The organism is Parvularcula maris, from assembly GCF_024505085.1.
In the GTDB taxonomy this organism is placed as follows: Bacteria; Pseudomonadota; Alphaproteobacteria; order Caulobacterales; family Parvularculaceae; genus Parvularcula; species Parvularcula maris.
Genome location: NZ_JANIBC010000019.1, coordinates 1 through 50133, shown reverse-complemented (window position 1 = coordinate 50133; position 50133 = coordinate 1). Strand labels below are relative to the sequence as shown.

The window sequence follows — 50133 nt, the reverse complement described above, 5'->3', positions numbered from 1 at the left end:
CAAAACACTCCTCCAACAAAACGAAGGATATGATGTGAGAGTGGCTGCTGGTGTCTCGGATATGGCGAGAAACGTGTTGGAAACGGCGGTGGTGCGGAGCTTCGTGACGGGCGATGAGCCTGATTTCGTCGGGCCGCGTCTGTCGGCTTCGAACCCGACCGACGAGCAGGCCGGGATCAGCACGAGCCCGCTCCTCGTCCTGACCTTCGACGAGCGCCTCGATGAGACGACGACCGACAACATGGTGGACCTCTACAACTACACCAGCGGCGGCTACCTGCCGGTCAGCACATCGCTCAGCGTCGATGGGACCATCCTGACCGTCAGCCCCGTCAACGTGCTGCCAGAGAGCACCCGCTTCAGGTTGAGGGTGCTCGGCGGCCGCGGCGCGGATGTCAGCGGCAACACGTCCGGCTGGTCCTATATCGACTTTACGACCACGGCCGGGGCCTTGGGCGGAAATTAGGGGTAGAGGTACGAAGGCAGCGGGGCCGCGTGGTCCCACTGCGTTTCTTGGTTCGGATATCAAGTGATGCGTTTTTCCCCCGGCAGGCCCCTTGTTGCGTGTCTACTGCTCTGTCTTGCGGCTTGCGGTAGCGGGGAGCGGCCATCCGAGCGTGATGCCGAACCCTTCGACTACCCCGTCACCAAGCGGCTCGAAGCGTTGGAGCCCGAGACCGGGGCTGTGTCCCACGATCCTTATGACTGGCTTCATATTTCGGTGGCGGCGGATCCGCAGGTCCGCCGGTGGGCGGAGGGCCAGTCCGAGTTTACACAGAAAGCGCTGAGGGAGCGCAGCGGCGAAAACACCTATGAAGACGTTCTCGCCCTGGCGCGCCGCTGGACGATTCATCAGCCCACGGTGCGTGATACGCAGATCGTCCATCTAAGCTCCGCTGAGAATGGAAGCCTAGCCTTCGAGGTCTCTCCGCTCACGGGCGGGTTAGGCGGGGAGGGGCAGTTGCCCCTGCCGCTCGAAACCGGAACGGTTAAGCGCTGGGCCGTCAATCAGAGCGGCACGTTGGCGGCCTATCTGACAAGCAGCGAGGCAGGAACCTTCGTGCGTTTCGCCGATCTGACAGAAGGCCGCCTTCTTCGCGATGCGGTGCCGGCCTCCGCCGGGACGGTGCTGTTGTGGGACGGAGCAGGGGAGGCGCTTTTCTACAGCATGGCTGCGTCTCCGACACTGGTGGAGATCAAGAAGCATATACTGGGCACGCCCTCAGCGCTCGATGAGGTCGCGGCGAGCGCAGTCGCGGTACCAGGCGGTGACCACCAGTTGGCCTTGGCCGGTGACGGAGGGTTGCTGGTGGCGAGCTTTGTCGATCCGAGTAGGGGCACCACCTCGATCTTTGGTCACGCGATCGGCAGGCAGGGCTTCAACCCGTTGTTCCAGCCGATCCAGGGGAGGGCCGCTTTTCTTGGTGAGGCGGGAAGGGACCTCTTTCTCCTGATCGAAGACGAGAATGGCAGCCGGATCGTCAGCACCGATCCGTCGAAACCTCTTCCTCGCGACTGGACCAAGATCCTCTCCTTCGCAAGGTCCGAGGGCGTCAGGCGGGCTTGGCTTGCGGGCGGGGCGCTGCTGGTGGCGAATGATGCGGCACCTGCCACCTCCCTCGACGTCTACTCCCTGACAGGCAGTTTGCTGGGCGGTTTGCCCGTGCCCGACGGTCCCACCCTGACCTATGTGGGGGCATCAGCAGCGGAGCCCTTCGTCACCTTGCAGTTCACTGATCTTATTGGTGCGCGCACGAGCCAGATCGCCAATCTGCAGACGCTTTCCGTGCGGACCATCAGTACCGGGCAGGGCAGTACCGATATCGAGCGGAGTGGAAGCGATTTTCCGGTGCTCACCGCCGGTGCCTCGGCAGAGGGATCGCAGCTCCTTCTCATGCTGACCGATGCGCCCGAAAAGGCCCTCGGCACCCATCTACCCCATCTCCTGCGTCACCACCTCGACCGCGGTGGGCGAGCGGCCATGATGGTCGTGCCGAAACCCTCTCCGTTTGCGAGAAGCGTGGCTGAGCTTTCGGCGCAGGAGGAAGTCCTTCCCAAGGTGAAGGCCGCGATCGGGGAGCTGCAAGGTGATGCAGATGGCCCGGTCGTGATGATCGCAGCCGGGTGGACCTCGTCTCTCGGTGTGGCCTTGTCCGTCGATGACGAGCCTCCCTTCGGAGCGCTAGTGGCGGAGAACCCGCTGACCGACTACGAGCGGCCTCTGCTACCCGGTCCGGTTCCGCCGACTGAGCTGGCAGTGCGCATGGAGCGCTCTCCCTACAGGCGCGTCGGGGCACCAGCGAGGACGCCGGCGCTTCTCGTGCTGGCCGATCCCCAGCGTTTCGCGAGCTCGACCGGGCACGGGTTCAAGATCGTCGCCAAGCGGCAGTACGAGCTGCCGGCCGCGGCATCGTTCGTGACTCTGGAAGCCGAATATCGTACTGGTCTGGCAACGCCCCGATCGGCTAACGCCGCAGCCTCGCTCTACACCTTCCTCACCGAGTTCGAGGTAAGCGGTGCGGCTACCTCACCCCTTTGACCGGCAATGTCATATCAACGGGCGAAGATCGTCGGTAGGCGCTGTATTGCCTTGGCCCCGAAGCGATTGGCTGAACCTCGACCTAAGGACGATTCTGAGTTCGGCGAAGGCGTTCAGTTTTGCGATATGTCGTCCAAGGACAGTGCGTTTTCTTGTTGGGATGTAGAAGAGGTTCTGGAGGGCGGACAAGGAGGCGGTGAAGCGCTGCGGAGTGCCTAGTGATCGGAACCGCTGATGGATCTTTTCTCGTCGCCGTAAGGGGCGGTGGCTGTTCTCGGCCCTGTTGTTCAGGCCCTTGTGGGAGAGGTGCCGAACCGAGGGCATGAGCTCGCGAAGGGCGGCGCTGTAGGACCTCAACTTGTCGGTCACGATCTGCTTCGGCTTCCGCCAGCCTTGCGCCTTCAGGCACCGGACGAGAAGACGGCGAGCCTGCTTCTGATCGCGGCTTACAGAGACGACCTCATCAAGGACGTAGCCCTCCGCATCGACCGCACGCCAAAGCCAGTACGGCTTGCCGCCGATCTTCACCTGCATCTCATCGAGATGCCAGACGTCGCCCTGCCGGGGCGCACGGCGCCGAACCGACTTAGCCACTTCGGGGCCGAACTTAGCAGACCATCGGCGGATAGTTTCATAGGAAACCTGAATGCCACGAGCCAACAGCATCTCCTCGATGTGCCGTAGCGACAGAGGGAAACGATGATACAGCCACAGCGCATGGGCGATGACCACAGGCGAGAAACGGTGACGCTTGTAAGACAGTAAAGTCATGGTCGCGCGCATGGGAGCCGGAGGTTACCGTGACATTGCCGTCTGCTTTTTTACCAGGACGTTTGCATTTTGAGCATACCGTTAGGGCTCGTTCCGTCAATCTACAAGCCGGACAAGCACGTCAGACTCTTCGCGTCGCTCGCCCAAGCTCGCGGTAGCGCCTCGTTCTTGCGTAGGGTCAGCACTTCAAAACCGGTCTTCGTTACCGCGACGGCATGCTCGAACTGCGCGAAGAGCTTTCCGTCCTCAGTGACGACCGTCCAACCATCATCGAGGGTTTTCGGTTTGCGCGACCCCTCATTGACCATCGGCTCGACGGTGAACACCATGCCCTCTCGGAGCGTCAAACCCTGGCCGCGCTTGCCCGTAATTTAGTACCTGCGGCTCCTCGTGCATCTCCCGCCCTATGCCGTGCCCGCAATATTCTCTGACGGCAGCGTAGCCTTGCTTGCGAGCGAACCGCTGGATGGCATAGCCGACGTCGCCGAGTGTCGCGCCCAGTCGGACCTGCTTAATGCCGCTCCACATCGCACCCTCGGCGGCGCGGACCAGTCGGTGGGCTCTGGCGTGCACCTCGCCGATCACATAGGTTTTGCTGGAGTCCGCGATAAAGCCGTTCTTCTCCAGCGTGACGTCGAGATTGACGATGTCGCCCGACCTCAGGACGGCGGAGTCGCTCGGCTTGCCGTGGCAAACCACATTGTTCACAGAGCAATTAAGGACATATGCGTAGTCGTACTGACCTTTGCTCGCCGGGCGGGCTTGCAGGTCATTGGTGATGAACCGGTCGACGAGATCGTTGATCTGCATGGTTGACAGGCCTGTCAGGTCTTCCTGGTCGAGCGTGTCGAAGACGGAGGCAAGGAGCTTCCCCGAGATCCGCATGAGGTCGAGTTCTTCGGGCGTCCTGACCATTCATGCCACCCTGATTTGGTTGGATCCGACGTCCGCTTCGTCCAACTGCATCTTGAGCAGCTCGTTGTAGGAGAGGGTTGGATGAGCCACGGCCAGCATGCCAATCTTCATCCAGAATTCGCCCTGAGCGTTGATCGAGCGGCACATCACCGAACTCGCCCGCCTCACCTCATCGTGCAGTTCCCCGGAGCCTTGACGATGCCCATGGCTTACCTCCAGCTTGGAATATATGGAACGTAAATGCTTCATGTGGCATGAGGTCAACGCAGACATCATCCGCAGGATGCGGCGTCCGGAAATTGGGGTCGTTTGCGATGAAGCACGAAATACCACGTCAAGGGCTGAGGCGAGGTCGCGACTTTTGAGTCGCTGTCAGCGCTTAGAGGCGATACGGCGATTTTCGCTCTCTTGCTGTTCCCGGAACACGCCTTTTCGCGCACGATAGTCCCCTCTTGTCATGCGCGACGAGACGTAGCCAACTTCGGCGGCGCAACATCCTCGAGGACTGAGGGGTCGAGTGCACAGATGTTTCACCCTACTTCTCCAAGGCGGGCAATTTGAACGATGCTGGGCGAAGAAGAAGAGGTGTTGCACTAACGGTCCTGCAGGTAACCGGTATGGCTGGCGAAGAATGCTCGCTCGTGAAGATTCAAAAGCCTTCACGACGATGCTCTGGAAGCCCTCCGCCCCGCGCTTCGTTCCTGCACGACCTCCATCAGCGATGAGCTTAGCGATAGAGCCAGGCAGCTGTCGCTGGCTGTCGGTGACGCTCTCTGGAGGCGGTAGGAGGAGAGCGCGAAACATGTGTAGGCTGTCCTGATAGCGCTGAACTGCAAACTTAAGTCGCCCTCCTGATCATCCGGAGGACACCAGATTTTGCTACAGAAAATTCTCGTTTTTTGCTACATTTTCTGATGCAGCGACACTAGCTAAGGCAATGATATCATTATGATATAGGTGATTGTTTGTAGCGCATCGCCCGCTCCACTATTCTTCCCTTCTGTATCGGCCTTTATCGCGCTCGTTCGCTGGGTACGGGTGGCTTCCGCGGCTCTACCTTCCCTGCAGCATGCGTCGCCGGAACGCCGATGGGGTCTCGTCCTCATGGGTCTTGAAGGCGCGGTTGAAGGTGGAGAGGGTTCTGTAGCCGGACTCCATCGCGATCGTCAGGATGGGGGTCGCCGCTTCCTGCGGATCCGCAAGCCGCGTCTTCGCTTCGGCTAGCCGGTAGCCGTTCAGGAAGGCGGCGAAGTTGCGGTGGCCCATGCCTTTGTTGATCAGTGCACGCAACTGGTGCTCAGGCACGTCGATGCGCTCGGCGAGGCTTGCGATGGTCAGCGTCTCGTCTCGCCAGGCGGCTTCCTCTTCCATCGCGGCGAGCAGCTTGTTCTGCGCTGCGTGCTGGCGCGGTGAGGGCGCCGGTGGAGGAGCGGCGTGCTCCTCCTCCGCCGGCAAAGAGAAGAACCGCTCGGGCTCGGTGCGCAGGATCCACAGCAGGATCACGAGGCAGAGCACCAGCGTTCCGGTATCGAAGACGAGCCCCTCGACGACAACCGACATGCCGCGAAGCTCGACCACGCTCACGGCGAGCGCGTTGAGGAGAGCGAAGACGACGACGCCGATCCGCACGCGGCGTCGCGTATCGACCAGGTCCCCGCGATAGCCGGTGGCTGCGATCCAGAGGAGGTGAGCGATGACGGCGAGGCCCGCCGCGCCGAGCAGCCCGTTGGCGATCGCTTGTCCCGCCGTCGGCATGCCGAGCAGCGGCCTTGCGGCGAGCAGCATCAGAACGCTGGTCAGGAAGAGGGCGAGCCAGGCCCTTCCGTCCATCCTGAAACCATCGAGGAGAAGCGCCCGGCAGAAGAGAAGGCTGAGCCCCAGCGTCGGCACATTGGCCAGGGCCGCCGCCTCGTAGAGGGGGGAGGGGAGCCTGAGCGGACCCGAGAGCAGGTTCAGCGAGTAGCCCACGGAACCGATGAACAGCACGGCGCCGAGCCGAGCGGCGACGAGGTGCCTGGCGTCGCGCAGGAACAGGACCGCGAGAAGCAGCATGAGGGTGTTCGCGGAGAAGCAGAGCGCGGCCTGAAGCAGCAGCATGGGGGAGGGGGTCCGTCGGCGGCGCCGCGCACCTTCGCCTCCTGCGCCTATCGCGGCAAGCGAAAGCGAAAAAAGGCGGGCAATTTCGAAACCGCCCGTCTTCTTTCGCCCCTGCGGAGACGCCAGGAAGCCGTTTGGGGCAGTCTCGACGCAGCAAGGGGCAGCCCGCCCCGTAACGGAGAGAAGCGATGACCCCCACGACCCGCCTTCTACTGGCCACCGCGCTCGGCGCCTTGAACCTGTCCCTGGCCGCCTGCGTCAGCGCGCAGGACGCCGTGCCTACCGAAGCCGCCGCCCCCGCCGGAAGGACGGCGGACAGGCTGCCGCCCAAACCGGTCTTCGAGGAGCTTCTCGGCGCCTTCGACGTGCCGGGCATGGCCCTCGCCACCCTCACCGGATGCGAACCCGATGGGGTGACCGCGGTCGGCAGCGCGAACCTTCAGACCAGCGAGCCCGTGACGGCCAACACGGCTTTCGAAGCCGCATCGCTGACCAAGCCGCTCTTCGCCTATCTCGTGCTGCAGCTCGCCGATGAGGGGGTCATCGACCTCGATCAGCCCCTGCCGCCCTTCCCCGCGCCGAGGGTCGAGGACAGGGAGGCCTTCGCCAAGGTCACCCCCCGCATGATCCTGACGCACCGCACCGGCATGCCCAACTGGGCAGGGGACAGCCAGGACGAGGACCGGACCGACGCGATCTCCTTCGAGAGCGAGCCCGGCGAGGCGTACAGCTATTCGGGCGAAGCCTTCGAGATCCTCCGCGCCTATGTGGAGGCGAAGAGCGGGCGCACCTTCCAGGAGCTGTTCGAGGACCGGCTTGGCGCCGCTATGCCGAACTCCAGCGTCGACGGCACGCTTCGGGGGCAGGCGACATCGTCCAGGGGCTATGTGTCGGCGAGCGACGGGAGCAGCAGCCGCAGCCTCTACCTCACCCCCCACCGGACCGGCGCGGCCTGGGGGCTCGTCACGACCGCGGGGGACTACGCACGGTTCCTGGACGAGGTCTGCAGGGGAGAGGGACTGAGCGAGGCCATGCAGGCGGACATGCTTCGGCCCCAGGCACCGCTGCCCCAGGGCATGATGCCCGGTCCTGCATCCTACGGTCTCGGCTGGGTCATGCTGCAGCTCGGCCCGGACGAGATCGCCATGCATACCGGGAACAATGACGAGTACCGCAGCCTGGCCGCGTTCCTGCCCGCAACGGGCGAGGGCTACGTCATCCTGACCAACGGCCGGAACGGCGAGGACATGATCTCCGCCATCATGGAGCAGGCCCAGCCATGAGGGGCCTCATCATCTTGCTCGGTGCGCTGGCCCTCATGGGCAGCGCCTTGGCAGAGCAGAACGCTTTCGATCCCGAGGCCGACTTCGACGCCTTCTGGACGCTCTACGACGAGCGCTACGCACTGTTCGAGGTGAAGGGCGTCGATTGGGACAAGGTCTACGATGTCTACCGGCCGCAGGTCTCGGAAAACACGACGAGGGCGGAGCTCTTCTCGGTGTTCGAGAGCGTGACGGACCTTCTCAACGACGTCCATGTGACGGTGCGCGATACGGAGGCGGGCCGGTTCGCACGCTCCGGCGGGAAGAGCCTGGGGACTGGAAGCTTCGACGTCGGCACCTTCTCCATGGAGCTGATCGAGAGCGCCTATGCCCAAGGCGGCCTCACCGTTCTAGCGGGCGGCACGATGCGCTACGGCATGCTGCGCGGCGGGATCGGCTATCTGAAGGTGGATAGTTTCAAGTACCCCACCACCAGCGAGGCGGCGGCGGACGAGATCGCGAGGGCCTTCGCCGATGCGCCCGCCGTCATCGTGGATGTCCGCCAGAACGGGGGCGGTTCGGACGCGGTGGCCCGGATGCTGGCCGCCCGGTTCGCGGATGAACGGCGTCTGGTGATGACCTCCGAAGAGCGTCTACCGGGGGAGGATGTGCTAGGCGGGCCGCAGCCCTGGCACGTAGGGCCTGTCCCTGGTGCGCTAAGGGTGCCGATCTTCGTTCTCGTCAACGACCGCACGATCAGCGCTGCCGAGAACTTCGCGATCATGATGCGCGCCTTTCCGCATGTGACCATCCTAGGCGAGACGACGGCAGGCGCGATGGCGGACACTTTCCCCGTCGCCCTCGGCGAGGGCTGGGTGTTCGGCGTGCCGTCCAACGTCCTCCGCGATGCGAATGGCCGGTCCTGGGAGGGGATCGGCGTCGTGCCGAACCTTTTCGTGGCCAACACGGCCGCCGAGGTGGCGGCAGGCCGGGACCGCCAACTGGAGACGGCGCTCGACTTTGCCGAAACGGCCGGACCGAGGCTGCTGCCGTAGTCTCCCGTTCGGGAAGCGCCTGTCTCAGCCTTCGGCTCAGTTACCTCTCTCTCCCGAGGGAGAGATGAGGAGGCGGTCCCTCCTTGGCCGAGCTTCACCTCACCATCGTTCGAAACTTACCCCCTTATCAGGGCGAGAGGCCCGAGCCGTAAGCGGTGCTGCTACACGGCGGGTGCCATGACGCATTTCACGCAGCCGTCCTTCTTGTCGCGGAAGGTTTTGTAGAAGTCCGGTCCGTGATCGAGGCCGCCACGGTGAGTGATGATCTCGGAGAGGTCGATCTCGCCCTTCTCCACCCGTTCGAGAAGCGGGCTGAGGTAGCGCTGCATGTGAGTCTGGCCGGTCTTCATGGTCATGCCCTTGTTCATGAAGGGGCCGATGGGGAAGACCGTCATGTCGGCGTAGACGCCGGGCACGGAGAGGATGCCGCCCTTGCGCACGCATTTGACCATCTCGGTTAGGACGTGGGGACGGTCGTGGGCGCCGGTGGTGTGAAGCTCGATGGCCTCGGCGACGGAGGCGCCGAAATTGTGCCCGTGGCTCTCCGCGCCCACCGCGTCGATCCCGGCATCGGGTCCGCGCCCGCCGGTCATCTCGTCCAGCGCCTCCTTCGGGTCGGTCTTGGAGAAGTCGATCACCTCCGCCTTGCCGTAGCTCTCGGCGAGGGCGAGGCGCTCGGGCACGTTGTCGATGGCGATGACCCTGCCGGCGCCCTGCATCCAGGCCGAGCGGATGGCGAAGAGGCCCACCGGGCCGCAGCCCCAGACCACCACCGTGTCGCCTTCTTGGGCGATCGCGTTCTCCGCCGCCTGCCAGCCCGTGGGGAAGATGTCGGACAGGAACAGCACCTTCTCGTCCGCCAGCCCGCTCTCCACCTTGACCGGGCCGACATCGGCGTGGGGCACACGGACATACTCCGCCTGGCCGCCGGGATACCCGCCGGTGAGGTGGCTGTAGCCGAAGATGCCCGCAGGGGCGTGGCCCATGGCCTGGCGCGCGTTCTCGGCCGTGCGGTTGGTGGTGTCGCAGAGAGAGAACAGCTCCCGCTCGCAGAACCAGCAATGCCCGCAGGAGATGGTGAAGGGGACCACCACCCGGTCGCCGATCCTGAGGCGCCTCACCTCGGAGCCGACCTCCACGACCTCGCCCATGAACTCGTGGCCGAGAATGTCGCCCTCCTTCATCTTTGGGACCACGCCGTCCAGAAGATGGAGGTCGGAGCCGCAGATGGCGGTGGCGGTCACCTTGAGGACGATATCGGTGGGCGCTTCAATCTTAGGATCGTCGACCGTATCGCAGCGTATGTCGTTCTTTCCGTGCCAGACTAGAGCGCGCATCTCACCACCTCGTCGCTATCTCAGGTGGTCAACGCCGGGGGCGATCCATCGTTCCGCGTGTCTTCGCCGAATGGTGAAAACCGCTCAGTACAGAACCTATGATAGGGGCGGACCCTAGCTTGAGCGTAAAGCGTTTGTGTCTCGTACAAACGTAGCTGCCCCCTTTGCGCTGCTGCCGCAGCCTTCTACGCTTACAGAAGGTCCCCCGGACCTTCTGTTTCGCCTGACGGCGAACCAGCTCCGAAGCCCGTACGGGCACCTCCCCCACTGCGTAGGGGAGGGAGGCAGAACCAACGCCGCTCTCCTTTTTGCTCCCCCTCTAAAGGGGGAGCTGCCGGCAGGCTGAGGGGGAGGAGGAAGCAGTAGCGCTCACATCTCCGCCTGCTTACAAACAATACAAGCGCTAAAAGAACGCCTGAAGCCCTGTCTGCGCTCTTCCCAGGATCAGGGCGTGGATGTCGTGGGTGCCTTCATAGGTGTTGACGGTCTCCAGATTGATCGCATGGCGGAGGATATGGTAGTCTTCCGACACGCCGTTGCCGCCGTGGATGTCCCTGGCCGTGCGGGCGATATCGAGGGCTTTCCCGCAGTTGTTCCTCTTCATCAGGCTGATGGTCTCGGGCACATAGGCGCCTTCGTCGAGGAGGCGGCCGAGCCGGAGAGAGCCCTGGAGCCCAAGGGCGATCTCGGTCTGCATGTCGGCGAGCTTCTTCTGGACGAGCTGGGTGCCGGCGATGGGCTTGCCGAACACCACCCGGTCGAGGGCGTACTGACGGGCTGCGTGCCAGCAGAACTCCGCCGCGCCCATCGCTCCCCAGGAGATGCCGTAGCGCGCCTTGTTGAGACAGGAGAACGGCCCCCTCAAACCGCGGACATTCGGTAGCAGGTTCTCCTCGGGCACGAAGGCGTCCTCGAGCACGATCTCCCCGGTGACCGAGGCGCGCAAGGAGAGCTTGCCGCCGATTTTCGGCGTCGAGAAACCCTCCGTTCCCCGCTCGACCACGAAACCGCGAATGTCGCCGTCGAGCTTGGCCCAGACCACGGCGAGGTCGGCGATGGGGGAGTTGGAGATCCACATCTTCGAGCCGTTCAGGATATAGCCGCCATCCGCCTTCTTCGCCGTCGTCTTCATGGCGCCGGGGTCGGAGCCGCCATCGGTCTCGGTCAGGCCGAAGCAGCCCACGAGCTCGCCTCTGGCAAGGCCCGGCAGGAAGCGCTTCTTCTGCGCCTCGTCGCCGAAGGCTTCGATGGGATACATGACGAGGGAGGACTGCACCGACATGGCCGAGCGGTAGCCCGAATCCACCCGCTCCACCTCACGGGCGATCAGGCCGTAGCAGACATGGCTCGCCCCCGCGCCCCCGTACTCCTCCGCCACCGTGGCACCCAGAAGCCCTTGAGTGCCCATCTCGCGCAGGATCTCGCGGTCGAAATGCTCTTCGCGGTTCGCCTCGATCACCCGCGGCATCAGCCTGTCCTGGCAGTAGGCACGGGCACTCTCGCTGACCAGGCGCTCCTCTTCCGTGAGCTGCTCTTCCAGGTGGAAGGGATCGCGCCAGTCGAAGCTCTTACCCGCCTCGACCTCTTTGAGCGCTTCGGACATCGTGGCTCTCCTCGAAAACATAGTATGGCGCCGATGTTGTCGCCGGTTCGCTGGGGCTTGCCAAGGGCTCAGAGACGGAATTCGGGCCTCGGTCAATATTTTGGTAATCACGGTATGTATGCCCGCGCGGGCGCCGGATCGGGCGCGTAGCTATGGCATATCGGCAACGGTCGCAGCCGTTCTTGCTGAAAAAGAGGCTCCTCGACTCGTTCGCGGTCCAGGGCTGTTGACGGTTTTCTAAAAACGGTATGAACTGAACGAACGGTACGGTCCCGGCAGAGGAGCGTTCGTAGGGAGGACCCATGATGAAGAAAGCACTTTTCGGCTCGACAGCCGTAATCACCCTTGCTGCTGCGGCCTACGTGCCCGCACCGGCCTATGCCCAAGAGGTCGTCATCACCGACGAGATCGTGGTGACCGGGAGCCGGCTACGGCAAGGTCAGGAAGATTCCGTATCGCCGTTGACGAGCCTCGATTCCGAGGAGATCGCCGATGTCGGCGCCTTCAATATCGGCGACCTGACCCAGACACTTACCATCAACACGGGTGCGGAGAACAATCCCGACGCCTTCACCCAGGCGCAGACCACGGGTACGGAGAACATCAACCTGCGCGGCCTCGGCCTTGGCGCCACCCTCGTGCTTCTCGATGGTCAGCGCCAGGTGCAGACGGCGGTCGCCAACAATGCAGGCGTCAACTTCGTCGATACGGCGTCCCTCGTGCCCCTGATCGCGGTGGAGCGGCTCGAGATCCTGAAGGACGGCGCTTCGGCCATCTACGGCTCCGACGCCGTGGCCGGTGTGGCGAACTTCATCACCCGCAAGAATTTCGACGGGGCATTGTTCTCCGGCACTTATCTCAACCACCCCAAGGATGGTCAGTACGACGAGTACCTCGTCCAGGGGCTGTTCGGTAAGACCTTCGGCGGCGGCTCGGTGATGATCGCCGCGAGCTATCTCGACCGCTCCGACCTGACGACCGCCGAGCGCCGCCTCAGCCGCGTGGAGGACGACACCTCGAATGTCGGCAACCCCGGCTCGTTCTACGTGCCAGGTGTGGTCAACCCGGCCACCGGGGCGCCGCTTCCGGTCATCGACCCGACGGGCTGCTCCGAGGTCGGCGGCATCGAGCAGGTGCTCGGGCCGACAACGCCCGCCGGCACCATCGGTCTCTGCCGCTTCGACTTCGGCGACTTCTACGCTCATGTGGCCAATGAGGAGCGTCTCAACATCTACGGACGCATCGACGCTCAGCTCTCGGACACGATCGACTGGACCGCGTCGATCGGCTACGCCGACAATGAGGCGACCAGGAACAACTCGCCGACCTATCCCTTCCTGCAATCGCTGGTCGTGCCCGCGGCGAACCCGTTCAATATCTACGGCACTAATGTGGGCTGGCTCGGCCGTCCCAGCGGCACCGGAGGCGAGCCCGCTGGCAACGCCTTCACCAACGAGACGCTGCGGATCAGCTCGCGCCTCACCGGCGACGCCTTCAACAACGGCTACTGGGAGATCGGTTTCGTCAGGGCCGAGAACGACGCCACCGTGACCACGCCTGACGTGGTGACCGACCGCTTCCAGTGCTCGCTCCTGGGCTTCCAGGAGGCGCTGGGCGACGCGATCTTCGGCGAGGGCTACTGCGACAACGCCGCTGCGATCGCTGCGGACCAGGGGGTGGCCGACCAGTTCTTCAACCCCTTCGCCACCTCACTTCTGGACCCCGCTCAGGCGAACTCGCCCGAGCTCTTCGACTACCTGATCGAGGACTACTTCCAGGATCTCTCCTCGACCTTGACCGTGATCGACGCCTCGGTCACCACCAACCTCTTCGAGCTACCCGCCGGACCGGTGGCCGTGGCCCTCGGTGCGCAGTACCGGCTCGAAGAGCGTGACGCCCGCTACGACGAGATCGGCACCAATGACGGGTTCGGCTTCCTGATCGGTGCTCGTCCCTATGCGAACGAGCAGGACGTCTACGCCGTCTTCGGTGAGGCGAGCGTTCCGCTGGCGGAGAGCCTCGACCTCTCCCTCGCGCTGCGTTACGAGGACTACGGCGATCTGGGCAACACCCTCGATCCCAAGGTAGGCCTCCTGTTCAGGCCCACGGACCGCTTGTCCATGCGCGCCACCTACTCGACGTCGTTCCGCACACCGACGGTGTTCCAACGCTTCGGCCTCGCCACCGCGCTCAACCAGGTGTTCGACCCCAATATCGGCGGCAACGTCTTCGTCGGCGTGCGCGCCACGGGTGCGGAGAACCTACGGCCCGAAGAGAGCCGCGCCTACAATTTCGGCGTCACCTTCGAGCCCATCGACAACCTCGTCCTGAACCTCGACTATTTCGACTACAACTTCGAAGACGTCATCACGGTTCAGAACTATCAGGGCCTGGTCGATGCCGATCCGAACGGCGAGCAGATCCTGCGCAACGAAGCCGGTCAGATCACCCTGATCTTCGTCGAGCGCTTCAACGCCAACTCGGTGGAGACGTCCGGCTTCGACTTCTCCGCATACTACACGTTCGATACACCGATCGGCGAGTTCAACCCGAGCTTCGTCGGTACGTACATCGACACCTACGACCTTCAGGATCCCTTCCTCGGCGACGTGGACGGTGCAGGGAACCGCAACTTCCGCAATTTCGGCTCTCCGACGCCGCAACTGCGCTTCAATCTGGGTCTGGAGTGGAACACCGGTCTGCACAGCGCGAACGTCTTCTACCGCTATATCGACGGTTATGACGATGACCAGAACCCCGGCCGGACCGTCGACAGCGATGGCCGCGTCGATCTTCGCTACGCCTTCAATCTCGGTGAGGCGCTGCAGCGGGACGAACTGGTCCAGCTCTATGCGGGTGTCCGCAACCTGACCCACGAGGAGCCGCCGCAGGTCTTCACCAATGCGGGCTACGACTCCAAGGTGCACGACCCGCGCGGGCGCCTGTTCTACTTCGGCCTGGACGTCGGTTTCTAAACCTCCCTATCGTCGCCTAACCGAAGAACCATCCCCCCGCCTGCACCGGCGGGGGGTTTTTCGTCTGTACGCCTCAATTTGTACGAAAGACCGAACTTGCCGTTTAGACGTTTCAGCGTGGTCCGGCTTCGCCGCGCCGAAGAGGATGAGATACCGGATGAAGCTGGCTACCGTCGGCAGGTCCGGGATCATCTGACGGCGAACTACATCGCCCAGTTCGTCCACGGTGTTTTCGGCATGACCGGCTTCCGGCTCATCCTGGCGCCGACCTTCGTACCCGCCTATCTCTTCGTCCTGACCGAGTCGGTGTTCGTGGTCGGACTAGGCCAGGCGCTGTTGCAGATGGGCGCCGTCGTCTCGCCGATCGTGGGCGCCTCCGCCGTCGAGCACCGCCGCCGGGTGCTGCCCGTCGCCATCTCGATCGGCTGGATGATGCGCGTCGCCATCTTGGGGCTCGGTCTTTCGGGTATCCTTCTCGAAGGCCGCTGGCAGGTTCTGAGCTGCCTCTTCTTCCTCGCCCTGTTCGGCTACTATCTCGGCGCGCAGCGGGTGGCGTTCCAGATGCTGATGGCGAAGGTCATCCCCGTGGAGCGGCGCGGGGGCCTTCAGGCCGGCCGCAACCTTCTGGGAGGGGCGGTCGCGGCGCTCTTATCCTACTATGCCGGGCGGGAGATCATCGAGCGGAACGTGCTCGGCAACGGCTACGCCGCGACGTTCCTGATCAGCTTCGTGCTGACCACCATCGGCCTCTCCGTCCTCTACGTGATGATCCGTGAGCCGAACGCACCGGTGGTCGCCGAGCGTCAGAGCGTGCTACGGCGGATCAGGCAGTTTCCCGATCTTCTCCGGCACCGAAGCTTTCGGTTCTTCGTCTCGGCGCAGATGCTTCTGACCAACGGGCGTGTGGCCATGCCCTTCGCCACGATCTACGCTGCTGAGGTCGTCGAACTTGACGGGACGACCTTGGGGCTTCTCTCCCTGGTCTTTCTCGGTTCGGACACGCTGGCCAATCTCGTCTGGGGACGGATCGGCGACAAGCGCGGCTACCGCGCGGTGATGATCGGCACAGGCCTCCTCTGGACCTTGGGGATGGCCCTGATCCTGAGTGCCGGCGAGGTCTGGCAGGTTCTTCTCGCCTTCGCCGCTTTCGGCGCTGGCATGTCCGGCTTCATGATCGGCGCGCCGTCGCTGGCGCTCGAGTTCGGCTCGGCGAGGGAGGTTCCGATGCGCCTGGCGCTCTCCACCTCGGCGGAGACGAGCATGGCGGCGATCGGCCCGCTCCTCTTCGGAGGCGTCGCTGCCATGGCAGGGCTGACCTTCGTCTTTGTTCTGACGGCGATGGCGACCGGCGCTGCGCTCGTCGTGCTCTTGCGCTGCGTAGAGGAGCCTCGCGCAGCAGCTCCTCACGCAGGCCGAAGACCCTGAGATCAAAAGCTAGTCGGTCTGCGGAAGAATGCCCCTCATGACGATCGAGCCGTAGGTTCCGATCGCCTTCTCCGGAGGCTGAGCCGCCGCCCAGCGCCTCATCTCGAAGGCGGTGTTGAGGGCGGCCATGATGCTCTGGGAGGCGATGAGGGGGTCGATGGGCCTGACCGAGCCCTCGGTGATGCCGTCGATCAGCATACCGGCGAAGCGGCGGGCCATCCGGTTCGAGCGCTCGATCGCCTCTCCCCGCAAAGGCCATGGCAGGGCGGAGAGGGCGGTGGTGCGCAGCAGCGGGGCCTCCCCGTAGAACTGGATGTGCAGCAGGGTCGAGATCGCCGCCGTCAGACGCTGCAGATAGCTTCCTCCGGCCTGCTGCGCCGCGCGCTGGGCGAGGGAGACGCGGGTGTAGCTGAGGTCGAAGCAGGCGAGCACCAGATCGTCCTTCGAGCTGAGATGGTGGTAGAAGCTGCCCTTGGTCACCGACAGCTCTCGGGTGATCCTCTCCACCGAGGCGCCGCGATAGCCGCGCTCGTTCATGATGATGGTGGCCGAGCGCAGGAACGCCTCGTTCATCGCGCTCTTGTCGGCGAGGTTGCTCGGCTGGTCGAGGGTCAGGATCTGCGGCGTGTAGGTCGCGCCGTAAGCTGCGACGCCCCCGGTCAGCACCTCCACGAGCCGTCCGGCCACCCGCTCGAAATCCCCGAGCGAGTAGCGGGGCAACCAGGCTTGGCTCCAGAAGAGGTTCTCCATCAAGACCTGGGTTCTCGCCGTCACCAGGCTTTTATCGGCCTGGGGATCGCCCCAGATAAGCGCCCTTAGGTTTCGGAAGAGGTGGAGGTAGCGCTTGAGAAGCGAGCTGCGTGTCGGCTCGTCGAGGGCGAGAAGGTGCGAGAGGTTGGCGATCGGGGGGGCCTCCTCCGACCTGATGGCGGCAAAGAGGCTGAGGCAGTCCCAAACCAGGCGCCTGATCCGCGCTTCCGCATCCTGTTCGTCGGCGGCGGCGTCGACGAGGGCCAGATAGCGCTCGATCGCATCTTCCAGGATCGCCTCGGCGAGGAGCTCCTTGCGCTTGAAGTAGTAGGTCACGCTGGTGGTGTTGAGGTCGATGGCCTGGCCCACCTTGCTCAGGGTCATGCCCTTGACGCCGTGGGCGTTCATGATCGCCGTCGCCGCACCCACGATGAGCGCCCGCTTCTTCTCGAAGCGTTGTGACTGCTTTTGAGCTTCGATCCCGGTCGTCATATCCCCGCTGTATCATTCCTCGGCACGCTGCGTCACCTTTGTAGGCCTTCTTTCAGCCCGCTCCTTCGCCGCGCCCGAGCTCCTGGGCCAACTCGGCCCTGACGACCGGTTTGAGCACCTTGCCGTTGGCGTTTCGGGGGAGGGGGGCCTTCCGGGTCCGAATGGCGACGGGCACCTTGAAGGCGGCGAGGCGCTCGGCCGTCCATGCCCTAAGCTCCGCCTCCGTCGTATGCTGCCCTTCCGCCAGAAAGACGGCCGCCGCCGGCTCCTCGCCGAGGGTGCGGTGGGGCAGGGGAACGACGCAGGCCTCGACCACGCCAGGGTGCTCGTAGAGGCAGTTCTCCACCTCGATGGAGTAGATGTTCTCGCCGCCGCGGATGATGACGTCCTTGGCCCGGTCGACGATGGTGCAGAACCCCTCCTCGTCGAGGCGGGCGACATCGCCGGTCTTGAGCCAGCCCTCCTTGAAGGTCTCGGCGGTGGCATCAGCATCGTTCCAGTAGCCCTCGACCACCATCGGCCCCTTGACCCAGAGCTCCCCGTCCTCGCCCACGGGCATCTCTCGCTCACCATCGAGGCTCATGATTCTAAGCTCGGCCACCGGGACAGGGGGGCCGCAGCTTTCGGGGCGGTGAAGATAGTCCTCCGCCCCGTGAATGGTGACGGTGCCCGAGGTCTCCGTCATCCCCCAGCCTGACCCCGGCTCGCACCCGGTCATCTCCTTGATCTTACGCACGAGCTCGGGCGCGGCGGGGGCGCCGCCGTAAGCGATGGCCTCCAGGGAGCTGAGGTCGTGGTTCTTTCGTTCCGGATGCTCGATCAGGCTCCAGGCGATGGCCGGGACGCCGCCCGCATGGGTGATCCGCTCACGCTCGATGAGCCGGAACGCCTCGGTCGGGTCCCATTTCCGTGTCAGGACGATCTTGTAGCCAGCATAGAGGCTGATCATCATGCGCGCGTTGCAGGCGGTGACGTGGAAGAGGGGGATGGTCAGGAGCGTCGATTTGGGAGTCGGTTCGGGTGGCTCCTCTCCGCGCCTCATATGCTTGGCCGCGGCGGCGTAGGCGGACGACATGACATTGGTGACGGAGCTGCGATGGGTGCCGAGGGCGCCCTTCGGCTTGCCCGTGGTGCCCGACGTGTAGAAGATCGTGGCGTGGTCGTCGGGCTCGATCGCGACGTCTGGCAGGGGTTTCGGGGGCAGCGCGGCCCAGCTCGAGGGCGGGCCGATCAGCGCTTCGAGGGCTGAGCCTTCGGGGACCGTCCCCCCGGCGCGGCAGACCAGCGTATCGACACCGGCCCCCCGCTCCAGCACGTCCCAGCGCTCGGCGTCGCAGAGGAGGAGCTTGGCGCCTGAGTCCTTGAGGCCGAAAAGAAGCTCCCCCCTCGTCCACCAGGCGTTGAGCGGAACGACGATAGCACCCAGGCTGACGATAGCGAAGAAGGCGACCGGAAACTCCGGCAGGTTGCGCATGGCTAGGGCGACACGGTCCCCCCGGCCGATGCCGCGCCCTGCCAGCGCTTCGGCCAGATGCGCCGAGGCGGCGGCGAAGGCGGCGAAACTGACGCGCTCCCCGTCCAGAACGAGGAAGGTCGCCTCGCCGTGCCCAGCGGCATGGCGCAGGAGGTCCGGCAGGGTTTTCGGGCCGTTCTTCCAGACGCGCGTCGGGATGCCGCGTATATCCGCCGTCTCCGTCTCGAAGGTGGCGCCCGGACCGCAGAGCCTGGCGCGCACCTCGTCCAAGCTCATCTGCGGCCAGCCGCCGCTCGTCGTCGTCTCCATCCCAGCCGCCACCTTTTGAAAAGAACGGTTTGTTTCCGGCCAGCCTATCGCTATCAGGGAGGCGGATCAACGAAAGCGCACCAGCACGAGCCGTCCGGCAGATGCTAGCCCGTTCGAAGAAGCGGTATGGGTGCGCGGCGTAGCGCGGGAGGAGAGAGCCGTCATGAGCGTCAGCACCAGCAAGGAGGACGGCGTCCTCGTCATCGTCTCGGACAACCCCCCGGTCAACGCCCTCGGCCACGGGGTGCGCGAGGGCATTCTGCGGGGCATCGAGGCGGCGCGGACGGATCAGGAGGTGACGGCGGTGGTCATCGCCTGTGACGGGCGGACCTTCCATGCGGGCGCGGACATCACCGAGTTCGGCAAGCCGCCTCAGGACCCCTCGCTGCCCGAGGTGATCGAGGCGATCGAGGCGCTGGACAAGCCCGTGGTTGCGGCCCTTCACGGCACGACCCTCGGCGGGGGGCTCGAAGTGGCGCTCGGCGCGCACTACCGGCTCGCGACCCCAAGCACGAAGCTCGGTCTACCGGAGGTCAAGCTTGGGCTTCTGCCGGGGGCGGGCGGCACCCAGCGCCTGCCTAGGGTGGTGGGCGTGGAGGCGGCGCTCGGCATGATCGTGAAGGGCGACCCCATCCCGGCGAAGAAGGCCGAGGCCATGGGCCTCGTCGACGAGATCGTGCCCGAGAGCGAGCTGAGACAGAGGGCGATCGCCTTCGCTCGGTCCAAGGCGGGGAGCGCGGAGCTTCCCCGCTCGGGCAGGCGCACCGACAAGATCACGGCCGACGGCTCTGTCTTCGACGATTTCCGCCGCGCCAACGCCCGGCGTCTGCGCGGCTTCGAGGCGCCCGAGGCCTGCATCGAGGCGGTGAAGGCGGCGACGGAGCTTCCCCTGGAGGAGGGCCTGAAAAAAGAGCGCGAGCTCTTCATGAAGCTGATGATGGGCGAGCAGTCGGCGGCCCTTCGCTACCTCTTCTTCGCCGAGCGCGCGGCGTCCAAGATCGACGACGTACCCAAGGACACGCCCCTGATCGAGGTGAAGAAGGTCGGCATCATCGGTGCGGGGACGATGGGTGGCGGCATCGCCATGAACTTCCTCTCGGCTGGGCTGCCGGTCACCCTGGTCGAGCGCGACCAGGCTCCCCTGGACCGGGGCGTCGGCATCATCCGCAAGAACTACGAGGCCACCGCGGCGAAGGGCCGGATGAGCCCCGAGGCTGTCGAGCAAGCCATGGGGCTTCTCACCCCCAGCACCGATATGAACGACCTCAAGGACTGCGACCTCATCATCGAAGCTGTCTTTGAGCTGATGGAGATCAAGAAAGAGGTCTTCAGCAGGCTGGACAGTATCGCCAAGGACGGCGCAATCCTCGCCACCAATACGAGCTATCTCGACGTGAACGAGATCGCCGCCTCCACCAAGAGGCCCGAAAGCGTGGTGGGTCTTCACTTCTTCTCGCCCGCCAACATCATGCGCCTTCTCGAGATCGTCCGGGGGGAGAAGACCTCGGACAGCGTGCTGGCGACCTCGATGGCGCTGTCCAAGAAAATCAGGAAGACCGCCGTGGTCGCGGGCGTCTGCCACGGCTTCATCGGCAACCGGATGCTGGCGGTGCGCCAGGCGGAGGCGAACAACCTGATCCTGGAAGGGGCGAAGCCCTGGGACGTGGACCGGGTGCTGGTCGAGTTCGGCCTGCCCATGGGGCCGTTCCAGATGGCCGACCTCGCCGGCCTCGATATCGGCTGGGACCCGGAAAAGACGTCCTCGTCCACCATCCGCGAGGTGCTGTGCGAGCGGGACCGGCGCGGCCAGAAGACCGGCGCGGGCTTCTACGACTACGATGAGAGCCGCCGGGGCGCCCCGTCCGCGGAGGTCGAGGAGGTGGTGGCGAGCTTCGCCGAGAGGTCCGGCCGCGAGCAGCGAAATATAGGCGACCAGGAGATCCTCGAACGCCTCCTCTACCCCATGATCAACGAGGGCGCGAAGATCCTCGAGGAGGGCATCGCCCAGCGCGCCTCGGACGTCGATATCGTCTGGGTCAACGGCTATGGCTGGCCCGCCTATCGCGGCGGGCCGATGTTCTTCGCCGACCAGCAGGGGGCGGCGGAGGTGCTGGCCGGGCTGAAACGCCACGAAGCGAGGCTTCAGGACGGCTTCACCCTGTCGGAGCTTCTGAAGCGGAAGGCCGAGGAGGGCGGGCGGTTCACCGGCTGACGCTTCCGATTCCTAAAAGCGGCACGGATACGATTTGTTTATAAATGGGACTTGAGAGCGTTTTTCGAAAAACCGGAACGCTCTCCCATTGGCAAAGCGGTGCGGCGTCCTTAGAACGGGACGATAGCTGTTAGGTTGCAGAGGAGCCCGGACACATGACCAGGGAAGCCGCCATCGTTTCCACGGCCCGCACGCCCATCGGCCGGGCGCATCGGGGCGCGTTCAACGCGACGATGCCGGACGTTCTCGCGGCCCACGCCATGAACGCCGCCGTGGAGCGTGCCGGGATCGATCCCCTACGAATCGACGACATCTATTACGGCACGGGCAACCAGTACGGTCCTCAGTTCTACAATATCGGGCGGATGAGCAGCTTCACGGCCGGCCTGCCGAAGAGCGTGCCCGCCTTCACCCTGGACAGGAAGTGCGCGTCGGGCCTCACCGCCGTGGCGCTCGCCGCGCGCTCGGTCATCGCGGACGATGCCGATGTGATCCTGGCGGGGGGAGGGGAGTCGATCTCGACCACCATGGTGCCGAACATGGCAGGCCCCCACTGGCGCTCTCCCACGGTGAGCGAGGCGGAGCCCGACGCCTATATGGCGATGATCGAGACCGCCGAGATCGTCGCCGAGCGCTACGGCGTCACCCGTGAGGACCAGGACCGCTTCGCCGAACAGAGCCAGCTCCGCGCTGCCGCCGCCACGAAGGAGGGGCGCCTGGAAGAGGAGATCGTTCCGCTCACGGCGGAGAAGGTGCTGCGCGCTAAGGACGGCCAGGAGGCGGGTCGCGAGACGGTGACCCTCAGTGCCGACGAGGGCATTCGTCCCGATACGAACTACGAGGCGCTCTCGAACCTCAAGCCGGTCTTCAGGGACGGGCTCAAGGTGAAGGAGGGCACGAACATCACCGCGGGGAACGCCAGCCAGCTCTCCGACGGCGCGTCGGCCCAGATCGTCATGGACCGCAAGACCGCCGAGGCGGAGGGCCGCGAGGTGCTGGGCATCTTCCGGGGCTTCCAGGCGGCGGGATGCGAGCCCGACGAGATGGGCATCGGGCCGGTCTTCGCCGTGCCGAAGCTCCTGGACCGGGCGGGTCTCTCCGTCGGCGACATCGACCTCTGGGAGATCAACGAGGCCTTCGCCAGTCAGGCGCTCTACTGCCAGCGCAAGCTCGGCATCGACCTGGAGAAGCTCAACGTCAACGGCGGCGCCATCGCCGTCGGCCACCCCTTCGGCATGACCGGCAGCCGCCTCGTCGGCGCGGCGCTCCTGGAAGGCCGCCGCCGCGGCGCGCGCTTCGTGGTCGCGTCGATGTGCGTCGCTGGCGGCATGGGCGCGGCCGGGCTATTCGAGATCGTCTGAACCCTGAACCGGGAGCATCATGTCATGGACCTCAAATTCTCACCCGAAGACCAGGCTTTCCGCGAGGAAGTCCGCGCTTTCCTGAAGGAGAAGCTGCCCCAGCGCCTCTCCGACAAGGTGCGCAAGGGGCAGCACCTCAGCAAGGCGGACATGGAGGAGTGGCACGCCATCCTGCATGAGCGCGGCTGGCTCGCTCCCCACTGGCCGGTGGAGCACGGCGGCACGGACTGGAGCGTGATGCAGCGCTTCATCTTCGAGACCGAGATCGCCATGGCCCATGCGCCGCGCGTCGTGCCGTTCGGGGTCTCCATGCTGGGGCCGGTGCTGCTGAAATACGGCTCGGAGGAGCAGAAGAACCACTGGCTGCCGCGCATCCTGGATGGCTCGGACTGGTGGTGCCAGGGCTACTCCGAACCGGGCGCGGGCTCGGATCTTGCGAGCCTCAAGACTAAGGCCGTGCGCGAGGGCGACCACTACATCGTCAACGGTCAGAAGACCTGGACGACCCTCGGCCAGCACGCCAACATGATCTTCTGCCTGGTACGGACGAACTCCGAGGGCAAGAAGCAGGAGGGCATCTCCTTCCTGCTCATCGACATGAACACGCCGGGTGTCGAACTCAGGCCGATCAAGCTCCTCGACGGCGATTACGAGGTGAACGAAGTGTTCTTCACCGATGTGAAGGTGCCGGTGGAGAACCTTGTCGGCGAGGAGAACAAGGGCTGGACCTACGCCAAGTACCTTCTCACCTATGAGCGCACCAACATCGCCGGTGTGGGTGCCTCCATGGCGGCCTTCAAGGTGCTGAAGGAGGCGGCCTCCATGCAGTTCAGGAACGGCAAACCGCTGATCGAGGACCCCCGCTTCGCCGCACGCCTGGCGCAGCTCGAGATCGACCTCGAGAACATGAAGACCACGAACCTTCGCGTCCTGGACGCGGCGGGCCACGGTAAGGCGCCGGGGGCGGAGAGCTCCATGCTGAAGATCCGAGGCACCGAGATCAGGCAGGAGATCAGCGATCTCATGCGGCGCGCGGCGGGCAGCTATGCCAGGCCCTTCATCGAGGCGAGCTTCGAGGAAGGCTATAACGGCGAGCCCGTGGGTCCCGCCTTCGCAGGCCCTGTTGCCAGCGACTACTTCAACTACCGCAAGCTCTCGATCTTCGGCGGCTCCAACGAGGTGCAGCGCGAGATCATCACCAAATCCATGCTGGGGCTCTGAGCGATGGACTTCTCTCTTGGTACGGAGCGGGAACTGCTCGCCAACTCCCTCGGACGCTACCTCGCCGACAAGTTCGGCAGCGAGGCGCGCCTCAAGGCTCTCGCGAGCCCCGAAGGCTGGTCGCGCGAGGCCTATGACGGGCTCGTGGAGCTAGGCGCGGTGGGCGCGATGTTCACCGAGGAGGCGGGCGGCTATGGCGGCTCGGCCTTCGACATCGCCGTGGTGTTCGGCGAGATCGGCCGCGGCCTCGCCATGGGGCCGTTCCTCGGCACGCTGATGGCCGGCAAGGTGCTGGAGGCCGCAGGCGAGACGGCGGTCATCGAGGAGGTGGTCGGCGGCGAGAAGCTCCTGACCTTCGCCCACGAGCCTGCCCAAGGCCCCGATGGTCGCGCCGCCGAGCCCGTCCGGGCCGAGAAGGCGGGCGATGGCTACAAGCTCACCGGCGCCAAGGGGGTCGTGTCCTTCGCAGACGAGGCGGACCTTTTTGTGGTGATGGCGGGAAGTGGGACGGAGCTGTCGACCTTCCTCGTGAAGGCGGGTGCCCCCGGCCTCACGGTGCAGAGCTACCCGGTCGTGGACGGAGGAAAAGCGGGCGAGGTCGTCTTCAAGGACACCCCCGCCGCCCTCATCGGCGAGGAGGCTAAGGCAGCACAAATCGTGGATCAGGCCGTGGCGGCGGGGCTCGTGGCGCTCGCCTGGGAGGGCTACGCGATCATGCAGGTCCTCCGTGACAAGACGGTCGAGTACTTACGCGAGCGCAAGCAGTTCGGCATTCCCATCGGCAAGTTCCAGGCCCTTCAGCACCGCATGGGCACCATGGCGCTCGAGGTGGAGCAGGCTCACTCCGCGGCCATCAACGCCGCCGTGGGCCTGGAGGAGGGCGGTAACGCCGCGCTGCGCGCCGCCTCCGCCGCCAAGGTGACGCTGGGCAAGAACGGCTCCCTCCTGGCGGAAGAGGCGATCCAGATGCATGGCGGCATTGGCATGACGTGGGAGTTCGCCGTCTCGCACTACGCCAAGCGCCTGATCATGATCGGCCACGAGCTCGGCGATGAGGACTACCACCTCCAGCGCTTCATCGATCTTGGCAAGGAAGAAGCTGCGTAGGTCTGCCTAGACTATCGGACTGGGTATACGAAAAGCTGGTCTGACAACAAACAACGATGCTGCTCCAGGCCTCTGAAGCGGTGAAAGGGAGTGCATGGGAACGAAACGGCGAGGGGCACTGAGACAGGTTCTCAGGGTGAAGAGATGAGCCAAGGCGCAGCCAGTCCGGCAGGGCAGGGGACCGGCTACGGCTCTGTCCGCTACCGAAGCTATGTACTGACGGTTCTCCTCGTCATCTACGTGCTGAACTTCGTGGACAGATCGCTTCTCGCGGTGGTGGCGCGGCCTCTCAAGGCGGAGCTGGGGATCGGCGATACGGCCTTCGGTCTTTTAAGCGGTTTCGGCTTCGCGCTCCTCTACACGGTCGTCGGCCTGCCGATCGCGCGGCTGGCCGAGCGGCACCACCGGGTGTGGATCATGGCGGCGAGCCTCGCCGCCTGGTCGTTGATGACCGCGCTGTGCGGGCTATCCACGGACATCGTCATTGGCTCGACCACTATCGGTGCCTTCTGGATGCTGCTGACCTTCCGCGTCGGGGTGGGGATCGGCGAGGCGGGGTGCACGCCGCCTGCGAACTCTCTCATCGCGGACTACTACCCGCCGGAGAAGCGGTCCACCGCCCTGGGCTACTACGCCATGGGCGTGACCATCGGCACGGCGCTCTCCTACCTCATCGGCGGGCCGATCACCGACCTCTTCGACTGGCGGACTGCGTTCGTCGTACTGGGCCTGCCCGGCGTCCTGGTGGCTGTCCTCCTCAAACTGACGGTTCGGGAGGTGCCGCGAGGCTACTCCGATCCGCCGGGAACGGAGCGAAAGGAGCGGGCCAGCATAGCCGATGCCGTTCGGGAGCTCGCCTCCAAGCCTTCCTACTGGTGGATGACGGCGGGGGCGACGATCTCGGCCTTTTGCGGCTACGGGATCAGCAACTTTCTCTCCCTCTACATCCAGCGCACGTTCGATGTCTCGGCGGGCAGCGCCGCGGTCAATTTCAGTGCCCCCGCAGCACTTTCCGCTGCCGTCGGGACGTTCCTTCTCGGCTGGCTGGCGGAGAAGCTCACCAGAAGAAACAAGGCGGCCATCGCCTGGCTCGCGGCGGCGGGGCTCGCGGTCTCCGTCCCGTTCTACCTCGTCGCCTTCACGACGGAGACCGTCTGGTTGTGCCTCGCGGGGCTGATGGCTGGCGGTTTTCTGAAGTACGGCTACCTAGCCGCTCAGTACACGATCGGACAGGGTGTGGCCTCGCCTCGGGTGCGCGCCACCTCGATCGCGCTTCTTCTCTTCGTGGTCAACCTCATCGGCTACGGCCTCGGGCCGCTCTTTGCCGGGATCGTCTCCGATGCACGCTTTGGCGCCATCGTGTCGCGTTCACCAGCGCAGGACGTGACGAGGCAGATGTGCGATGCGGCCCAGGAAGCGGTGAACGCCGCAGGCCGCGCTGCCGACGGCGCACTATCCGCCGCTGAGACCAGCCGTGTGCTCGCTAGTCTCGATGCGCCAGTCAGCGAGGCGCAGTTCGCGCTGTGCAACTACGCCAATGCGAACAGCACGGAGTGGTCCATGCTGTTCATCTCGCTGTTCTACATCCTGGCGGCGGCGTGCTTCGCGATGAGCGCCCGGACCTATGCGAGGGACGCAGCGGCCCGGTGAGCCTTAAGCCCCCTCAGTCTTTCGCCCGGTAGGCCGCGGCCTGGCTCTCCACCAGGCCGATCAGGTCGCCCTGGGCAAGACCGACATCGTGAAGGTGCAGCCCCCAGCTTCTGAGGATGGTTCCTGCGACCTGCACCTCGCCGCCGATATCGTCGGTTCGCGGATCGTCCGGGTCGGCATCGACCGAGATCAACAAGAAGCTCGCCCCGTCCTCTTTCATACAGCTACCTGAGATGAGCCCTGGCACTTTGACGAAGGGCGTCTTGATTTCCTGACCCTTGACCCATGGGGCGGGCGGGCGTCCGCTGGTCCCGTAGGCTGCCGCGGGAAGGATCGCGTCGAGCGCCGCCGGGCCGCTCCCGCCGAGATCGCCGGGGTTGGTGCAGAGCACCTCCGTCCCTTCCTCCGCGGGCCGGCCGAAGCGGGCATCCTGGGGCGGCGGGGCGTCGCTCTTGAACGAGACGTAGGAGATGACACAGCCCGTTTCCCGCTCGTCCTTGCACGGAGCCAAGTTCTTGAAGGACCCCCGATCCCCGCTCTCATCCACAGCGACGTTGAAGCCGATCAGCATGGCGGAGAGCATCCGCTCCTGGACCGGCTTGCCGTCGATCTCTCGGGCGATGAGGCTGGTGAGGATGTTCGTTCCCTGACTGTGACCGACGAGCACGAAGGGGCGCCCGTCGTTCTCGTTTTCCAGGTAGTAGGCGAACGCAGCCGCCACGTCGCCGTAAGCCATGGCCGGGTTGATGCCCTTGTTCGACCCGGCGAAGAGCTGCCGAAGCCCCTGGATGGAGACCTGCCGGTAGACGGGCGCGAAGGTCCTGCAGACCGTTCTGAAGGGGGCGAACTGCGTCCTCGTCACCCCTTCCTCGGTCTCGTCCGCTTCGAGGTCGCTCATGGGCGAGGGGTCGCCGGAGACCGTCGGGTAGACGTAGAAGCAGTCCACCTCAGGGTCCCTCGCTGTAGGAAAATCGACGACGGACGTCTCGCCGTCGGCTTCGATCACGGTGGCGGAGAGGTCCTCCGTACAGATATCTTCGCGGCCGGGATAGCAGAGCCAGTGGTCAGGTTCAGTGTAGTCCGCAGGAGCCTGAGCGGCAGTGGCGAGAAGAAGGTTGAGGAGGAAAGGCATCGAAGGCTCCTGGCAATGGCTCTGTCGCTGAAAAAGCGAGTTCGAACAGAGGGTATGTTCTAGAGAACTCAGGCGCAGGCTTGCAACCTTCCATCTGAAAGCTGCGTATGCCGGGCCGCAGCAGCTCTGGCGACAAGCGGTACGCCCTGCGTTCCGGTGGGAACCTACGAGGCTCAGAGCTTAAGACGTAAAGGAGCGCCATGGCCCCCGCCGGGACCATGGCAGGGGCTTCTTAGTAGTCTCGAAGCTGGATCGTCACCCTTGCCCCATCAGAGGGCAGCTTGCGGGCCGTTACGAACCGCGTGCGGCTATCGAAGCGCGGGCGCGAGATGATGGAGAGCGGTGCGTCGGCATCCGCCTCCACGAAGAGGTCCGTCGCCGCTAGAAACGCGATGAAGGGAAAGGGGAAGGGCACCATCTCGACATTGCTTACGCCGTCGAGCCCTTCGTCGAAGGCAAAGATCGTGCTCGGTGCACCAACGAAACCGGACGGTGCCGTGGCCTCGTTGATGACCTCTGCGCTGTCGATCAGCAGGCTGTCGTTAAGGCCGCCCCGGTCACCCCAGTACTCGACATTGCGGTTGACGTTGATGGCGACGCTCGCAGGACTGGTGGGAATGAAGGCGCTGATGCCCTCGCCTGGCCGAGAGGTGTTGAGGCGCACGAAACGGTCCGAGCGGCGGAACGGCTCGTAGAAGAAGTGATGGTCCCGCTCACCTTCACGGACGATCACGAACTCGTAGTAGCGGAACGGCTTCGCGCGGAAAGGTCCGAAGTCGCCGGTCTCGTCGATCGAAAAGCTTGCGACCTGGCGACCGATGCGCCGCCCACTGAACGGGCTCACGCGGTAGATTTCCACTGTCGCGCCATCGACACCGACATTGTCGGGAAAGATCACAGCTTTGCCCTCGATCTCGAAGCGGCGTCCGAACTGAGGGATCACCTTTGTCGTCTTCGGCTCCTCACCATTGATGAACCGGTAAATCTCCGCAAAGCTCTCTTCGGAGACCGCGACCTCGATATGCTCTTGGTCCGGAACGGTCACGTTGACACCCCCCACGACGACACGCGGCACCTCGCGGTCGACCGCGCCCGCCCAAAGGGCGAGGGTGGGAACGCCGCCGGGAAGCGCCTCGGCGGGCCGCCCGTCAATATTGACGTAGGACGAGACATTAGCGGCCCGCGCCGGATCTTCGAGATAGGCCTGACTGACCGTGGTGCCGCGCGAGTGGCCCATCAGCACCACCTGCTCCCGGCCGGTCTCCTCCTGCAGCGCGGTGATGACGGCATCGAGTTCGGCAAAGACCACGGGCAGGTCATCGGGGAAATCGAGGTTGCCGCTGTCGTACTCGACCGCTGCCAGCCAGGCGTCGGGATACCCGTTGGAAGCGAAGCGTTGGGCTTGGGCGGAGAACTGCGACGCCGATCCGGAACCTCCATGAACGAAGATGACGGGATCGCGATCGAACGGCTCGCCTCGGTCACGTCCGAACTTGGCTTCTGCCATACCGTTCATAAGAACCAGCACAGCTAGGAACAAAAACACTCTCCTGGTCAGGGACATCTCATTTCCTCCAAAGCTTTTGTTTTTATGGTACGCAGGCCTTTTTGCAGTCGATGATAGGGCTGGGGAGGGAAGACACAACAGCACTGCGCAGTTGAACGATTTTACGAAAAATGGACGAAGGGTGGTCTCAGCCATCTCTACCGAGCTGGTTCAGATGGCCGTGGGCACCGTCGGGGCTCTCGGACCATGCCGAGGCTGGAGCGCCGCTTCTTTTATGTTAAGTCTCGACGACCGGGCAGGGGAGGTCGCTGTGGACGGGGAGCGGGAAGAGCCCATGGAGGGCGCCGAGGTCGAAGGCTGGATGTTCGAGGACATCCACGCTGAGCTGGCGGCACTGGCCTCCTACCTTCTGCGTCAGGACGAACGTCACGTCAGCCTCCATACCCACGACCTGGTCGGAGAAGCGATAGCCCGGCTTCTCGGAGCGGAGCGTCTCGTGGTGGACGATCCGCTTCACCTGAAGAGCCTCGCTGCAAGGGCTATGCGCCGTGTCTTGATCGACCGGGCGCGCAAACGTAACGCCGAAAAACGAAGTGGTCAGCGCCTGACCCTGAGAACGGATGACGGAGTCTTCGCCGAAGGCAACGCCGCGTTGGTACGGCTCGACGAGGCCCTCATCAGGCTGAAGGTGATCGACGCGGACCGAGCTCATCTGGTCGAGCTGCGCTATTTCGGTGGTCTGAGTATATCCGAAGCCGCGGAGGTTCTGGGCACGTCGCCTTCCACGGTGGAGCGGTCCTGGCGGGCGACGCGGGCCTGGCTAAAGAGCGCGCTCGAAGAAAGCCTCGATGACGAGTGATGGGTGGGAGACCCTGAACAGTGTGTAGCCGTACATATGAAATGATGCTACACGGATGATTGGCGCTCCCTCCGACTTAGAGCCGCGGAAGCTGTACCACTTACCTTTGTGCTGCCAGATGGTCACCGAGGCGCAGGGCGAGCGCGATGATCGTCAGTGTCGGGTTGGCCCAGCCGCCGGTGGGAAAGACCGAAGAGCCAGCAAGATAGAGGTTCGGGCTTTCGAAAAGCTTGCCGTTCGCATCCACCACCCCTTCCGACGGGGTGGCTGCCATTCTGGTGGTGCCCATATGGTGGTAGCCGCCGATGGCGTGACTGCTGACAAGGGGGTCGTTCTTCCAGAGCGTGTCAGGGTCGTCCAGCCAGGGGGAGGGCAGCGCGGTTCCGGCTCCCATGCCACGAAGTGCCTGGTCGAGGCACTCTACCAGTCCCCGTGCAGAGTGTTTGTCGATCTCCGACAAGCGCCAGTCCAACCGCGCCTTCCTCATGCCGAACCGATCGGTATCGCGGGACAGAAGCACACGGCTGTCCGGGTTCGGCGCTTGTTCGGCGCGCGCTACGACGAAGAGACCGTGGGTGTTCTGCTTGCGCGCGTACCGGCCGGCCTGGGGCCTTGGGTAGGTCGCAGCGGAGACGTGCAGGCTGGCCTGCTTGAGGGAGTGGTAGGTACGCCGGAACAGCTTGGTCGCAGGGAGACCGTGCTTGGCAGAGGCGATCAGACGTTGGTGGCGCGCCTGGGGCTGTCCCTCCCTCCTCCGTAGGGCGATGGTCGCCGCGGTGTTCAGTAGGCCGCGCTCCCTCTGTGCTGCCTCCGACGGGCGCAAGGCGGGAGCGTATCGCTGTTTGTTCCGGAAGATATATTTGGGGAAGAGACGGAGGAGCGAGCCGGCGCCAATCTTGGTCTTCTCGCTGGGCACGACCTCACCGATCCGGGCATGGGGGTGCTCCATGAAGTACCGCCCGACGAGGCCGCGCCCATTGCCCAGCCCGTCCGGCCTCGCCGGGGCAGCCGCCAGAAGGAGCCGTGCGTTCTCGATACCGCCGGTAGCCAGGACGTAGTGCCGTGCCCTGACAGTGAGGGCAGCATGCTGAAAGTTACGGAAGACGGCGGACCCGACGGTTCCGTTCTCCGACACGTCAAGACTGGTCAGCGATGCCCCCATGACGATCTCGACGCCGAGGCCAGCCAACTCATCGGCGGTGCTCGTGAAGCGCTCTGCTCGGTCGTCGAAGGCCCAAAGAGGCTGGTCTATGAGACTAGCGTCGAGGCTGGCATCTAGTCCGAGGTCCGACAGGCTCGAGGCCGGAACGACACCCAGCCGACGAAACGCTTCTTTCGTGTACGGCCTTATCTCTTCGTAGGTGACTGGCCAGCCGGAGTACGGCACCCAGGGACGGCGCTCATAGTCGATGGGGTCGAGCGCTGCGCAGCGCCCTCCCCAGATCGCGGTGCTGCCGCCATAGAGCCTTAGGCGCGCGTCACGCAGGGGGTAGTAGTTGTGGGAGCCTGCGGTTTGATCGCCATCGGCGAGCTCCTGCGTATTGGCGTCGAAGTCGTTTAGACCGCTCTCGACCAGGACGACCTCGCGGCCATGATAGGCAAGATGTCTCGCTACCGTCTGCCCGGCAGCGCCTGCTCCAATGATGCAGAACTCGGACTGCAGCGCTGCGTTCTCTGCCTCACGATCAAAGGAACGGATATTCTTTACACTGCGCAACGCTTGATCCCAATCGGTACACCTTCCCGCGATGACTGCCGGGGAAGGCTTCGCAGGTTAGCCAAGATACGAGCTGAGATAAACAGTGCTGTGAACTAGTTGAATTGCCGGATATTTCTGCGCTGCTTCTCTTCTCCTCTACTGGTGAGCCGTACTAGTGGGCCTCATAAAAGGCGTTTGTGTCCTGTACAAACGTAGCAGCCCCCTCCGCCCTTCGGGCACCCCCCACTGCGTAGGGGAGGGAAGCAGAACGAACGTCGCTTACTTNCGTAGCAGCCCCCTCCGCCCTTCGGGCACCCCCCACTGCGTAGGGGAGGGAAGCAGAACGAACGTCGCTTACTTCTTCGCTCCCCCTCCCCGAGGGGGAGCTGCCGGTAGGCTGAGGGGGAGGAGCCACCTGCGCTGATGTCTCCGTCTGTTTGCAAAGGATACGACCAGGTTCCAAAGAGGATCGTGAACGGCAGGAAGCGCCGCCACTCGCCCCTCGCGTAAAAAAGGGCGACCCCGGAGGGCCGCCCAGTCGGGGGAGGTGGTTGCGGGGCTGGCGCTAGAAGCGGTAGCCCAGCTTGACGCGGACGTTCCGGCCGAGGATCGGCCTGGCGAAGGTCGCCACCGACACGTCGCCTGTCTGAAGGAAAGCATCGGTACGCGGATTGCCTTCCTGTACACCGATGGTGTTCGTGAGATTGTCGGCTGCCACGGTCAGCTCGAGGCCGTCACCGAAATTGAGCAGCATCCCCGCACCGAGAGTGGTGTAGGCAGGCAGCAGCACCGTGTTGGTGTTGTTGGAGAAGCGGTCGCCGATCCGCGTGATCTCCGTGTAGATACTGCCGTTGAACTCCGGCATATCGAACTCGTAGGTGGGCCGGAAGATGAAGATCCTGTCGGCGATCCTCTGAATGTCGTTGCCGACGAAGTCCTCACCGACCACACCGAAACCGCCGCCGACGACTTCGAAGCTCTCGATCTCCGGGTCCTGGATGGTGGCGCGGATCGTGCCGCCGAAGCCTGCGAACGGTCCGATGTCGAGTTCGGCCTCGAGGCCGATGGTCTCGGAGGCCAGGAGCACCTGGGCTTCGACCGCGCTGCCCGTCTCGTCCAGCACCGGATCGGAGAAGATCTGGTCGGTGAAGTCCGAGTAGAACACCGTGGCGAAGGCCCTGACCCAGGGCGTGTCGATTTTGACACCGCCCTCGGCCTGGAAGATGTCGTTGACCGGCAGGGCGCCGGAGGCTGCCGGGTTGGCGGCGAGATCGTTCGGGTCCGGCGTTCTGAAGGCGTCGTTGGCACGGCCGTAGAACGCGATCTCGTCCGTCAGCGTGTAGTTGAAGCCCACCGACCAGGCGAACTCCTCATAGGTCTCCTCGAACGGATCGAAGATGCCCGAGCCGAAGGTGACATTGTCGTCGGCCAGGGTCTCGATGCCCGTGGTGGCGACGAAGGGGTTCTCGTCCGACAGGTCGAAGCTGGCCAGACGCTCGGCATTGCCGTCGATGCGGAGCTGTTCGAAACGGAAGCCCGCATCGAGGCGCAGGGCGGGGGTCACCTGCCACTCATCGGTGCCGTAGATCGCCAGAACACGGACGTCCGCCTCGTAGTTGCGGTAGAAGTCCCCGTACTGAATGAAGGAGTTCTGGGTGACCGCACCGACGACTTCGGCCCCTTCCTCGCCGTCATCGTCCACCGCGAAGACTTCGAGACCGCGCGGCGAGCCGGCGACTTCCTGCAGGATGTCGTTGAAGTTCCAGAACGAAGCGTAGCTGGCGAAGCTGCCATAGGCGCCGAAGCTGACGGTGTGGTCGCCGGCGGCTTCGAAGCCCCTCGACAGCCGCAGATCGTTCATGAAGTTCTGGACCGAGGTCTCCTGGTTCCACCAGCCGCTTTGGATGACGAGACCGTTGCCGTTGTTGCCTGCGAGGTTGAAAGTCGACTCCGTCCCCGCGCCGTCTCCCAGGAAACGAAGGGCGAGCCGGTCCGTACCCTCGAAGGCTTCCTGTGCACTCTCCAGCGCGCCATCGAGGAAGTCGGCAGCCGATTCCGGTGAGCTGAGCGAGAAGATCGCGTTGAAGACGACGTCGCCGTCCACATAGCGGGCATTGTTGCGCAGCGTCCAGGCACCGATCTCCCGCTCGTAGTTACCGCCGAAGGAGAAGGCCTCCGTGTGGATACCATCGGTGAGGTCGGGGTTGTTGATCCCGCCGGGGACCACGATACCCGCCCGCGCCACGTCGTTGCTGGTGAGCGTGTCGAAATTGGCATCGAAGCCGGGAATGGAGGTGAGGTCGCCATCCGAGTCCAGACCAAGGGGGATCGGTAGGTAGAAGATCGTCCGGTCGTTGACGGCGTGGGCGTAGATGTTCAGCTCACTGTCGACGCCCCGCCTAGTGAGGTTGATCCTGAACTGACCGCCCTCATTGCCAGTGAAGCCAGGATCGCGGACACCGTCGGAGATGCGGTAGAATCCGCCCGCCGCAAAGGACCAGTCATCCGTGATCGGCCCGGCATAGTAGCCATCGACCCGGTGGTGGCCGAAATTGCCCCACTCATAGCCGAGGAACCCTTCGGGTACGTCGGAGCCCTTCTTGGTGATGTTGTTGACGATGCCGCCCGCCGCGTTCGAGGCGAAAATGGTCGCCGTACCGCCGCGGATGACTTCCGCCCGCGAGATCATCTCATCGAGCTTGATGAAGCTTTCAGGGGGGGTGAAGGGCAGGCCGCTCTCTTCGAAGGACGGCATGCCGTCGATCTGCAGCTTGGTGAAACGGTACTGGCCCGGCGCCGGGATGCCGCGGACGAAGACGTTCGCAGCCGCCTCGCCGCCCGACGTCTCGGCCCAGATACCCGGCGAGGAAGCGTAGAGATCGGTGATCGTCAGCGGCGCTTCAGCGCGGATGTCCTCTTCGTCGAAGGTGGTGACGGCGATGGAGGACTCGAACTGCGAGACCCCTCTGGCGGAGCCGGTGACGACGATCTCGTCGAAGTCGCTGTCCTCCCGATCGCTATCCTGCGCCGCCGCATGTTGCGTGAGCACAAGCGAAGATACTGCACTGCACAAAAGCGCACGAGCCGTGTGTCTGTATTGCTGCCGCATAACCAACCTTCCCTATGTATTAGCGACCTGCGGATCAGGCCTTGGAAAGAGGCTATGCCTGACAGAACTGTTATGCAAGCGCTTGCAAGTTTTGCAAGTCAGCATGGATCATGCTGCTAAGGGTACGATATACTGGAACGCTACAGGGGAACGGGTAGCGATGGTTCCGCGGCGCACTCGGATGACGAAAAGCTGTGCAAGCGGTTGCAGATGACGGCACGATCAGACAAAGTAGGGCGAACAGCTAGTCTCCGCGAACGGAGCGAAGGGTAGGGCCGCTGGTGAACATCAACCTCTCCGTGCTCGATCTAACGATCATCGGTGTCTACTTCATCGGGATGATCACGCTCGGCCTCTACCTGTCGAGGCGAACCAAGGGGGCGGACGACTACTTCCTCGCTGGACGGAACATGGTGTGGCCGTTCATCGGGCTGTCGCTCTTCGCCTCGAACATCTCCTCCACGACCCTGGTCGGGCTGTCGGGAGACGCCTACGCGACGGGTATCTCTGTCTACGCCTATGAGTGGATGGCAGCGGTGATCCTGGTGGTGTTCGCCGTCTTCTTCCTGCCCCTCATCCTGCGCCAGCAGGTCTTCACCATGCCCGAGTTCCTGGGTCGCCGTTATGACGGCCGGGTACGGGTCTACTTCACCCTGCTCTCTCTTTTTCTCAGCGTCGCGGTGGAGACGGCGGGCTCGCTCTTCGCTGGCGCGCTCGTGCTCAAGCTTCTGTTGCCCGACGTTCCCCTATGGCAGACCATGACCGTCCTGGCGCTGATCGCTGGGTTCTATACCCTGACTGGGGGGCTTCGAGCGGTGATGTTCACCGATGCGGTGCAGACGATCCTTCTTCTCATCGGCTCACTGACCATCACCGCCATCGCCCTCAACGAGGTTGGCGGGATCGGTGCCGTGCTTGACGCCGTGCCGAAGGAGAAGCTGAGCCTGATCAGGCCGCCCGGCGACGAGGGCATCCCCTGGCCGGGCCTTCTGACCGGCGTTCCGCTCCTGGGTTTCTACTACTGGGCCACCAACCAGGCCATCGTGCAGCGGGCCTTGGCGGCGAAGAGCGTAAATCACGGGCGGTGGGGCGCTTTGTTCGCCGGCTTTCTCAAGCTGCTGCCGCTCTTCATCATGGTGCTGCCCGGCACCATGGCGATCCTTCTCTATCCTGAGCTGCCGAGAGCGGACCTGGTCTTCCCCACGCTGATGTTCGATCTTCTGCCAACCGGGCTTCTCGGACTGACGCTGGCCGGTTTCCTTGCGGCGATCATGTCGCAGATCGATTCGGCCCTGAACTCGGCCTCCACCATGGTGACGATGGACTTCGTCAGGCCGAGCCGTCCTCACCTCACCAGCCAGCAGCTTTCCGCCGTGGGGCGCTATGTGATGGCGGGCTTTCTTCTCTTCGCGGTCCTCTGGGCGCCCTTCATCTCCAGCTTCCGCTCGATCTTCTCCTATATCCAGGTCATGTTCTCCTATGCCGTGCCGCCTGTGGTGGCCTTGTTCCTGATGGGCACCTTCTGGAGCCGAGCCAATGCCGAGGGCGGCTTCGCAGGCGCGATGGTCGGCCTACTGGTCGGGGTGGTCGCGTTTCTTCTGATCGAGGTGGCGAGCGTGATCCAGCTTCACTTCCTCTACTCGGCGCCGATCCTCTTCATCGTTGCAGCGGCGGCGATCGTCGGGGTCAGCCTGGCGACCCAGGCGCCGGACCCGGTCAAGACCGCCCCGCTTCTCTGGCGTCCCTCGCTCCTCAAGGAGGAGAGCGCCGAGCTGCGCGGGCTGCCGTTCTGGCAGAACTACCGTGTTCAGGCCGCCTGCCTGCTTCTCGCGGTGGCCCTCATCGTCTATTGGTTCCGCTAGGAGGTAAGGATGGCACAGTCCTGGTGGCGCGGCGGCGTCCTCTATCAGATCTACCCGCGAAGCTTCCGCGACACTGGCGGCGACGGTATCGGCGACCTGCCGGGGATCACGGAGAAGCTGCCCTACCTCGCCAAGCTGGGGGTGGACGGAGTATGGCTGTCTCCCTTCTTCAAGTCCCCGATGGCGGATTACGGCTACGATGTGGCGGACTACTGCGACGTGGACCCGATGTTCGGCACGCTTCAGGACTTCGACGAGCTACTCGGCACGGCGCATTCGCTTGGGCTGAAGATCATCATCGACCAGGTCTACTCCCATACCTCCGACCAGCATGCCTGGTTCGAGGAGAGCCGTAAGAGCCGGGACAATCCCAAGGCCGACTGGTATGTCTGGGCCGATGCCAAACCCGACGGTACGCCGCCTACGAACTGGCTCTCCGTGTTCGGCGGATCGGCCTGGACCTGGGATGCGAGGCGGCGTCAGTACTACCTGCACAACTTCCTCAGCGAGCAGCCGGATCTCAACTTCCACAACCCCGAGGTTCAGGAAGCGGTCCTCGATGTCGCGCGTTTCTGGCTCGATCGGGGGGTGGACGGCTTCCGCCTCGATGTCGCGAACTATGTCGCTCACGATCAGGACCTGCGCGACAACCCGCCCGTGGGCACCGTCGGGCACGGCCGTCCCGGCCAGTTCCAGCAGCACCTCTACGAGCGCTCCCGCCCCGAAGCGCTGGCCTTCGCCGAACGGCTGCGCGAAGTCCTGGACAGCTACCCCGACAAGATGTCCGTGGCGGAGATCGACAGCACCTCGCCCCTCGAGCGCGCCATTCAGTACACCGAAGGGGAGGTGCGCTACCATACGGCCTACAGCTTCTCCCTGCTTCGTGCGCCGAAGCTCACGCCCGATGTGATCCGCAGCTCGCTCGAACCCTACAACCGTTCGGGCGCCTGGCCCTCCTGGTCCATTTCGAACCACGACGTACGCCGAGCTGTCAGCAGGTGGAGCGCCGGCGGCGATGACGAGGAGCTTGCGAAGCAGCTTGTCATCCTCCTTCTCTCGCTGCGCGGTACGATCTTCCTCTACCAGGGCGACGAGCTCGGTCTTCCGCAGGCGAAGCTTCGCTACGAGGATCTTCTCGACCCTGAATCGAAACGTTTCTGGCCGGAAGATCTGGGCCGGGACGGCGCAAGAACCCCCATGCCCTGGCAGGCTGATGCGGAACATGCTGGCTTCTCTGGCGGAAAGCCCTGGATGCGCGTCGATGAGCGTCACGCCGAAAAGGCGGCGGACCGGCAGGTCGACGATCCGAACTCGGTCTTCCACGTCACCAAGCGGTTCATCGCGACCCGGCGCGGCAGCCCTGCGCTGAGCGAGGGATCCATGTCCTTCCTCGACCTCGCCCCGCCGCTACTCGGCTTCGAGAGAAGGGCAGGCAACAGCTCCGCTCTCTTCGTCTTCAACCTCTCAGGCGAGGAGGTGCGGCTTGCAAAGGATATGCTGCCGCAGACCAGCGAGCTGGTGACCGAAGACCTCCGGCATGACGAGGACGAAGCGTCCATCGTGTTTCCTCCCCATGGGGGGCTGGCGGCCTGGCTGAGCTGATGTCGAAGACCGCGGCCAAGGACCGGACACAGATCACCATGCGGGACATCGCCCGCATGGCGGGCGTGTCCGAATCCACCGTGTCGCGGGCCTTGGCGGGCAGTCAGCTCGTCGCCGAGCATACCAGGCTCCGCATCCTCGAGTTGGCGCGCAGCACCAAATACGCGGTGAACGAGCACGCCCGCAACCTGGCTTTAGGCCAGACACGGACGATCGAGGTGCTCTTCCCCATCGAGCGTGGGACGCTGCAGCGGGTCTCGGACCCGTTCTTCGTGGACATGGTGGCCGAGCTGATCGACGCTCTCTCCACCCATGACTACGACGTTCTCCTGTCGACCTCACCGCCATGGTCCGAGGTCCGTCCGGGCTGCGCCTTTTTGGGGGGGAGGGCGGACGGTGTCATCTTCGTCGGCCAGGGCCGTCACCGTGAGGAGATCGCCGAGTTCGCCCGTGACAACCGGATCGTGGTGACCTGGGGCGCTGGCGGGAGGCGCGACGAGGGCTGCGTGATCGGCACCGACAATGTGCGCGGCGGCTACCTCGCCGCTCGCCATCTGATCGCTCTGGGCCGGAGGCAGATCGCTTTCTTGGGCGACTGCACCCTGCCTGAGATCGAGGAGCGCTACGAAGGCTACTGCGCCGCCCTGCGTGAGGCGGGAATGGAGCCCGGCGACGCCCTTCGCATCAACGCTCCCTTCGATATAGACGGCGCCCGCACGGTGACGGTGGGTCTCGACAGGTTCGGGCGTCACTTCGACGCCATCTTCGCGGCCAGCGACATGATCGCCATGGCGGCCATGGCCAACCTCCAGGCGGCGGGGGCCAGGATACCGGACGATGTGGCCGTGGTAGGGTTCGACGACGTGGCCATGGCGGCCCATATGCATCCTGCACTGACGACGGTGAGACAGAATATTGCAGAAGGCGCGCAGCTCATGACGGCAAAGATCATGGCCATGCTCCAGGGAGAGAAGCCCAAGGGGGAGATGCTTCCCGCCAAGCTCATCATCCGCGATTCCTGCGGTGCGCCGCTGTCCATGAGACAAGAGAGTGGGGATCAGACATGACCGACCTCTATGATCTGGTCGTCGTCGGAGGCGGCATCAACGGCGCGGGCATCGCCCGTGATGCCGCCGGACGGGGGCTCTCGGTCTATCTGTGCGAGCGTGACGATCTCGCCAGCCACACATCGTCCTGGTCGAGCAAGCTCATCCATGGAGGCCTGCGCTACCTCGAACATAAAGAGTTTCGGCTCGTCAGGGAGAGCCTGATCGAGCGGGAGGTGCTGCTTCAGGCCGCGCCCCATCTCATCAGGCCCCTGCGCTTCGTGCTGCCCTACCACAAGGGATTGCGACCGGCTTGGATGCTCCGCACCGGGCTCTTTCTCTACGATCACCTGGGCGGCAGAAAGCTCCTCCCTCCGACGAAGACCCTGAACCTGTCGAACAGCCCCTACGGCGCTCCGCTCAAAGACAGCTTTACCAAAGGGTTCGAGTATTCGGACTGTTTCGCCGACGATGCACGCCTTGTTGCCGTGAACGCGATGGATGCACGTGCGAAGGGCGCCGATATCCACACCCGTACCAGAATGACCGCCGGTCGTCGCGCCGAGGGCGTTTGGCAGCTCACCATGCAGCCGGAAAGCGGTGCGCCATATGAGGTGAGGGCCAGGGCGGTGGTCAATGCGGCCGGGCCTTGGGTGACCGACCTCTTCGACGGGCTGGCCCCTCTCAAGCCGCGCAAGAAGATCAGGCTGGTCAAGGGAAGCCATATCGTGGTGACGCCGCGCTTCGCTGACGACCGGGCCTATATCCTTCAAAGCGCTGACAACCGCATCATCTTCGCGATCCCCTATCTGAACGGCGCCACCCTGATCGGTACGACCGATGTCGCCTATCAGGGCGACCCCGCCGAGGTGGCGATCAGCGACGACGAGACGGACTATCTTCTAGCTCTGGCCAACGAGTACTTCGCCGCCCCCTGCACGCGGGACGATATCCTCTCCACCTATTCAGGGGTGAGGCCGCTCTACGACGATCTGTCCAGGGAGGACGTGTCCACGGTCACCAGGGACTACGCTTTCGACATCGACGATGCGGATGGCGGCGCGCCGCTTCTTTCGGTCTATGGCGGCAAGCTGACCACCTACCGCAAGCTGGCCGAGCACGCCCTGGCCGAGCTCTCCTCCTTCCTTCCCCATGCTGGTGCACCTTGGACATCCTCCGCAAGCCTTCCTGGAGGGGAGGTTCGGTTCGAGGACTTCCCCGCCTTCCGGGATGAGATGAGCGCCAGGTACGCCTTTATGAAAGCGCCCAACTTGGACCGGTTGATCTCAGCCTACGGCACGATGCTGCCGGATATACTGAGAGACGCCTCCTCCTTGGAGGGTTTGGGAGAGCATCTCGGCTGCGGGCTCTACGAAGCCGAGCTCGACCACCTCCGCCGTTCCGAGTTCGTCACGAGAGCCGATGACGTTCTCTTCCGCCGAACGAAACTCGGTCTCCAGGATACGGACGGCAAGTTGAGAGCGAAGCTGTCGCAACGCTTCGCCTCGCAGAATGAGGGTGTCGACGCATGATCATTTCGCTTCTTTCGCTAGTCTTCATGGCGCAGAGCATTGCCGAAAAACCCCTTGCGGAGCAGCTTCCTCCATCGCCTGCAGAGCTTTACGGCGAGCTTTTCGTAGATGTCGCCGAAGCTCGCCTCTACGAACCGAAAGACTGGGTCGATTTGAGACCGCGCGCTGCCCCTTCGGAGATACTGAGAGCCTATGAAGAGGCCGGACCGCTGGAGGGCGCGGCGCTCCTCACCTTCACCCAGAACTATTTCGCCCCGCCGCGTGCGGTGGGGGAGGTGCCGGACCTTCCGCCAAACCGCACGCTGACGGAGCATATCGACCTCCTCTGGCCTGCGCTGACGCGGGAGGTCAGGGCGGCGGCCCCTGGAAGCTCGCTCCTGCCGCTCCAGAACCGGTACATCGTTCCGGGCGGAAGGTTCAGGGAGGTCTACTACTGGGACAGCTACTTCACCCTTCTGGGCCTCGACGACGAAGACCTCAAACGGTCGATCGCGGACAATTTTGCCGGGTTGATCGAGCGCTACGGTTTCGTGCCGAACGCCAACCGCACCTACTACCTGTCCCGCTCGCAGCCGCCTTTCTTCTTTCTGATCGTCAGCCTGTTGAGCGATCGGCCCGAAGAGGCGTTTGCCGACTATATCGAGCCGCTGAAGAAGGAGCACGCGTTCTGGACCGGCGGCGGCCGGGTCGTAGCGCTCGAAGACGGAGCGTCCCTAGCCCGCTACTGGGACGCGAAAGATACGCCTAGAGACGAAAGCTACGTCTACGACGTCGAGACCGCGAGCGAGACGGATCGTCCCGCAAGCGAAGTCTACCGTGAGCTGCGGGCGGCGGCGGAGAGCGGTTGGGACTTCTCCTCCCGCTGGTTCGCGGAGGGCGGAGGGCTCGAAACCATCCGCACGACCGAGCTTCTGCCGGTGGATCTCAACAGCCTCCTCTACGGGCTGGAGGAGGCCATCTCGCGGGGATGCCGAGTCCTCGAAGATGACGAGTGTGCCGCTGACTATGCCGACAAAGCCAAGCTGAGGGGCGAGGCCGTCCGGTCCCGCTTCTGGTCGGAGGAGGAAGGCTACTTCGCCGACTACGACCTCACCGCCAGCGCACCGACCGGCCAGATCACCGCGGCGACGGCCTACCCCCTGTTCTTTGGCATCGCTTCGGAGGAGCAAGCCGAGGGCGTGGCTGCGGCTGTGGGCGAGGAGCTTCTGGTCCAGGGGGGGCTTCTGACCACGACGCTCACCACAGGGCAGCAGTGGGACGCGCCTAATGGCTGGGCTCCGATGCAGTGGATCGCGGTACAGGGGCTACGCCGCTACGGGCATGATGACCTGGCGAGGGAGATCGCCGAGCGCTGGGTACGGACGGTGGCCAGGGGTTTCTGTGAAAGCGGCAAGCTGGTCGAGAAGTACGACGTTCTGACCGAACGCGAGGGCGGGGGAGGGGAGTACCCCACCCAAGACGGTTTCGGCTGGACCAACGGCGTCACCGCCGCGTTCCTCGATCAAGACGAGGGTCTCGCACCCTACGGCCAAGTTACCGTGGCGGCAGAAACCGGCACCTGCCCGGCGCAGCTTCAGACCGCCGAATAAGCCTTAGACCTCGATCGCCGTGGCTTCTTCTTCGGGCACGGCCCAGGGGAGGTGGTGCTCCTCCAGGATAACGAGGTTGCCTGCGTCGATCACATCGGCATTACTGTGGTAGCCGAGCACCTCCTCGACCGCGCGGCCCGTGCGTTTGGCGAGAAGCACGACCTCGTTGGACGAGTAGTTGGTAAGCCCTCGGGCGCACTCTTCTCCGTCCTCGTCGTAGACGTGGAGGACGTCGCCCTTGGCCCACTCACCGTGCACGGACTGAATGTCCTCGGCCCTGACGCCGATCTTGCCCTCGCGCACCGCTTTGGCCCCGTCCTTGGACAGGGTGATGCTGCCGGCCATGTTGAGCCTGTCGGCCAGCCAGACCCGCCAGGCCGAAGCCGGGTCGCCATGCGCCGTGCAGCGGGTGTAGCGCCGCTCGTTCTCCAGAACGGATGTCACGGGCCTCTCTAGAATGCCGCTGGCGATGTAGGTCTCGACACCCCCGTTCTGAGCCATGTTGGCCGCCATCATCTTGGTCAGCATACCGCCCGAGCCGAGAGCGGACTTCGATTTCGTCGCCTCGATATACTCGGAGACGTCGGACACCTCCTCCACGAAGCGCGCATCTTCGTCGTCGGGGTTGCGGTCGTAGAGGCCCTCGACGCCGGTCAGCATGATGAAGGCCTGGGCCTGGATCATCTGGGCAACCTTCGCTGCGAGCCGGTCGTTGTCGCCGACCCTGATCTCCTCGGTGGTGACCGTGTCGTTCTCGTTGACGATCGGCAGCAGGCCGCGGTCGAGAAGGCGGTCCAGCGTGTTCTTGGTGTTCAGGAACCGGCGCCGGTTCTCCATATCGTCCGAGGTCAGCAGCACCTGGGCGATGCTCAGGTCGAACTCGGACGCCACGGCCTTGTAGGCAGCCATGAGGAGCGGCTGCCCGCAGGCCGCTGCGGCCTGCTTGTCCGCCACCCCCGCCTCGCTGGGACGTACACCCATCGCCTTGAGCCCCACCGCGGCAGCGCCAGACGAGACGAGGACGACTTCATGCCCCTTCGCTCTCAAGCTGGCGATGTCCTCCAGAAGGCCGAACAGAAACGCGTAGCGGACATTGAGGTCCTCCTCTGAAACCAGAAGACCCGAGCCGACCTTGATGACAATACGCTTTTGTTCGTTTACTGACATAATTCCTCTCCTGCTACGAACAGGTGTAGGCATGCGATGACGCATTGCAACATGAGCAGATGAAAAACATTGTTTAATAACGTATTCGTGATCGAGAGCGCAGTTGCAACGTATTCAGCTTACTAACGGCCAGCTGAAGAGCATGTGTGGACAGTTAGTTTATTACTGCTTTCTTTCTCTACATCAACGCTGTTGATGAGGTTGATATCGGGCGTGATCTACGTTATCTGCATGCTATGAATGTTGACAAACAGTATACTGATAGAAATCAGCCTAGGGTGCTGATGGTGGGATGCGGCAAGATGGGCGGTGCCCTGCTTTCCCGCTGGCTGTCTCCTGACGGTCCGGCGTTCGTCGTGGCCGATCCCGCCGGTCCGCCGTCCCTGGACGTCGCCCATGTGGAGGGGCCGAGCGAGCTAGACGGTCAGTGCTTCGACCTTATGGTCGCGGCGGTGAAGCCGCAGCTTCTAGGGCAGGTGCTTCCATCCTATGCGGAGTATCTCGAGCCTGATGGGTTCGTCCTGTCCATGGCGGCCGGAACCTCGGCGAGCACCGTCTCTACTGCCGCGGGCGGGGCGCCGGTCATCCGCATCATGCCGAACCTTCCCGCCGCCGTCGGTCAGGGCGTTAGCGCTCTTTACGCCGAGGACCGTATCAACGCCGAGCAGAAAGAGCTGGCGGAGAATTTCGCCGCCGCCGCCGGGCGCTTCGTCTGGGTCGAGGATGAGGACGGCATCGACCGCTTCACCGCTGTTGCGGGCTCGGGGCCAGGCTACGTGTTCGAGCTGCTGCGGGCCTATCAGGACGCCGCTCGCGAGGCGGGCTTCGACGAAGCCACTTCAAGGGAGCTCGTGCTCGGCACCGTGGCCGGAACCGCCGCCATGGCTTTAGAGGACCAGCGTCCCTTCGCCGAACTGAGGGACGACGTGACCAGCCCCAACGGCACCACCCAGGCCGGCCTGACCGCGATGGGAGAGGGCGGGGTCCTGGAGGACCGCCTGCGCTCGGCCGTACGCGCCGCCTACAACCGCGCCGTCGAGCTTCGCTGAATGCTGCCCGACGAGAACGACTTGAACAGAATGAGGATAGAATGCTGGACGACCGACCGATGAGCCACGAAACACGAGCAGAAGAATTGATTGCGGAGCGGGGCGCCGCTGCCCGCGAGGCTGCGCGCAAACTCGCTTCCGCCACTACCGAACAGAAGAACCAGGCCATCCGCGCCGCCGCCGCTTCGCTTCGAAAGGCGACGGCGGAACTCGTCGCGGCGAACGCCGACGATGTGGCGGATGTGAGGGCCGCCGGCAAGCCGGAGAGCTTCATCGACCGATTGATGCTGGACGAGGCTAGGGTCGAGGGGATCGCCGAGGCTCTTGATCAGATCGCGGAGCTTCCCGATCCCGTAGGCCGGGTGCTGGCCAGCATCGACCGGCCCAACGGCCTCAAGATCGACCGCGTCGCCGTGCCCATCGGCGTGATCGGCATGATCTATGAGAGCCGCCCCAATGTGGGCGCCGATGCCGGGGCGCTGTGCCTGAAATCCGGCAACGCCGTGATCCTGCGCGGCGGCTCGGAAAGCCGTCGGTCCACGGAGATCATCGTAGGCTGCCTTGCCGAGGGACTACGTGAGGCGGGATTGCCCGAGGCCTGCGTCCAGACCGTCGGCACCACCGACCGTGCGGCGGTCGGTGCGCTTCTCCGCGCCACCGAGTATGTGGACCTTGTCATTCCCAGGGGCGGCAAGGGGCTCGTCAGCCTCGTGCGCGACCAGGCGCGCGTGCCGACGCTTCTCCATCTCGACGGCAACTGTCACACCTATGTCCACGCCTCTGCGGATCTCGATCAGGCGGCGAGCATCGTCACCAACGCCAAGCTCCGCCGTACCGGCGTGTGCGGAGCAACTGAGAGCCTCGTGGTGGACGAGGCCGTGGCGGGCGCGTTCCTTCCGAAGCTCCTCGATGAGCTGGGAGACTGCGAGGTTCGCGGGGACGAGCTTGCGGTGAAGGCCGATGCTCGCATCGGCGCGGCTACCGAGGAGGACTGGGGTACGGAGTATCTCGATGCGATCCTCTCCGTGCGCACCGTCTCCGGTCCCGACGAAGCTATCGCGTGGGTACAGCGTTACAGCTCCGGTCACACCGACGCCGTCTTGGCGACGGACGAGGCCGTCCTCGACCGCTTCGCTTCGGAGATCGACTCGGCCATCGTGGTGCAGAACGCCTCGACCCAGTTCGCCGATGGTGGCGAGTTCGGCATGGGCGCCGAGATCGGCATCGCCACCGGCAAGGTCCATGCGCGGGGGCCGGTGGGTCTCGAACAGCTCACCACTTTCAAGTACCGGGTCCGGGGGAGCGGCCAGACCCGGCCTTGAGCGCGGGACGCTACTCCATCCGCTGCCGGATGACCTCGACGGTCCTCTCCAGGACGACGTCGGAGGTTGCGAAGTTGGGGCCTCGGATGAAGGTGTCAGGTACGACGCCGCGGTCGCTCAAATCGCCCGAAGCCCTGACGATCATGGCTTTGGGGTAGCCGACGGTGAGTCCTGAATGGTCGAGGGTGAAGGTCTCCATCGCGCCGTAGGTGGTGGCGAGGTCCGACGTCTCCTCGCCCATCACCTCCGCAAACCCGTAATCCTGCACCAGCGCGGCCACGTTGACCGCGTTGGAGAAGCTGTAGCGGTCCACCAGCACGAAGACCGGCCCCTCGAACTGGCTACCCCGGCGCGGTCTTGCGAAGGGTAGGTCGAAGGTGAAGGTCTCGCCGAAGGGCGTCGCCTCGTAGCCGCGGGCCAGATCGCCGCTGATACCTTCTTCGGAGCCGGGGTTGAGATCGATCCGTGCCTGGTTCGAAGCCATCGACTGCTCGCTTGAGCGGATGGCGAAGCTGCTGGCGAACTTGAAGGGCTCGTCGGCGAACCAGGCTATCATGTGGTCCGAGAACGAGTTGTCGCCGCCAGGGTTCTGACGGAGGTCGATCAGGAGCGCCTCGGCATCCGCTTCTAGAAAGGTCTCGAAACTCTCGTCGATGAAGGCGTGGAAAGCGGACGGGTCCCAGGGGTTCTGCGGGTTCTCGATGCCGTAGAAGGGGCCGGGCTGAAGATAGGCGACCCCGCCTTCCAGCATCTCCGCCTTCCGCGCATAGCCGTTGAAGGTGAACCAGGGATCGTCGGCTTCCGCAATCCGTGCCGCCTGGGTCTCCGCGTCGATGGTAGCCGCGACGATGTCCTTCGTGTCGCCGCTCTCGCTTCTGACACTCAGGGTCATGCTGCCGACAGGACCGGTCTCGGTCAGAAGGTTCATCGGAAAGGTCAGCTCGAGAAGTGTGGCCGCTAGATAGTCGTTGTCGGCGGAGACGTTGCGGCTGAGCCGCTCGATCCAGACGCTCATCGGTTCACCGTTGATCGCGAGGATCTCATCCCCTGGTGCTACCCCGTCGGTGTAGCTCTGTGTCACGAAGACACGCCCGTCCCGGATACGCGGATAGATCGACAGCGCCTTGCCGCCCCCGTCGCGGTAGCGGCCATAGACCTCGCCGGTTCCCTCGACCCTGGCATGGGCAATGTGGCCGAAGGCGGCGAAGCGCTGGAACACGAACAGGGCCTCGCTCGGCTTCATCGGAACGTTCAGGGCCTCTCGAAGCTCGCTGTAGAGGCGATCATAGGCCTCCTCCGACTGGCGGGCATAAAGGTCGTAATGGGCGGCCTGAAGCCCCTGGTAGAGCTGATCGAGATCGGCGCGCAGCTCCTCGGGGGAGAGCGCCGCCTCACCCTCGGCGAAGGCATAGTCGGGGAGGGCAGGCGGCTGCCCTAGGGGTGAACCTGCGTCGGGGGCGGCGGCGCAGGCTGTCACGGAACAGCAGAGGAGACTGGCGAGGAAACGGCGGTACATGAAATGCGGGGTCCTTTCGATGGGTCTCCTACGCTCCTTCGCGACGAAACCCCCAACCGCCATGACGAAGCCCTCCTTTCGGCCTGACGCTTTCCTGACCACCGCATAGATACTAGGTTTCGCAGGACGGGTAGGCTAGCCGGGGCAGGATGGACAAGACGACCGATATGCCGCCCTTCCGCCTAGGCGTCTGGCTGATGGAGCCCTCCCGCGGGGTTCTGACCGGTGCCGACGGAGCCGAGGTGAAGCTCGAGCCGAAGGTGGCGGACCTTCTCTGCGTGCTGGCTCGCGCCGGGACGGAGGTCGTCTCCCGCGACAGGCTCTTCGCCGAGCTCTGGCCGGAAGTGACGGTGGGCGAGGACACGCTGACCAGGGCCGTCTTCAAGCTCCGCCGCGCCCTGGGCGACGCGCCGAAGAACCCAAGCCTGGTCGAGACGGTGCCCAAGCGCGGCTACCGCCTGATGGTGGCGCCGGAGCCTGCTGGAGAGGACCGGGCTACTAGGTCGGAAACGCGGCCAGGCCGGCGGCTGCCGAGGATCGCAGCTCTCACCGGGGCGGTGGTTCTGCTCCTGGCAGGCGGTTTGTGGGTATTCGGCGGAGACGAGCCGACGGAGGCCGACCGCACCATCGCCGTCGCCGCGGACCGCTACATGGAGGCGACGAGGGCCGACAACGAGGCGGCCATCAAGCTCTACGAACGCGCCCTCGCCGAGCGCCGCCCCGACCCTCGGGCGGAGGCGGGGCTCGCCGCGGCCCTGGTGCAGCGCGTGGTGCGCTGGCCTGCCATGGTGGGTCTCGAAGGGGAGGGGGTGACGAGCATGAGCGCGGCGCTGCAGCAGGACCTGATCGACACGCCGGAGGGGCGCGAGACCCTGCGCCGGGCGAGACTTCTCGCCGAACGCGCCGTGCGCAGCTCTCCCCGCGACCCCGATGCCTGGCGGGTGCTGGGACTGGTGAAGACCGCCCAGCGGGACCTGCCGGGAGCCTTCGAGGCCTATGAGAAAGCGCTGCAGCAGGACCCGCAGGACTGGAAAGTGCTCACCAACCTGTCCGAGCTCCATGATCTGCGCGGAGAGTTCGATGAGGGCTACGCGCTGATGGTGGAGGGCTACGAAGCCATGGGCGAGGCCTACGGCGTGGACCGCCGGCAGGTGGCGAAGTGGCGGGCGCCGCTCGGCGTCGGCATCGCTCGCCGTGACCTCGAAGCGGGGCGGCGGGAAGCCGCCGAGCGCTGGTACCGCCGCACCCTCGACGACTCGCCCTACGACCGCGAAGCGACGAAGGGCTATGCGGGCTTTCTCATCGCCGAGGACAGGCAGGACGAGGCCGCCCGTCTTTGTGCAGACTACAAGCGCAGCACCGGCAACACCGTCCCCTGCTCGGCGGAGGAGGGGGACGGCTAGATCGTGCTGTCCATACCCTCATAAAGCGGGTCATCTTCCAGCGCCCCCCGCGTAACCGCCGACAGCGAACTCGCCGCATCCAACGTGGCGATATGCATCAGGGCGTCGCCCCTGTTCACGACGGGCATGTTGAGAAGACCGATGACGATGCCGCCCTCGCGTGCACGGATGGTCTGGTTGACCTTGCCCAAGGGGTCGGAGATCGCCCCGATCACCTCGTCCTCGGCCACCCGCTCACCCAGTTTCTTCGCCGTTCGGAAGAGGCCGCCCATCGAGGCCCTGGTCCAGTAGCTCGACATGGCCTCTGCGCTCGGCATCCCCGGCTTGGGAGGGTGGGCGGCCTTCAGCACGCCGCGATGGCTCAGCACGCGGAGCACCCCTTCCACGCCGGTGGTGACGGCCTGACCTTCGAACCGCAGGGCCTCGCCCGCCTCGTAGAGCAGGACGTTGCAGCCCGTCTCGCAGGCAGCCTCGCGAAGGGAGCCGTCCCTTAGCTTGGACGACAGCATGACCGGCGCGGCGAAGGCTTCGGCCATGGCCCGCACCTCATCGCTTTCGAGGTCGGCTCTGATCTGCGGCAGGTTCTCCCGGTGGACGGCGCCGGAATGGAGGTCGATACCGAACGCCGACCGGCGTACGATCTCCTTCATGAAGGTGTGGGCGAGCTGCGACGCCAGAGAACCCCCCGCCGTGCCCGGAAAGCTCCGGTTGAGATCGCGCCGGTCAGGCAGGTAGCGCGACAGGCTGATGAAACCGTAGGTGTTGACCACCGGAACCAGAATGACGGTGCCGCACACGTCTTGGATATCTATTCGCTGGGCCAGTTGCCTAACGATCTCCACACCGATGATCTCGTCACCGTGGATCGCCGCACTGACGAAGGCGACCGGGCCGCCCCTCTCTCCGTGAAGAACCTCCGCGTCCATATGGATCTGCGTGTGATCGGCAAGGAGGCTCAGGGGCAGGTCGACGACCTGCCGCGTCCCAGGCGCCACGCGGTCATGGCCGATGATAAAGTCAGGACGGGAGGCGAGCATGAGGGCCTTTCGAAGCGGAAACAGCTCGGTGAAAATGGCGCCCCCGCCGAGATACCGCAAGGAGGGGCGGGCGGTGATCCTCTCCGTAGGGTGGACGCCGGTAGGCGGCCACCTTTCCTAGGTACAACGCATGGTCCTACCGCCGTC

Annotated in this window: 33 protein-coding genes and 2 pseudogenes; 20 read left to right on the top strand and 15 right to left on the bottom strand. The window is 64.5% G+C overall.

All coding sequences use genetic code 11. The annotated features are described in order from the left end of the window. The coding region (locus NOG11_RS13960; RefSeq protein ID WP_256620409.1) for an Ig-like domain-containing domain at positions 1–466 on the top strand (466 nt) is incomplete at its 5' end. Positions 467–532: 66 nt separating this feature from the next. Next, on the top strand, positions 533–2539 hold the full coding sequence (locus NOG11_RS13955) for a beta-propeller domain-containing protein (RefSeq protein ID WP_256620408.1): 2007 nt from the start codon (positions 533–535) through the stop codon (positions 2537–2539). Positions 2540–2548: 9 nt separating this feature from the next. Here the strand turns inward: NOG11_RS13955 and NOG11_RS13950 are convergent, their stop codons facing one another. From NOG11_RS13950 to NOG11_RS13930, 4 genes and pseudogenes are all read right to left on the bottom strand, one after another. Then, positions 2549–3322, bottom strand: a complete 774-nt coding sequence (locus tag NOG11_RS13950) for an IS6 family transposase (protein WP_256620407.1) — start codon at positions 3320–3322, stop codon at positions 2549–2551. Positions 3323–3411: 89 nt separating this feature from the next. Then, a pseudogene (gene map / locus NOG11_RS13940) lies at positions 3412–4225 on the bottom strand (type I methionyl aminopeptidase). Further along, positions 4226–4431 (bottom strand): annotated as a pseudogene (locus tag NOG11_RS13935) (ParD-like family protein). A gap of 847 nt (positions 4432–5278) precedes the next feature. Continuing rightward, the gene (locus NOG11_RS13930) at positions 5279–6322 is read right to left on the bottom strand and encodes a helix-turn-helix domain-containing protein (RefSeq protein ID WP_256620403.1); all 1044 of its coding nucleotides are present in this window, start codon (positions 6320–6322) and stop codon (positions 5279–5281) included. Positions 6323–6510: 188 nt separating this feature from the next. Between NOG11_RS13930 and NOG11_RS13925 the strand changes: the two genes are divergently transcribed. Further along, entirely contained in the window at positions 6511–7605 is a 1095-nt protein-coding gene (locus tag NOG11_RS13925; RefSeq protein WP_256620402.1) for a serine hydrolase domain-containing protein, read from the top strand. Next, complete coding sequence (locus NOG11_RS13920; protein ID WP_256620401.1) at positions 7602–8639, top strand: S41 family peptidase; 1038 nt, start codon at positions 7602–7604, stop codon at positions 8637–8639. Before NOG11_RS13925 ends, NOG11_RS13920 begins: the two co-directional genes overlap by 4 nt. 161 nt (positions 8640–8800) lie before the next feature. Here the strand turns inward: NOG11_RS13920 and NOG11_RS13915 are convergent, their stop codons facing one another. Both NOG11_RS13915 and NOG11_RS13910 read right to left on the bottom strand, forming a co-directional pair. Beyond that, positions 8801–9976: a zinc-dependent alcohol dehydrogenase gene (locus NOG11_RS13915; protein WP_256620400.1), complete on the bottom strand. Its 1176-nt coding sequence runs from the start codon at positions 9974–9976 to the stop codon at positions 8801–8803. Positions 9977–10379: 403 nt separating this feature from the next. Next, on the bottom strand, positions 10380–11579 hold the full coding sequence (locus tag NOG11_RS13910) for an acyl-CoA dehydrogenase (protein ID WP_256620399.1): 1200 nt from the start codon (positions 11577–11579) through the stop codon (positions 10380–10382). Between the two features lie 305 nt (positions 11580–11884). Between NOG11_RS13910 and NOG11_RS13905 the strand changes: the two genes are divergently transcribed. Beyond that, positions 11885–14554: a TonB-dependent receptor domain-containing protein gene (locus tag NOG11_RS13905; protein ID WP_256620398.1), complete on the top strand. Its 2670-nt coding sequence runs from the start codon at positions 11885–11887 to the stop codon at positions 14552–14554. Positions 14555–14650: 96 nt separating this feature from the next. Then, complete coding sequence (locus tag NOG11_RS13900) at positions 14651–15979, top strand: MFS transporter (RefSeq protein ID WP_256620397.1); 1329 nt, start codon at positions 14651–14653, stop codon at positions 15977–15979. Positions 15980–15988: 9 nt separating this feature from the next. Here NOG11_RS13900 and NOG11_RS13895 read toward each other — a convergent pair whose 3' ends face one another. Further along, the gene (locus tag NOG11_RS13895; protein WP_256620396.1) at positions 15989–17221 is read right to left on the bottom strand and encodes a TetR/AcrR family transcriptional regulator; all 1233 of its coding nucleotides are present in this window, start codon (positions 17219–17221) and stop codon (positions 15989–15991) included. Between the two features lie 52 nt (positions 17222–17273). Beyond that, complete coding sequence (locus tag NOG11_RS13890; RefSeq protein WP_256620395.1) at positions 17274–19004, bottom strand: class I adenylate-forming enzyme family protein; 1731 nt, start codon at positions 19002–19004, stop codon at positions 17274–17276. 163 nt (positions 19005–19167) lie between these two features. Between NOG11_RS13890 and NOG11_RS13885 the strand changes: the two genes are divergently transcribed. The 5 genes from NOG11_RS13885 (at position 19168) to NOG11_RS13865 (ending at position 26555) form a co-directional block, all read left to right on the top strand. Next, complete coding sequence (locus NOG11_RS13885; protein ID WP_256620394.1) at positions 19168–21216, top strand: 3-hydroxyacyl-CoA dehydrogenase NAD-binding domain-containing protein; 2049 nt, start codon at positions 19168–19170, stop codon at positions 21214–21216. A 155-nt stretch (positions 21217–21371) separates the two neighbouring features. Then, entirely contained in the window at positions 21372–22577 is a 1206-nt protein-coding gene (locus tag NOG11_RS13880) for a thiolase family protein (protein WP_256620393.1), read from the top strand. A gap of 24 nt (positions 22578–22601) precedes the next feature. Beyond that, positions 22602–23798 carry an acyl-CoA dehydrogenase family protein gene (locus tag NOG11_RS13875; RefSeq protein WP_256620392.1) on the top strand — a complete coding sequence of 399 codons (1197 nt, stop codon included), beginning with the start codon at positions 22602–22604 and terminating at the stop codon, positions 23796–23798. A gap of 3 nt (positions 23799–23801) precedes the next feature. Then, positions 23802–24905, top strand: coding sequence for an acyl-CoA dehydrogenase family protein (locus NOG11_RS13870; protein ID WP_256620391.1), 1104 nt, complete (start codon positions 23802–23804; stop codon positions 24903–24905). 144 nt (positions 24906–25049) lie between these two features. Then, positions 25050–26555, top strand: a complete 1506-nt coding sequence (locus tag NOG11_RS13865; RefSeq protein WP_256620390.1) for a spinster family MFS transporter — start codon at positions 25050–25052, stop codon at positions 26553–26555. A 13-nt stretch (positions 26556–26568) separates the two neighbouring features. Here NOG11_RS13865 and NOG11_RS13860 read toward each other — a convergent pair whose 3' ends face one another. Together NOG11_RS13860 and NOG11_RS13855 are read right to left on the bottom strand one after the other, a co-directional pair. After that, on the bottom strand, positions 26569–27687 hold the full coding sequence (locus tag NOG11_RS13860) for a DUF3089 domain-containing protein (protein ID WP_256620389.1): 1119 nt from the start codon (positions 27685–27687) through the stop codon (positions 26569–26571). 232 nt (positions 27688–27919) lie between these two features. Next, the gene (locus NOG11_RS13855; RefSeq protein ID WP_256620388.1) at positions 27920–29194 is read right to left on the bottom strand and encodes an alpha/beta fold hydrolase; all 1275 of its coding nucleotides are present in this window, start codon (positions 29192–29194) and stop codon (positions 27920–27922) included. A 274-nt stretch (positions 29195–29468) separates the two neighbouring features. Here NOG11_RS13855 and NOG11_RS13850 point away from each other — a divergent pair, with 274 nt between their 5' ends. Then, the gene (locus NOG11_RS13850; protein ID WP_256620387.1) at positions 29469–30053 is read left to right on the top strand and encodes an ECF-type sigma factor; all 585 of its coding nucleotides are present in this window, start codon (positions 29469–29471) and stop codon (positions 30051–30053) included. A gap of 100 nt (positions 30054–30153) precedes the next feature. On the opposite strand, the gene NOG11_RS13845 is transcribed toward NOG11_RS13850, so the two are convergent. Next, a complete protein-coding gene (locus NOG11_RS13845) occupies positions 30154–31770 on the bottom strand; it encodes an FAD-dependent oxidoreductase (protein ID WP_256620386.1) in 1617 nt (538 codons plus the stop codon). A 547-nt stretch (positions 31771–32317) separates the two neighbouring features. After that, positions 32318–34801 carry a TonB-dependent receptor gene (locus NOG11_RS13840; RefSeq protein ID WP_256620385.1) on the bottom strand — a complete coding sequence of 828 codons (2484 nt, stop codon included), beginning with the start codon at positions 34799–34801 and terminating at the stop codon, positions 32318–32320. A gap of 341 nt (positions 34802–35142) precedes the next feature. On the opposite strand from NOG11_RS13840, the gene NOG11_RS13835 reads away from it, so the two are divergent. From NOG11_RS13835 to treF, 5 genes are read left to right on the top strand one after another with little or no spacing between them, the layout of a single operon-like run. Further along, positions 35143–36723, top strand: coding sequence for a sodium:solute symporter (locus NOG11_RS13835; protein WP_256620384.1), 1581 nt, complete (start codon positions 35143–35145; stop codon positions 36721–36723). A 9-nt stretch (positions 36724–36732) separates the two neighbouring features. Beyond that, on the top strand, positions 36733–38325 hold the full coding sequence (locus NOG11_RS13830) for an alpha-glucosidase (protein WP_256620383.1): 1593 nt from the start codon (positions 36733–36735) through the stop codon (positions 38323–38325). Then, on the top strand, positions 38325–39392 hold the full coding sequence (locus NOG11_RS13825; protein ID WP_256620381.1) for a LacI family DNA-binding transcriptional regulator: 1068 nt from the start codon (positions 38325–38327) through the stop codon (positions 39390–39392). Before NOG11_RS13830 ends, NOG11_RS13825 begins: the two co-directional genes overlap by 1 nt. Beyond that, the gene (gene glpD / locus NOG11_RS13820) at positions 39389–40903 is read left to right on the top strand and encodes a glycerol-3-phosphate dehydrogenase (protein ID WP_256620380.1); all 1515 of its coding nucleotides are present in this window, start codon (positions 39389–39391) and stop codon (positions 40901–40903) included. Before NOG11_RS13825 ends, glpD begins: the two co-directional genes overlap by 4 nt. Then, the gene (gene treF / locus NOG11_RS13815; protein WP_256620379.1) at positions 40900–42492 is read left to right on the top strand and encodes an alpha,alpha-trehalase TreF; all 1593 of its coding nucleotides are present in this window, start codon (positions 40900–40902) and stop codon (positions 42490–42492) included. The genes glpD and treF overlap by 4 nt, the downstream gene beginning before the upstream one ends. A gap of 3 nt (positions 42493–42495) precedes the next feature. On the opposite strand, the gene proB is transcribed toward treF, so the two are convergent. Continuing rightward, a complete protein-coding gene (gene proB / locus NOG11_RS13810) occupies positions 42496–43659 on the bottom strand; it encodes a glutamate 5-kinase (protein ID WP_256620378.1) in 1164 nt (387 codons plus the stop codon). Between the two features lie 236 nt (positions 43660–43895). On the opposite strand from proB, the gene NOG11_RS13805 reads away from it, so the two are divergent. Next, positions 43896–44708: a pyrroline-5-carboxylate reductase family protein gene (locus NOG11_RS13805; protein ID WP_256620377.1), complete on the top strand. Its 813-nt coding sequence runs from the start codon at positions 43896–43898 to the stop codon at positions 44706–44708. 41 nt (positions 44709–44749) lie between these two features. Then, positions 44750–46030, top strand: a complete 1281-nt coding sequence (locus NOG11_RS13800; protein WP_256620376.1) for a glutamate-5-semialdehyde dehydrogenase — start codon at positions 44750–44752, stop codon at positions 46028–46030. A 10-nt stretch (positions 46031–46040) separates the two neighbouring features. On the opposite strand, the gene NOG11_RS13795 is transcribed toward NOG11_RS13800, so the two are convergent. Then, a complete protein-coding gene (locus NOG11_RS13795; RefSeq protein ID WP_256620375.1) occupies positions 46041–47546 on the bottom strand; it encodes a S41 family peptidase in 1506 nt (501 codons plus the stop codon). A gap of 149 nt (positions 47547–47695) precedes the next feature. On the opposite strand from NOG11_RS13795, the gene NOG11_RS13790 reads away from it, so the two are divergent. Further along, positions 47696–48949, top strand: a complete 1254-nt coding sequence (locus NOG11_RS13790; protein ID WP_256620374.1) for a winged helix-turn-helix domain-containing protein — start codon at positions 47696–47698, stop codon at positions 48947–48949. Here NOG11_RS13790 and NOG11_RS13785 read toward each other — a convergent pair. Then, positions 48946–49986 (bottom strand): succinylglutamate desuccinylase/aspartoacylase family protein, encoded by a 1041-nt coding sequence (locus NOG11_RS13785; RefSeq protein ID WP_256620373.1) that lies wholly within the window; start codon positions 49984–49986, stop codon positions 48946–48948. The genes NOG11_RS13790 and NOG11_RS13785 overlap by 4 nt on opposite strands. Between the last annotated feature and the right edge of the window lie 147 nt (positions 49987–50133).

What these genes read in the sequence shown, in the direction of transcription:
- NOG11_RS13855 (WP_256620388.1), bottom strand. Translation starts at nt 29,194, where the DNA reads ATGGCAGAAGCCAAGTTCGGACGTGACCGAGGCGAGCCGTTCGATCGC.
- NOG11_RS13865 (WP_256620390.1), top strand. Translation starts at nt 25,050, where the DNA reads ATGAGCCAAGGCGCAGCCAGTCCGGCAGGGCAGGGGACCGGCTACGGC.
- treF (WP_256620379.1), top strand. Translation starts at nt 40,900, where the DNA reads ATGATCATTTCGCTTCTTTCGCTAGTCTTCATGGCGCAGAGCATTGCC.
- NOG11_RS13880 (WP_256620393.1), top strand. Translation starts at nt 21,372, where the DNA reads ATGACCAGGGAAGCCGCCATCGTTTCCACGGCCCGCACGCCCATCGGC.
- NOG11_RS13930 (WP_256620403.1), bottom strand. Translation starts at nt 6,322, where the DNA reads ATGCTGCTGCTTCAGGCCGCGCTCTGCTTCTCCGCGAACACCCTCATG.
- NOG11_RS13890 (WP_256620395.1), bottom strand. Translation starts at nt 19,004, where the DNA reads ATGGAGACGACGACGAGCGGCGGCTGGCCGCAGATGAGCTTGGACGAG.
- NOG11_RS13950 (WP_256620407.1), bottom strand. Translation starts at nt 3,322, where the DNA reads ATGCGCGCGACCATGACTTTACTGTCTTACAAGCGTCACCGTTTCTCG.
- NOG11_RS13910 (WP_256620399.1), bottom strand. Translation starts at nt 11,579, where the DNA reads ATGTCCGAAGCGCTCAAAGAGGTCGAGGCGGGTAAGAGCTTCGACTGG.
- NOG11_RS13885 (WP_256620394.1), top strand. Translation starts at nt 19,168, where the DNA reads ATGAGCGTCAGCACCAGCAAGGAGGACGGCGTCCTCGTCATCGTCTCG.
- proB (WP_256620378.1), bottom strand. Translation starts at nt 43,659, where the DNA reads ATGTCAGTAAACGAACAAAAGCGTATTGTCATCAAGGTCGGCTCGGGT.
- NOG11_RS13850 (WP_256620387.1), top strand. Translation starts at nt 29,469, where the DNA reads ATGTTAAGTCTCGACGACCGGGCAGGGGAGGTCGCTGTGGACGGGGAG.
- NOG11_RS13955 (WP_256620408.1), top strand. Translation starts at nt 533, where the DNA reads ATGCGTTTTTCCCCCGGCAGGCCCCTTGTTGCGTGTCTACTGCTCTGT.
- NOG11_RS13830 (WP_256620383.1), top strand. Translation starts at nt 36,733, where the DNA reads ATGGCACAGTCCTGGTGGCGCGGCGGCGTCCTCTATCAGATCTACCCG.
- NOG11_RS13925 (WP_256620402.1), top strand. Translation starts at nt 6,511, where the DNA reads ATGACCCCCACGACCCGCCTTCTACTGGCCACCGCGCTCGGCGCCTTG.
- NOG11_RS13790 (WP_256620374.1), top strand. Translation starts at nt 47,696, where the DNA reads ATGGACAAGACGACCGATATGCCGCCCTTCCGCCTAGGCGTCTGGCTG.
- NOG11_RS13860 (WP_256620389.1), bottom strand. Translation starts at nt 27,687, where the DNA reads ATGCCTTTCCTCCTCAACCTTCTTCTCGCCACTGCCGCTCAGGCTCCT.
- NOG11_RS13870 (WP_256620391.1), top strand. Translation starts at nt 23,802, where the DNA reads ATGGACTTCTCTCTTGGTACGGAGCGGGAACTGCTCGCCAACTCCCTC.
- NOG11_RS13915 (WP_256620400.1), bottom strand. Translation starts at nt 9,976, where the DNA reads ATGCGCGCTCTAGTCTGGCACGGAAAGAACGACATACGCTGCGATACG.
- glpD (WP_256620380.1), top strand. Translation starts at nt 39,389, where the DNA reads ATGACCGACCTCTATGATCTGGTCGTCGTCGGAGGCGGCATCAACGGC.
- NOG11_RS13805 (WP_256620377.1), top strand. Translation starts at nt 43,896, where the DNA reads ATGAATGTTGACAAACAGTATACTGATAGAAATCAGCCTAGGGTGCTG.
- NOG11_RS13795 (WP_256620375.1), bottom strand. Translation starts at nt 47,546, where the DNA reads ATGTACCGCCGTTTCCTCGCCAGTCTCCTCTGCTGTTCCGTGACAGCC.
- NOG11_RS13905 (WP_256620398.1), top strand. Translation starts at nt 11,885, where the DNA reads ATGAAGAAAGCACTTTTCGGCTCGACAGCCGTAATCACCCTTGCTGCT.
- NOG11_RS13895 (WP_256620396.1), bottom strand. Translation starts at nt 17,221, where the DNA reads ATGACGACCGGGATCGAAGCTCAAAAGCAGTCACAACGCTTCGAGAAG.
- NOG11_RS13800 (WP_256620376.1), top strand. Translation starts at nt 44,750, where the DNA reads ATGCTGGACGACCGACCGATGAGCCACGAAACACGAGCAGAAGAATTG.
- NOG11_RS13825 (WP_256620381.1), top strand. Translation starts at nt 38,325, where the DNA reads ATGTCGAAGACCGCGGCCAAGGACCGGACACAGATCACCATGCGGGAC.
- NOG11_RS13875 (WP_256620392.1), top strand. Translation starts at nt 22,602, where the DNA reads ATGGACCTCAAATTCTCACCCGAAGACCAGGCTTTCCGCGAGGAAGTC.
- NOG11_RS13920 (WP_256620401.1), top strand. Translation starts at nt 7,602, where the DNA reads ATGAGGGGCCTCATCATCTTGCTCGGTGCGCTGGCCCTCATGGGCAGC.
- NOG11_RS13785 (WP_256620373.1), bottom strand. Translation starts at nt 49,986, where the DNA reads ATGCTCGCCTCCCGTCCTGACTTTATCATCGGCCATGACCGCGTGGCG.